Source organism: Asanoa sp. NPDC049475 (assembly GCF_040676915.1).
GTDB lineage: Bacteria > Actinomycetota > Actinomycetes > Mycobacteriales > Micromonosporaceae > Asanoa.
The window spans coordinates 345,273-400,639 of the sequence record NZ_JBFAPY010000007.1 but is presented as its reverse complement, the minus strand read 5'-3'; the positions used below and the strand labels follow the sequence as shown (position 1 = coordinate 400,639).

The 55,367-nt window shown below is 69.1% G+C and carries 58 protein-coding genes, 4 tRNA genes and 1 pseudogene (2 of these 63 cut by a window edge); 30 read left to right on the top strand and 33 right to left on the bottom strand.

Annotation, left to right across the window (positions count from 1 at the left end; translation table 11 throughout):
- From AB0J88_RS29210 to AB0J88_RS29190, 5 genes are all read left to right on the top strand, one after another.
- Positions 1-114: the end of a MerR family transcriptional regulator gene (locus AB0J88_RS29210; protein ID WP_364349970.1), read on the top strand. The gene continues 813 nt to the left of window position 1, outside the view; 114 of the gene's 927 nt are visible here — the last part of the coding sequence; its start codon lies beyond the left edge, outside the window; it ends in the stop codon at positions 112-114.
- Between the two features lie 113 nt (positions 115-227).
- On the top strand, positions 228-1,040 hold the full coding sequence (locus AB0J88_RS29205) for a polysaccharide deacetylase family protein (RefSeq protein WP_364349973.1): 813 nt from the start codon (positions 228-230) through the stop codon (positions 1,038-1,040).
- A 175-nt stretch (positions 1,041-1,215) separates the two neighbouring features.
- A tRNA-Glu gene (locus tag AB0J88_RS29200) sits at positions 1,216-1,288 on the top strand.
- Between the two features lie 38 nt (positions 1,289-1,326).
- A tRNA-Asp gene (locus tag AB0J88_RS29195) sits at positions 1,327-1,400 on the top strand.
- A gap of 14 nt (positions 1,401-1,414) precedes the next feature.
- Positions 1,415-1,488, top strand: a tRNA-Phe gene (locus tag AB0J88_RS29190).
- Between the two features lie 129 nt (positions 1,489-1,617).
- On the opposite strand, the gene AB0J88_RS29185 is transcribed toward AB0J88_RS29190, so the two are convergent.
- The 5 genes from AB0J88_RS29185 to AB0J88_RS29165 form a co-directional block, all read right to left on the bottom strand.
- Complete coding sequence (locus AB0J88_RS29185; RefSeq protein WP_364349976.1) at positions 1,618-2,991, bottom strand: tyrosine-type recombinase/integrase; 1,374 nt, start codon at positions 2,989-2,991, stop codon at positions 1,618-1,620.
- Between the two features lie 487 nt (positions 2,992-3,478).
- Entirely contained in the window at positions 3,479-5,233 is a 1,755-nt protein-coding gene (locus AB0J88_RS29180) for an FtsK/SpoIIIE domain-containing protein (RefSeq protein ID WP_364349979.1), read from the bottom strand.
- Positions 5,230-5,541, bottom strand: a complete 312-nt coding sequence (locus AB0J88_RS29175; RefSeq protein WP_364349982.1) for a hypothetical protein — start codon at positions 5,539-5,541, stop codon at positions 5,230-5,232. The genes AB0J88_RS29180 and AB0J88_RS29175 overlap by 4 nt, the downstream gene beginning before the upstream one ends.
- Positions 5,538-6,176 (bottom strand): DUF2637 domain-containing protein, encoded by a 639-nt coding sequence (locus AB0J88_RS29170; protein WP_364349985.1) that lies wholly within the window; start codon positions 6,174-6,176, stop codon positions 5,538-5,540. The genes AB0J88_RS29175 and AB0J88_RS29170 overlap by 4 nt, the downstream gene beginning before the upstream one ends.
- 52 nt (positions 6,177-6,228) lie before the next feature.
- A complete protein-coding gene (locus AB0J88_RS29165; protein WP_364349988.1) occupies positions 6,229-6,423 on the bottom strand; it encodes a hypothetical protein in 195 nt (64 codons plus the stop codon).
- A gap of 366 nt (positions 6,424-6,789) precedes the next feature.
- Here AB0J88_RS29165 and AB0J88_RS29160 point away from each other — a divergent pair, with 366 nt between their 5' ends.
- From AB0J88_RS29160 to AB0J88_RS29150, 3 genes are read left to right on the top strand one after another with little or no spacing between them, the layout of a single operon-like run.
- The gene (locus tag AB0J88_RS29160) at positions 6,790-7,533 is read left to right on the top strand and encodes an XRE family transcriptional regulator (RefSeq protein ID WP_364349990.1); all 744 of its coding nucleotides are present in this window, start codon (positions 6,790-6,792) and stop codon (positions 7,531-7,533) included.
- A 2-nt stretch (positions 7,534-7,535) separates the two neighbouring features.
- Positions 7,536-8,012 carry an NUDIX domain-containing protein gene (locus tag AB0J88_RS29155; protein WP_364349993.1) on the top strand — a complete coding sequence of 159 codons (477 nt, stop codon included), beginning with the start codon at positions 7,536-7,538 and terminating at the stop codon, positions 8,010-8,012.
- Positions 8,005-8,469, top strand: a complete 465-nt coding sequence (locus AB0J88_RS29150; protein ID WP_364349996.1) for a hypothetical protein — start codon at positions 8,005-8,007, stop codon at positions 8,467-8,469. The genes AB0J88_RS29155 and AB0J88_RS29150 overlap by 8 nt, the downstream gene beginning before the upstream one ends.
- A 2-nt stretch (positions 8,470-8,471) precedes the next feature.
- Here the strand turns inward: AB0J88_RS29150 and AB0J88_RS29145 are convergent, their stop codons facing one another.
- Together AB0J88_RS29145 and AB0J88_RS29140 are read right to left on the bottom strand one after the other, a co-directional pair.
- A complete protein-coding gene (locus AB0J88_RS29145; protein WP_364349999.1) occupies positions 8,472-9,020 on the bottom strand; it encodes an HD domain-containing protein in 549 nt (182 codons plus the stop codon).
- 45 nt (positions 9,021-9,065) lie between these two features.
- A complete protein-coding gene (locus AB0J88_RS29140) occupies positions 9,066-9,314 on the bottom strand; it encodes a hypothetical protein (RefSeq protein ID WP_364350002.1) in 249 nt (82 codons plus the stop codon).
- 105 nt (positions 9,315-9,419) lie between these two features.
- On the opposite strand from AB0J88_RS29140, the gene AB0J88_RS29135 reads away from it, so the two are divergent.
- Positions 9,420-10,175, top strand: coding sequence for an XRE family transcriptional regulator (locus AB0J88_RS29135; protein WP_364350005.1), 756 nt, complete (start codon positions 9,420-9,422; stop codon positions 10,173-10,175).
- Between the two features lie 71 nt (positions 10,176-10,246).
- On the opposite strand, the gene AB0J88_RS29130 is transcribed toward AB0J88_RS29135, so the two are convergent.
- A complete protein-coding gene (locus tag AB0J88_RS29130) occupies positions 10,247-10,531 on the bottom strand; it encodes a hypothetical protein (RefSeq protein ID WP_364350008.1) in 285 nt (94 codons plus the stop codon).
- A 428-nt stretch (positions 10,532-10,959) separates the two neighbouring features.
- Here AB0J88_RS29130 and AB0J88_RS29125 point away from each other — a divergent pair, with 428 nt between their 5' ends.
- From AB0J88_RS29125 to AB0J88_RS29115, 3 genes are all read left to right on the top strand, one after another.
- Positions 10,960-11,913, top strand: coding sequence for a site-specific DNA-methyltransferase (locus tag AB0J88_RS29125; protein ID WP_364350011.1), 954 nt, complete (start codon positions 10,960-10,962; stop codon positions 11,911-11,913).
- A 317-nt stretch (positions 11,914-12,230) separates the two neighbouring features.
- Positions 12,231-13,034 carry a hypothetical protein gene (locus tag AB0J88_RS29120; RefSeq protein WP_364350014.1) on the top strand — a complete coding sequence of 268 codons (804 nt, stop codon included), beginning with the start codon at positions 12,231-12,233 and terminating at the stop codon, positions 13,032-13,034.
- A 611-nt stretch (positions 13,035-13,645) separates the two neighbouring features.
- A complete protein-coding gene (locus AB0J88_RS29115; protein ID WP_364350017.1) occupies positions 13,646-15,418 on the top strand; it encodes a DUF6119 family protein in 1,773 nt (590 codons plus the stop codon).
- A gap of 48 nt (positions 15,419-15,466) precedes the next feature.
- Here AB0J88_RS29115 and AB0J88_RS29110 read toward each other — a convergent pair whose 3' ends face one another.
- Both AB0J88_RS29110 and AB0J88_RS29105 read right to left on the bottom strand, forming a co-directional pair.
- Positions 15,467-15,778, bottom strand: coding sequence for a hypothetical protein (locus AB0J88_RS29110; protein WP_364350020.1), 312 nt, complete (start codon positions 15,776-15,778; stop codon positions 15,467-15,469).
- 767 nt (positions 15,779-16,545) lie between these two features.
- Complete coding sequence (locus tag AB0J88_RS29105) at positions 16,546-17,751, bottom strand: DUF418 domain-containing protein (protein WP_364350023.1); 1,206 nt, start codon at positions 17,749-17,751, stop codon at positions 16,546-16,548.
- A gap of 183 nt (positions 17,752-17,934) precedes the next feature.
- Here AB0J88_RS29105 and AB0J88_RS29100 point away from each other — a divergent pair.
- Positions 17,935-18,030, top strand: a tRNA-Sec gene (locus AB0J88_RS29100).
- A 25-nt stretch (positions 18,031-18,055) separates the two neighbouring features.
- Positions 18,056-19,354 carry an L-seryl-tRNA(Sec) selenium transferase gene (gene selA / locus AB0J88_RS29095; RefSeq protein WP_364350026.1) on the top strand — a complete coding sequence of 433 codons (1,299 nt, stop codon included), beginning with the start codon at positions 18,056-18,058 and terminating at the stop codon, positions 19,352-19,354.
- 33 nt (positions 19,355-19,387) lie between these two features.
- On the opposite strand, the gene AB0J88_RS29090 is transcribed toward selA, so the two are convergent.
- The 3 genes from AB0J88_RS29090 to AB0J88_RS29080 all read right to left on the bottom strand — a co-directional run bounded on the left by AB0J88_RS29090 (position 19,388) and on the right by AB0J88_RS29080 (position 21,597).
- Positions 19,388-19,639 (bottom strand): hypothetical protein, encoded by a 252-nt coding sequence (locus AB0J88_RS29090; protein WP_364350029.1) that lies wholly within the window; start codon positions 19,637-19,639, stop codon positions 19,388-19,390.
- Positions 19,640-19,715: 76 nt separating this feature from the next.
- Positions 19,716-20,195, bottom strand: coding sequence for a hypothetical protein (locus AB0J88_RS29085; protein ID WP_364350032.1), 480 nt, complete (start codon positions 20,193-20,195; stop codon positions 19,716-19,718).
- A gap of 55 nt (positions 20,196-20,250) precedes the next feature.
- A complete protein-coding gene (locus AB0J88_RS29080; RefSeq protein WP_364350034.1) occupies positions 20,251-21,597 on the bottom strand; it encodes an ABC transporter substrate-binding protein in 1,347 nt (448 codons plus the stop codon).
- A gap of 110 nt (positions 21,598-21,707) precedes the next feature.
- Here AB0J88_RS29080 and AB0J88_RS29075 point away from each other — a divergent pair, with 110 nt between their 5' ends.
- On the top strand, positions 21,708-22,112 hold the full coding sequence (locus AB0J88_RS29075; protein WP_364350037.1) for a hotdog fold thioesterase: 405 nt from the start codon (positions 21,708-21,710) through the stop codon (positions 22,110-22,112).
- Positions 22,113-22,163: 51 nt separating this feature from the next.
- A complete protein-coding gene (locus tag AB0J88_RS29070) occupies positions 22,164-22,553 on the top strand; it encodes a hypothetical protein (RefSeq protein WP_364350040.1) in 390 nt (129 codons plus the stop codon).
- Here AB0J88_RS29070 and AB0J88_RS29065 read toward each other — a convergent pair.
- Positions 22,547-22,960, bottom strand: coding sequence for a hypothetical protein (locus AB0J88_RS29065; protein WP_364350043.1), 414 nt, complete (start codon positions 22,958-22,960; stop codon positions 22,547-22,549). The two genes, AB0J88_RS29070 and AB0J88_RS29065, sit on opposite strands and share 7 nt — an antisense overlap.
- Positions 22,961-23,068: 108 nt before the next feature.
- Here AB0J88_RS29065 and AB0J88_RS29060 point away from each other — a divergent pair, with 108 nt between their 5' ends.
- Together AB0J88_RS29060 and AB0J88_RS29055 are read left to right on the top strand one after the other, a co-directional pair.
- A complete protein-coding gene (locus AB0J88_RS29060; protein ID WP_364350046.1) occupies positions 23,069-23,752 on the top strand; it encodes a DUF2786 domain-containing protein in 684 nt (227 codons plus the stop codon).
- Complete coding sequence (locus tag AB0J88_RS29055) at positions 23,749-24,513, top strand: GNAT family N-acetyltransferase (RefSeq protein ID WP_364350049.1); 765 nt, start codon at positions 23,749-23,751, stop codon at positions 24,511-24,513. Before AB0J88_RS29060 ends, AB0J88_RS29055 begins: the two co-directional genes overlap by 4 nt.
- Positions 24,514-24,525: 12 nt before the next feature.
- On the opposite strand, the gene AB0J88_RS29050 is transcribed toward AB0J88_RS29055, so the two are convergent.
- From AB0J88_RS29050 to AB0J88_RS29030, 5 genes are all read right to left on the bottom strand, one after another.
- Positions 24,526-26,112, bottom strand: a complete 1,587-nt coding sequence (locus tag AB0J88_RS29050; protein WP_364350052.1) for a PrsW family glutamic-type intramembrane protease — start codon at positions 26,110-26,112, stop codon at positions 24,526-24,528.
- Positions 26,109-26,666 carry a hypothetical protein gene (locus AB0J88_RS29045; RefSeq protein ID WP_364350055.1) on the bottom strand — a complete coding sequence of 186 codons (558 nt, stop codon included), beginning with the start codon at positions 26,664-26,666 and terminating at the stop codon, positions 26,109-26,111. Before AB0J88_RS29045 ends, AB0J88_RS29050 begins: the two co-directional genes overlap by 4 nt.
- A 51-nt stretch (positions 26,667-26,717) precedes the next feature.
- The gene (locus AB0J88_RS29040; RefSeq protein WP_364350058.1) at positions 26,718-27,509 is read right to left on the bottom strand and encodes a class I SAM-dependent methyltransferase; all 792 of its coding nucleotides are present in this window, start codon (positions 27,507-27,509) and stop codon (positions 26,718-26,720) included.
- A 264-nt stretch (positions 27,510-27,773) separates the two neighbouring features.
- Positions 27,774-27,983 carry a BldC family transcriptional regulator gene (locus AB0J88_RS29035; protein ID WP_007073996.1) on the bottom strand — a complete coding sequence of 70 codons (210 nt, stop codon included), beginning with the start codon at positions 27,981-27,983 and terminating at the stop codon, positions 27,774-27,776.
- A 247-nt stretch (positions 27,984-28,230) separates the two neighbouring features.
- Positions 28,231-29,070, bottom strand: a complete 840-nt coding sequence (locus AB0J88_RS29030) for a hypothetical protein (RefSeq protein WP_364350061.1) — start codon at positions 29,068-29,070, stop codon at positions 28,231-28,233.
- A 167-nt stretch (positions 29,071-29,237) separates the two neighbouring features.
- On the opposite strand from AB0J88_RS29030, the gene AB0J88_RS29025 reads away from it, so the two are divergent.
- A complete protein-coding gene (locus AB0J88_RS29025; RefSeq protein ID WP_364350064.1) occupies positions 29,238-30,320 on the top strand; it encodes a Glu/Leu/Phe/Val dehydrogenase dimerization domain-containing protein in 1,083 nt (360 codons plus the stop codon).
- A 223-nt stretch (positions 30,321-30,543) separates the two neighbouring features.
- Positions 30,544-30,768, top strand: a complete 225-nt coding sequence (locus AB0J88_RS29020; protein ID WP_364350067.1) for a DUF3073 domain-containing protein — start codon at positions 30,544-30,546, stop codon at positions 30,766-30,768.
- Between the two features lie 78 nt (positions 30,769-30,846).
- Here the strand turns inward: AB0J88_RS29020 and amcA are convergent, their stop codons facing one another.
- The 5 genes from amcA to AB0J88_RS28995 all read right to left on the bottom strand — a co-directional run bounded on the left by amcA (position 30,847) and on the right by AB0J88_RS28995 (position 35,590).
- Positions 30,847-31,095: a multiple cyclophane-containing RiPP AmcA gene (gene amcA, locus AB0J88_RS29015; protein WP_364350070.1), complete on the bottom strand. Its 249-nt coding sequence runs from the start codon at positions 31,093-31,095 to the stop codon at positions 30,847-30,849.
- On the bottom strand, positions 31,064-32,170 hold the full coding sequence (amcB, locus tag AB0J88_RS29010) for a cyclophane-forming radical SAM peptide maturase AmcB (RefSeq protein WP_364350980.1): 1,107 nt from the start codon (positions 32,168-32,170) through the stop codon (positions 31,064-31,066). Before amcB ends, amcA begins: the two co-directional genes overlap by 32 nt.
- A 144-nt stretch (positions 32,171-32,314) precedes the next feature.
- A complete protein-coding gene (gene purM / locus AB0J88_RS29005) occupies positions 32,315-33,466 on the bottom strand; it encodes a phosphoribosylformylglycinamidine cyclo-ligase (RefSeq protein ID WP_364350073.1) in 1,152 nt (383 codons plus the stop codon).
- A gap of 49 nt (positions 33,467-33,515) precedes the next feature.
- Positions 33,516-35,096, bottom strand: coding sequence for an amidophosphoribosyltransferase (gene purF, locus AB0J88_RS29000; RefSeq protein ID WP_364350983.1), 1,581 nt, complete (start codon positions 35,094-35,096; stop codon positions 33,516-33,518).
- 107 nt (positions 35,097-35,203) lie between these two features.
- Entirely contained in the window at positions 35,204-35,590 is a 387-nt protein-coding gene (locus tag AB0J88_RS28995) for a sterol carrier family protein (protein ID WP_364350076.1), read from the bottom strand.
- 286 nt (positions 35,591-35,876) lie between these two features.
- On the opposite strand from AB0J88_RS28995, the gene AB0J88_RS28990 reads away from it, so the two are divergent.
- Complete coding sequence (locus AB0J88_RS28990; protein ID WP_364350079.1) at positions 35,877-37,676, top strand: hypothetical protein; 1,800 nt, start codon at positions 35,877-35,879, stop codon at positions 37,674-37,676.
- Between the two features lie 119 nt (positions 37,677-37,795).
- Here AB0J88_RS28990 and purL read toward each other — a convergent pair.
- The 4 genes and pseudogenes from purL to AB0J88_RS28970 form a co-directional block, all read right to left on the bottom strand.
- Positions 37,796-40,165, bottom strand: a pseudogene (gene purL, locus AB0J88_RS28985) (phosphoribosylformylglycinamidine synthase subunit PurL); the annotation flags it as partial.
- Positions 40,162-40,845, bottom strand: a complete 684-nt coding sequence (purQ, locus tag AB0J88_RS28980; RefSeq protein ID WP_364350082.1) for a phosphoribosylformylglycinamidine synthase subunit PurQ — start codon at positions 40,843-40,845, stop codon at positions 40,162-40,164. The pseudogene purL and the gene purQ, both read right to left, overlap by 4 nt.
- A complete protein-coding gene (gene purS, locus AB0J88_RS28975) occupies positions 40,842-41,117 on the bottom strand; it encodes a phosphoribosylformylglycinamidine synthase subunit PurS (protein ID WP_364350986.1) in 276 nt (91 codons plus the stop codon). Before purS ends, purQ begins: the two co-directional genes overlap by 4 nt.
- Positions 41,118-41,241: 124 nt before the next feature.
- Entirely contained in the window at positions 41,242-41,853 is a 612-nt protein-coding gene (locus tag AB0J88_RS28970; protein WP_364350085.1) for a TMEM165/GDT1 family protein, read from the bottom strand.
- 128 nt (positions 41,854-41,981) lie between these two features.
- Here AB0J88_RS28970 and AB0J88_RS28965 point away from each other — a divergent pair, with 128 nt between their 5' ends.
- Positions 41,982-42,674: a trypsin-like serine protease gene (locus AB0J88_RS28965; RefSeq protein ID WP_364350088.1), complete on the top strand. Its 693-nt coding sequence runs from the start codon at positions 41,982-41,984 to the stop codon at positions 42,672-42,674.
- Positions 42,675-42,816: 142 nt separating this feature from the next.
- Here AB0J88_RS28965 and purB read toward each other — a convergent pair whose 3' ends face one another.
- Genes purB through AB0J88_RS28945 form a run of 4 tightly spaced genes read right to left on the bottom strand, consistent with a single transcriptional unit; the run spans position 42,817 to position 47,406 of the window.
- Entirely contained in the window at positions 42,817-44,241 is a 1,425-nt protein-coding gene (gene purB / locus AB0J88_RS28960; protein ID WP_364350091.1) for an adenylosuccinate lyase, read from the bottom strand.
- Between the two features lie 18 nt (positions 44,242-44,259).
- Positions 44,260-45,513 (bottom strand): MFS transporter, encoded by a 1,254-nt coding sequence (locus AB0J88_RS28955; protein WP_364350094.1) that lies wholly within the window; start codon positions 45,511-45,513, stop codon positions 44,260-44,262.
- Positions 45,510-46,061 (bottom strand): helix-turn-helix domain-containing protein, encoded by a 552-nt coding sequence (locus tag AB0J88_RS28950; protein ID WP_364350097.1) that lies wholly within the window; start codon positions 46,059-46,061, stop codon positions 45,510-45,512. Before AB0J88_RS28950 ends, AB0J88_RS28955 begins: the two co-directional genes overlap by 4 nt.
- A gap of 52 nt (positions 46,062-46,113) precedes the next feature.
- The gene (locus AB0J88_RS28945; RefSeq protein ID WP_364350989.1) at positions 46,114-47,406 is read right to left on the bottom strand and encodes an acetyl-CoA C-acetyltransferase; all 1,293 of its coding nucleotides are present in this window, start codon (positions 47,404-47,406) and stop codon (positions 46,114-46,116) included.
- Between the two features lie 39 nt (positions 47,407-47,445).
- Between AB0J88_RS28945 and AB0J88_RS28940 the strand changes: the two genes are divergently transcribed.
- The 6 genes from AB0J88_RS28940 to AB0J88_RS28915 all read left to right on the top strand — a co-directional run bounded on the left by AB0J88_RS28940 (position 47,446) and on the right by AB0J88_RS28915 (position 53,698).
- Positions 47,446-48,765: a 3-oxoacyl-ACP reductase gene (locus AB0J88_RS28940; protein WP_364350100.1), complete on the top strand. Its 1,320-nt coding sequence runs from the start codon at positions 47,446-47,448 to the stop codon at positions 48,763-48,765.
- Positions 48,765-49,619: a MaoC/PaaZ C-terminal domain-containing protein gene (locus AB0J88_RS28935; protein WP_364350103.1), complete on the top strand. Its 855-nt coding sequence runs from the start codon at positions 48,765-48,767 to the stop codon at positions 49,617-49,619. The genes AB0J88_RS28940 and AB0J88_RS28935 overlap by 1 nt, the downstream gene beginning before the upstream one ends.
- A 101-nt stretch (positions 49,620-49,720) precedes the next feature.
- Positions 49,721-50,476: an NUDIX domain-containing protein gene (locus AB0J88_RS28930; protein WP_364350106.1), complete on the top strand. Its 756-nt coding sequence runs from the start codon at positions 49,721-49,723 to the stop codon at positions 50,474-50,476.
- Positions 50,473-51,438 (top strand): serine/threonine protein kinase, encoded by a 966-nt coding sequence (locus AB0J88_RS28925; protein WP_364350109.1) that lies wholly within the window; start codon positions 50,473-50,475, stop codon positions 51,436-51,438. Before AB0J88_RS28930 ends, AB0J88_RS28925 begins: the two co-directional genes overlap by 4 nt.
- An 11-nt stretch (positions 51,439-51,449) precedes the next feature.
- Positions 51,450-52,412 carry a hypothetical protein gene (locus AB0J88_RS28920; RefSeq protein WP_364350112.1) on the top strand — a complete coding sequence of 321 codons (963 nt, stop codon included), beginning with the start codon at positions 51,450-51,452 and terminating at the stop codon, positions 52,410-52,412.
- On the top strand, positions 52,409-53,698 hold the full coding sequence (locus tag AB0J88_RS28915; protein ID WP_364350115.1) for an adenylosuccinate synthetase: 1,290 nt from the start codon (positions 52,409-52,411) through the stop codon (positions 53,696-53,698). The genes AB0J88_RS28920 and AB0J88_RS28915 overlap by 4 nt, the downstream gene beginning before the upstream one ends.
- Here AB0J88_RS28915 and AB0J88_RS28910 read toward each other — a convergent pair.
- Positions 53,637-54,290: a TetR/AcrR family transcriptional regulator gene (locus tag AB0J88_RS28910; protein ID WP_364350118.1), complete on the bottom strand. Its 654-nt coding sequence runs from the start codon at positions 54,288-54,290 to the stop codon at positions 53,637-53,639. The genes AB0J88_RS28915 and AB0J88_RS28910 overlap by 62 nt on opposite strands.
- Before the next feature lie 61 nt (positions 54,291-54,351).
- On the opposite strand from AB0J88_RS28910, the gene AB0J88_RS28905 reads away from it, so the two are divergent.
- Entirely contained in the window at positions 54,352-54,804 is a 453-nt protein-coding gene (locus AB0J88_RS28905) for an SCP2 sterol-binding domain-containing protein (RefSeq protein ID WP_364350121.1), read from the top strand.
- Between the two features lie 10 nt (positions 54,805-54,814).
- Positions 54,815-55,367 carry the beginning of an acyl-CoA dehydrogenase family protein gene (locus AB0J88_RS28900; RefSeq protein ID WP_364350124.1) on the top strand. It continues 665 nt past the right edge of the window, so 553 of the gene's 1,218 nt are visible here — the first part of the coding sequence; the start codon lies at positions 54,815-54,817; the stop codon falls past the right edge of the window.

Below are 55,367 nucleotides of genomic sequence, written 5' to 3'. Positions count from 1 at the left end.
CCGGGCTGGTCCTCCGGCTCGTTGCCGCCAGGTGTGGTCGCACCGAAGAGCCTGGGTGACGCCCTGCGCCTCACCCAATCGTGGAGCGGTCGCCCGGGAGATCGACGCGATTGAGGATGAGGTAGTCGAAATACCGGGCGTGGTTCCGCTAGCGTGTGTGCGGTCCCCGCCGGCCGCCGCCGGTGCCCCTTGGGAGCACGCCCTCGCTCCCGCCCCGGGAGTCGACGATGACGAGACGCCTCGCGGTCGCCACCGCGCTGGTCGTCCTCACGCTGCTGGTGGGCTCGCGTTGGGTGACCAACAGGTCGACAGTGCTCGCCAACCAGCGGACCAGTGTGCCCGCCAGCCCCACGTCACCGACGGCGTCACCGATGCCCACGCCGACGCCGTCGCCTGAGCCACGGCAGGTCGCGGCCCCGAAGCCGCCGCCGGCGAAGCGGGCGGGCAGCGGACCGTTCGGCAGCCTCAAGCTGACCGGCCGCAAGACGGTGGCGCTCACCTTCGACGACGGTCCGCATCCGGTGTGGACACCCAAGGTGCTCGACCAGCTCGAGGCGGCCCGCGTGAAGGCCACGTTCTGCCTGGTCGGCACGGAGGTCAGGAAGCACCCCGAGCTCGTGCGGCGGATCGTCCGCGAGGGGCACACGCTGTGCAACCACACCTGGCACCACGAGCTTGACCTGGGCACCAAGAAGCCCGAGGTGATCAAGGCCAACCTGGAGCGGACCAACCGCGAGATCCGCAAGGCGGTGCCCGGCGTGAAGATCAGCTACTTCCGGCACCCGGGCGGCAAGTGGACCGCCAACGCGGTCAAGGTCGCCCGGTCGCTCGGGATGCTGCCGCTGGACTGGGACGTCGACCCCCGCGACTGGGACACCAAGGACGCGAAACTGATCAAGTCCAGGGTGATCGGCGGCGCCCGGTCCGGCTCGATCATCCTGATGCACGACGGCGGGGGCGACCGGAACGGCACGCTCGCGGCCTGCCCAAACGTGATCAAAAACTTGAAAAGCCGCTTCGGCATCGCGCCGCTGCGCTGACCCCGCTCTGACCCCGCTCTGACCCGGTGGGGTTTGTGCCGGTTTGCGGTACCGGTGGTACCGGTTTGGAGAGGGAGTACAGGATCGCGTATGCTTTCGAAGCCTCCGGCGGGGCCGGATGGGAGCACTGCCGCAGATTCGCGCCTGGATCCACATGTGCGATGATTGCGGGGCCGCCCTCATCGTCTAGCGGCCCAGGACGCCGCCCTTTCAAGGCGGTAGCACGGGTTCGAATCCCGTTGGGGGCACGGTTACACCCCCGGCTTCGGCCGGGGCGCAAGAGCAAGGTCCTGTGGAGCAGTTGGAGTGCTCGCCGCCCTGTCAAGGCGGAGGTCGCGGGTTCAAGTCCCGTCAGGACCGCGTTTCAGTGCCACGGCCAGGTAGCTCAGTTGGTACGAGCGTCCGACTGAAAATCGGAAGGTCGGCGGTTCGACCCCGCCCCTGGCCACATAGCCTTTCGCCGGGCTACAGCAGCGTCCACCAGCGGAAACGCGCGGTGGGCGTTTTGCTTTCTGTGGCTCTTCGTGCGGTCTAGAGATCGTTTAGGGCTGGATTGTCAGGGCGTTGTCAGGGTCGGTCAGGCTGTCCGGCCGCGGGCCACGTAGCCTCGGGTTTTCTTGGCAAGATCCATTGCGGCCTGCTCCTGGAGCGAGCCGTAGATGTCGCTCGTGATCGCGATGGACTTGTGGCCGAGCGTCTTGCTCACGACCGCGATGTCTGTGCCCATGGAGATCAACCAGGCGGCGCGGAAGTGGCGGAGCGCGTGCAGCTTTGCCGCCGGGATGTTGGCTCTTCTCAGCAGTCGCGAGACGACCTTGGTGATGTAGTCGGGGTGGTACGGCGTGCCGTCCTCCTTCGTGAAGATGTAGCCCGCGTCGTGGTAGTCAGCGCCCCACTTGAGGCGCTCCTTGGCCTGCTTCGCACGCCAGGCGGACAGGTCTTTGCGCGCGTCGGCGTCGAGATAGACGACCCGGTCCTGACCCGCCTCCGTCTTGGCCTCCCGTTCGACCACCTGGTAGCCGACGCTGACTCGGTGGCGCCGCACGACGAGGCGACCCGTCTTGAGGCTGACGTCCTCCCACTTGAGACCGGAGAGTTCGCCTCGGCGGAGACCGGAGTAGCCGGCGACGACCACGAGCGGGAACAGCCGCTCGTTGACGATCCGGTCCAGGAGGCCCGCGTACTGCTCTGGCTCCGGCGGCGTGACCTTGTGCCGGTCGACGCGCGGCAGTTCGGCATCCATGGCGACGTTGCGCGGAATGAGTCCCGCCTTGACGGCGCTCTTGAGCGCTCCGGACAGGCAGGCGTGGATGCGGGCGACGCTCGCGGACGAGATCGGGCGCGGGACCGCGACCCGCTTCGGTGCGACCATGCGGATCTTGCCGGCCGCTTTCCGCTTCGCGTTGATCCGCTCGGCCTCCTCTTTGTGGATCTTGTTTTTGGCCTCGGCCGCCGCGATCTCCTCGCGCCGCTCGCGCTGGATCTCCGCGTACGCGCGGGTGACGTCCAGCCCGCGCAGCTCGGCGAGCTTGCGATGGCCGAGCTTCGGGACGAGATGGTTTTTGATGTTGTCGGCGTAGCCGCGCGCCGTGGTGTCCTCGATCTCGTCGCGCTTGATCTTGCCGGCGAGCCATTCGGGCAGCCACTCGCCGAGCGTCTTCTTGGTGTCGCTCGGGAGTGTGCCGGTCGCGTGCCGACGGACTGTCTCGGCGCGAGCTTCGGCCGCGTCCTTGACGCTCTTGTAGCCGTCCCTGCCGAACTGGCGCCGCTTGCCGTTGGCGCCGGCCGATGCCTCGAACCGCCACGAGAACATGTGCGTCCGGCAGCGTTCGCCCTTGGGCGGGCACGCGTCGGTGCAGCGCTGGTACACCCCCTTCTGGCGGGGCGCTGGTCTGTACCACGTCTTTGCCAAGGTAATTTGCTCCTTTCGATGTATGAGGTGTACCCACACCGTACGCTCAGGTGTGGGTACACCTCAACCTTCTGATCAGGGATCGGACGCCGATCTCTTGAGCTGCGTCAACTCGGCGTTGTCAGGTGGATGTCAGGCGGCCGGTTGCTCCGGGATGCCGAGCGCCCGCATGATTGAGGCGCGGGTTACGCGTAGCCGGCCGCCCAGCTCCAGCACGGGAACGGGAAACTGGCGCGTTCGCGCGAGTGCGTAGGACGCATCGCGCCCGAGTCCCCAGCATCGACCCGCAGTCGGAACGTCTACTGTGGCCTTGAAGCGGCGGATCTCTTCGGTGCTCGGCACGTCTACGACGCGCCTCTCATGTTGCCTCCCCTCGTCTGTCGTGTCTCCGTTGGCAGTGATCGTGGCTCACCTCCTTCCGCTTGTGTCGTCGCTTTGTGCGTCTCGTTGTCCGTCCGGCCGCCCGTCCGCGCGCTGATCTGCGCAGACGCGCGCGAGCGGACGGACGTCCGGGCGGACGATCGGGTCAGGCGCGCCAGCGGCCGCGGGCGACCTGGCGGGCACGGCCGGCGGCCGCGTGGACCTGGAGCCGGTCGTAGACCCACGTGCGGCGCATGCCGGTGATCCTCATCAGCTCCGGCACGGTGAGGCCGTCATCCGGCGCCCGGTCCAGTGCCAACAGCAGCGTCCGGTCCGGGTCCTCGGTCGAGTGCGGGTCGATGATCTCGCTCGGCTCGATCGGCGTCGTGGTGTGGTCGATCGCTGGTTGGGAGAGCGGATCGAGGTCGGGGCGCCTGCTGGCGTAACGCGCGGCCGTCGCGCTGACGTGGTCGTCGGTGACCAGGTAGGCACGCGCGCGGCGCGGCTGAGTGTGGCCATCGGCAAGCAGGTAGAACTTGCCGGGAGCGTCGAGGGTGTGAGCGTGCCAGCCAGCGGCCAGCAAGCCCTTGTCGAGGATGAGATCGACGTCCCGGCGTTCCCGGACCCGTAGGCAGACGCGGACGCTCATCTGCGAGCGCAGCGCTCCGCCTCCCATGGCCTTCTGCGTCGGGCGTTGGGTTGCGGCGAGCAGGTCGACGGCGACGGCCCGTCCGCGTCGGGCGATGGACTCGGCGTGCGCGACGGCCTCCGGGGCGGTGTCGGCAAGCTCGGCGTACTCGTCGATCACGATCACGAGCGCCGGTGCCGCCGCGGTGGGCTGCCACACGCGGCTGTTGTCCCGGCTGGATGCGTGGGCGCGTGCTTCGAGCACAGCGACGGCATCGGCCAGGAGGCGGGTCGCCTCGGCTGGCGTGGTCGCCAGCCGCGCGAGGCACGGCGCCCACGGACGTAGCTCCATGCCTCCCTTGAGGTCGATGCCCCACAGGACCACGTCCTGACACGCGGCGAGATTGCCGAGGATGACGTTCAGTACGCCGCTCTTGCCGGAGTCGGTCGTGCCGCCGATCAGGGCGTGGCGCCGCTGAAGCGGGACGCGGACGGTGGTCGCGTCTTCGAAAACGCCGAGTTCGATCGGGTCGGCGAGGGATCGGGCGGTAGGGCCGGGCCACGGGATGGCGCCGGCGTGCGGGTCGGCGGCGAGCACGCGCATCACAAACCGGCCAGCGTGCGCCGGATCCTGCTCGACGCGGACCGCACCGGGTCGGGTGCCGAGTGCGGATTCAATCGCGGGGACGTGAGCAATAACGTCCGCGACGGTCTGACCGGGTCGCAGCGACATCCGGGCGCGCCAGCCCCACGTGTCGACCACGGCCGACCGGATGCGCGAGCCCGTGAGGCCGATCGCCTCCGCGATGTCGGGCCAGGCGTGGATGACCCGGTCGACCTTCGCACGGGCGCGGCGGCGCCGGTGCGTCCACCAGGGCACGGCGAGCACGATGGTGCCGAGGACGAGGACCATGAAAAGCGGTCCACGAGCCGGGCCGTACGCGGTCGCTGCGCTGAGCCATGCGCCAGCGGCGGCACTCGCGATGGCCGCGTAGATGCGTTCCTCGGTGCGTTTGATGCCCCACGGCAGACCGAGCAGCCCGGCAGCGAGCGACGCCGCGACGGTTGCCAGCGAGACCCACGGCCACGAGTCGGCGTGCGCGTGGTGCAGCCACACCGAGGCGATTCCGAGACCCAGCGCGCTTGTCAGCGGCGCGAGTTCGGAGCGGTAGCGGAACAGGCCACGTCCGATCGCGGCGATCGCGATGAGGAAGAGCGGCTCGTCCGGCACGAGGAGTAGCGGCTGGGGGTTGCGACGGCTCCAGCGACGGTGCCGCCGTCCGTATGCCCTCATCGGCCGATATTCGCGTCGGGCACCCACGGCTTGTGCTCGGCGACCTGGTCGCGGAGATAGGCGAGCGGGTCGGCGTCACCGTCTTTGTCGGCGTCGAGCGTGGCGCGGGCGGCGGCGAGCAGGTCGGCGAAGTCCCACCGGGCGCGGGACAGGAGGGAGGCGAGCCGGTCGAGCTCGGCGAGCAGGACCGGGATGTCTGCGATGGCGGTCCAGATTTGGGTTGGCGTCAGGCGGGTCCGTGCGGCGTGCAGGTGAGCAGTGATGGCCTCCGGGTCGACGGTGGGTCGTGGCACGTACGGCGTGGTCATCGGTTGGTCTGAGCCTCCTTCCGGTCGGTGGTTCCGGTGGCCTCGGCGGCGAGGCGACGACGGATCTCGGTCGCTTTCGGTCCGGCGATGTGGAGCGTCGAGCGCAGCGCGTCGCGGGTGATCGGTCGGCCGTCGTGAGCGGCGCGGTATCGGACGTCGGCCTCCCGCGCGGCCTTCATGAGTGCTTCATCGGTCCGTGGCCCGGGTCGGCCCGGTCGCCTGCGGGGACGGGACTCGGTCCGGGACTCGGGACGGTCCTGCGCGCCCGTCGCCGTGCCGCGGATCGCTCGCAGGGCGTGCAGGTGGGCGGTTAGGCCGAGGACTGCCGCAGGCACCGCGCCGACGAGGACGACGATCGGCCACGAGATCGTCAGCAGTCCCGCAGCAACCAGGTGGTATCCGGCATTGCCGACGATGCTCGTACTGATGGCGCCGATAGCGTTCGCCCGTGCGAAGCGCTGCGCCCGTCCGGCGTTCGACGGTCCGGCGAGCCAGACGCGCGCCGACGTCATGGCATAGGCGTCGATGGTGATCGGCAGGAGCCAGGCGAGCCGGTCGGGCCAGCCGGCGACCTCGGCCAGCCCGCGCAGCCCGGCGAAGCTCGCGATGGCGGCGGACGCGGCGGCGATGGCCATGCCGCCCATCACCCATCCGTCGCGCTGCGCGGTGTCGACATGGCGGCCCACGTCAGAGGTCCAGCCCGGCGATGAACCGGGCCAGGGACCGCAGGCCGTTCCCGATCTCGGGGCCGATCGAGGATGACGCGAGGAAGTAGCCGAACGCGGCGCAGATCGCGGCCTGCCAGAGCGGGAGCCGGGCGTACCGCCAGAGCAGGTAGACGAAGACGCCGAGCAGAAGCACTGCTGATACGGCGATGGTCACCGTGTGCCGCCGTGGGATTCGCGGCGGCCGGACCGGCGGCGCCGTAGTCGGCTGGCGCGGTCGAGGTCGCCGTTACTCAGGCGCGGTTGGTGCCGCCGGTTCCAGCGCTGGCGGGCAACGCATTTGCGGCACAGGGTCGGGTGCTCGGCGTCGAGCTGGGCACCGCAGGGGCAGATCGGTTCCGGGGCCTTGCTGTCTGGTGTGATCGTTGATCCCCTCCTCTCGGGTGGTGCCGAATGCGTCGGTCGCATCGGCTGCCATCGAGAGTGCGGGGAGTGGACGGGACGTAGTCAGGTCGTGGCTGGACGTGTCAGAGATGTCTCGCCTAGGGTGGTGCGGTCGCAAGACGTCTTGACTGGGGAGACGATGGCGAACGATCGACTACGCACCGCGATGCTCGAACGTGGCGTCACGCCCTTCGATCTGGCGACCACGCTGAACGTCGATCCGAAGAGCGTCGAGCGGTGGGTCAACGGCCGCACGCCGTACCGACGTCATCGGTACGCGGTCGCGGCGCATCTCGGGGTGGACGAGGCGTACCTATGGCCCGACGCCCTGACCCGCGACCAGGTCGCGAACGCCAGCGAGAGCGAGATCATCAACATCTTCCCGCACCGCTGGACGGTGCCCACGGATCTCTGGCGGAACTTCTTCGACACGGCCGAAGATGAGATCGGCGTCCTGGTGTTCAGCGGCCTGTTCATCCCCGAGGATGCGGGCATCCTGCGCGTGTTCCGCCGCAAGGCCGACGACGGCGCCCGCGTGCGGATCCTGCTCGGCGACCCTGCTAGCGATGTCGTCGCGCAAAGAGGCTTGGACGAAGAGGTCGACGACCTACAGGCGGCGCGGATCAGGAATGCGATCGCCCTCTACCGGCCGCTACGCGATGTCGAGGGAATTGAGTTCCGGCTGCACCGCACCGTCCTCTACAACTCGATCTATCGCGCGGACAACCAGTTGCTCGTGAACTCCCACATCTACGCCCTTCCGGCATCGAGCGCGCCAGTGCTGCAGCTCCGCGCGGTCGCGGGCGGCAGCGTGGTGACCACCTACATGGAAAGCTTCGAGCGCGTCTGGATGGGCGCCAAGCCGCTGGAATGGGACAACTAGCGATGGGCCGGCGGATCGACTACTACGACGATCCTCAGGCGCCCACGGCGAACAGCCTTGTCCCATCCGCGAACGTCGTCGTCGTCAACGACGCGGGCGACTTGTTGCTGATTCGCAGGTCGGATAACGAGAACTGGGCATTGCCAGGCGGCGCGATGGACCTCGGCGAATCGCTGCCGGACACGGCAGTGCGCGAGACGCTGGAGGAAACAGGCGTCCAGGTTGAGATCACCGGCCTCGTGGGCATCTACACCGACCCGCGCCACGTCCTGCTCTACACCAGCAACGGCGAGGTCAGACAAGAGTGCTCGATCGTGTTCGCCGCGCGAGCGATCGGAGGCACACCGACGCCGAGCGCCGAATCGACGGAAGTCCGCTGGACGACCCCGAGCGTCGCGGCATCGCTGCCGATGGACCGCTCCATGCGGATGAGGATCGACCAGTTCCTCAACTCGCCTGGCTCGGTTCACATTGGATAGCGACACGATCGGCGCCGCTGCGGATGTCTTCTCGGCCATTGGCACGGTCGGCGCACTGCTCCTTGGCCTCTCTCTGCTGCGTCGCGAGTTGCGGCGTGAGGCATCCCGCGTCGAGGACGAGCGCCGCGCGCAAGCCGAGCGGATCAGTGCGTGGGTTGAAGCCGTCCGGACGGTGGACGGTAAGCGCGAGCTGGCGTTCCACATCCACAACGCGAGCGCCATGCCCATCTACGACGTCGAGCTGCCGCTGCCCGGTCACGGGGGCGAGGAGCACGGCTCTGAGTTCGTTGGACTGGCGCCGCCGGGCCAGACGGTCACGCGGCCCGCACCGCACGAATGGCTGCGCTCGTACGTCGAGCCCGAGCCGGTACAGATCGAGTTTCAGGACAGCGCCGGCCGCCGGTGGACCCGAGACGAGCAGGGCACGTTAACGCGTGCCGACGACGACCGCGACTGACGCTACGTGGCGCTGACAAGCGCTTGTATCGCTTGGACCGAACCGACGATCCTCGGACTCGCCTCACGGATCGACTCTGCGACGACATCGCCGTTGCCATAGCGGGAAAGGATCTCCTCAAGGCGCCGATCAACATCGACCGGATCGCCGTCCGGACTCGTGGTCATGTCCGCGTAGGTGAGCGCGTCCGCAACCAGCCCATCGACTTCAGGAAACTCGGCGAGGAGCTGCTCGGCGAGATCCCGGTTGCGCGCCTCGATGGCAGCACACGAATGATGGGCGACAAGGCGGCACACGAGGCTGTCGACCTGGGCGACGTCGCGCAGATAACGGGCGCCATCGAGCTGATGTAGCCCAGTGCGCACGAGGTCTGGCGCGTAGCCCACGTCATGTAGCCAGGCAGCCCGCACCAGCGCCTCAGCCTGATCGCCAACGAGATGAGCGACGGACTCCGCCTTACGCCCTACGCCCTGACTGTGCGACCACCGACGAGGCAGCGACTCGGCCAGCAGAAGGCGCGCAAGGTCCCGCGCACGTTCGGCCGCCTCCACGGAGACAGGCTAGCGACGCGCACATTGCGCGGGTGTCTGCTGGATCTACCTGTCGGCCTCCTCGGCAAGGCTGATGCCACGCTCCGCGGCGCGAGACAAGACGAGCGCGAGCCGATCGGCGGTAGCTGGACCGATGTCGCCTAGACGGACGACCGCGATGCCGTGGCGCCCGATCGTGTCGTGGAGCTCGCTGAACTCCTGGCCAACGTCGAAGCCCACATCCTCGAGCGCTATCGCGAGCCGGTCGACCGACGTCTGCGCGCCGGCTGCCTCACCCCGATCGCTGCTCGCCACGATGTGCTCCTGTCGTCTCGAATCAGCCCGAGTCTTCACGTTTCGTAGCGGACGGTGAACCACACGGTAGGGACGTCTCAGGACTTCTTCGATACGATGTGCTCCGTGAACGGTCCGCTCGCACGCGCACTGCGCAGCGCCGGCCTCGACGCCACCGACGCCGCGGCGCAACTCGGCGTCGACCCGAAGACCGTGCAACGGTGGATGACAGGCCGGATGCCATACCCACGACACCGCGACGCCCTCGCAAGGCTCACCGGATGGGCGCCACATGACCTCTGGCCGGACCTTCCACGCTTAACCGAACCCGCCAGGGCGGACGACGAGGTCCGGATCGTCTACCCGCACCGATCGTCGGTGCCGAACGATGCGTGGGCGCGTCTGCTCGGCAGAGCCAACCAGGACATCGGAGTGCTCGCCTACAGCGCTCTCTTCCTGGCCGAGGACGCATCGGTCCCGCACATCCTCCGTGACAGGGCGCAAGCGGGAGTGCGCGTGCGAATCGCGCTTGGAGACCCGGACAGCGAACACGTCGCACGCCGAGGCGTCGAGGAAGGCATCGGCGACGGTATGCGCGCGCGCATTCGTACCGCGCTGGTCGGTTTTCGGGCGTTAACCAAAGAGCCCCAGGTACGGATCCGTCTTCATGACACGGTGCTCTACAACTCGATCTACTGGGCGGACGACGAGCTGCTCGTTAACACTCATGTCTATGGTCGGCCAGGCGCGCACGCACCCGTTTTGCACCTCAAGGGACTTCGACTAGACGGCATGGTCGCCACATACCTCGCCACGTTCGAGCGCGTCTGGTCATCGGCACGAGACGTTGGTAGCGGGCCTGCCGGGAATTCCAAGCCGTAACGTCGGCCCGCCTTGCAGACGCTGCAGCCATGCCTCGCACCCACCGTCTGTAGCGCAGGCCCAACTGGCCTTCACCCCTGACGGCTCTCAGCCGACCTGTCATGCTGATCAACCAACGAACGGATGGCTTGCTCGACCAGAACAGCCTGGTCGAGAGCCAGCACATGGGACTCCACGTCGTCATCTGCCAAGAAGTCGATCTTGATGACGGGTAGACCTGAGCCAACAGCAAGGTCAATGAGAGTGAGGCGCACATCGACCAAGTCGGTCTCGCGCGATGCCTGCGTTGCGTCCGATGCATGAACCGCGCCATGCGGCTCAGAGCCAGCACACCAGCTCGGGTGGTCAACTTTCACGAATCCTCCTCAGGCTCGATCAGACTCGGCAACGGGATCGCGTCACCGCTTCGCAAGTCGGGCGTGACGCCGGCGGCGGCCGAGTGGCGAGGAAACCCACGTCCCCCCGTCGTGCAACGGTCTCGCCATCGACCGATCAATCGGCTTGGTTACAGCCCGGCCGCCCGGAGGCTGCTGTCGCGGACGGCCGGGGCCTAACCGAACGGACCTCCACGCTGGGGGGTTGGAGATCCGCTGTCGTAGCCTCGCGAACCCGAGCGCCGACGAGGACCGCGTTTACCAGGACGTCTCGCGCCATCTGCGCGTCCCGACGCGGTCTGGGGGCAGTCACCGATGGCCGCGGACATATCGACGGACCCGCAGCCGCGACGTGTGACCCGCGGCGGGCCACAGACCAAACTGTCGGCGACTCCATGTAGGTTCCCTCTGTGGCGACAGTTGATCCCGTGAGTGCAAGTGGCGACCTCCTCGGGGAGGTCCGTCGTGGCGACGCCTACGACCTGATGGGCGAGCTAGCTCCAGATTCGGTTGACCTGATCATCACGTCTCCGCCTTACTGGGGTCTCCGAACCTACGGACAAAGCCACAATGCCGAGATTCTCCGCGAATGGATGGCGGAGGAGCCTGATTCGGCGCGTAGCCCCACGTACGAGTGGTACCGCGAGCACGGCGGCTTGCTGGGAATGGAACCAATCCCCGAGTGGTTCGTCGATCACCTCGTCGAGATCTTCCAACGAGGAGCGCGTGCGCTCAAGCCACGCGGAAGTATGTGGATAAACATCGGCGACACGTACTTTGCGCGCTGGAGCAGTATTCGATACTCTGGACGACAGGGAATGGGTGATAATCCTCGCGAACGCCGACGGACCCCGATGGGTGGGTACCGCCAAGAGAAACAGCTTCTCATGATCCCGGCACGGTTCGCGATCGCAATGCAGTCCGCTCGATGGATACTTCGCAATGATCTCATTTGGCATAAGCCCAACGTGGCCCCTAGACCCGAACGCGACCGTCTCAGGCTAGCTCACGAACATTTCTACCACTTCGTTAAGAGGCCCAAAGAAGGTCGCGCGTCGTACTGGTACGACATGGACGAAGTCGAAGAGGGCGCACGTGACGTTGTGACCGTGAACGTACGGGCCGGCTCTGACGGTCACTCCGCAACCTTTCCAGAGGCGTTGATCAAACCGCGCATCCTGTCGAGCTGCGACCGCGGCGGTTTGGTGTTGGACCCCTTTGCCGGGACAGGCCGAGCCCTAACAGTTGCCATCGAAAATGACCGGTCTGCTATCGGATTCGAAGTCTCTGATTCTTTTGCCGAAGCTGCTCGGCGCAACGTGGAAGACGCGCTCAAGCGATCCGCAGTTCGTGAGCTGCTGTAATGGCCGGGCGGTCAGGCGGGGCCAATCACATCGCGGAATGGTACGGGCACCGGGTTTATCCCGTCGTTGCAGGAACAGCCGAAGCCCTGCGGGATCAGGTTGATGGCCGATGCCCCTTCCTGACCGAGGTGACCGCTCGTGATACTGCCTGCGTTAAGGCATCGAACAGTCATGGCGTATGTACCGTCAGCAGTGTCAGCCGAGCGAGAGGTCGACAAGACTGGCTAGTTTGCCCGATTCGCTCACTGGACCTCGACCTAGTCGAAGATGTCGTCGTCAGGCTGTTCGGTTACCCGCCAGACTCTGACGTTGCGATCGTGCCCGTCCCCGTGCTGAGTGATGCCGCTCGACGAGAGGAATTCAAAGCATCGATCCAGGCTGGAATTCCAGGGATCGCCTACTTCCAAACGAAATTAGGCGGCGAGATCACACTGTCACCGACACCGCGGTCGCCTGAGTTCAGTTTCGACTCAACCATGGTCGAAGTTCTCCCCGACGGCCAAGGCGGTCTCCGGCTCGGGCGCTATGGAATCTTCGAGGTCCAAACCATGGACTACCACGGTAGCTACCGTCATGCCGTGGCGAATCTTCGCGATGGATTAAGGCTGCACCGCGACGACTTCCATGACACCCTACGGCAGCGGCCGGACTGGCTCTCTGAAGGAATGGAGGGCCCGAACATTGCCAACGTTTTCAAGCGGACTTTCTATCAGATGATGTTCAAGTTTCAGATCGGCGCGCACCCGCACTCGGCTGGTTGCGTGTTTGCGATCCCTCGTCCAGTTTGGGATTCCTGGCAGCGCCATCTGGCGGCGCCGGACCTCGTTGAAAGACCGGACGGTACCTGGCAGTTGGGTGAGTCTGACCAAGCAGCGATGAGCGAGCGGCCACCAGCATGGATCTACGTTCTGGATCTGGACGTCTCAGCGGATGAGAGCCCGAACCAGCTAGGTGTCTGGAGGGTGATAGCGACCGACGCTCGGTCGATGTCCCACTACGCCCTCGACCTTGCGCCGGCAGCTGCCCTAGAAGAGGGTGGCGCGGTCGACCGACTAATGTCCACGATTGGTGCGCGACTCTCGGCAGTGCTCCCCGAGATCGCCGTAGGACTCGGCAAGTGACCGCTCGTGCGGTTCGTCTACCGACATCTCCAGGTTGAGTCAGCGGTGCTCTCCTGTAAGCCGCCCGGTTACGACGACGTCGCCGGCCACACCGGCAATCGCGTCTGACCCGCGGTCGGTCTGCGCCCTCTTCAAGATCACACGATCTGGGCCGCTCCCACGCTCGCAGCACGTTCTGCGCTGTGAGAGGTGAACTAGCTCAAAACGCCACTCGTGCGCCGTCGTGTCCTTAGCTCACCGTTACCGGCGAATACAGAGCTCGGTTTCGTCAACGTTGGAGCCGCGACCCAGGCCCAGCGAGAGCCTCCGGCAGCCCGGCTTGCCGCGTCTAGGGCGGCGCGCGCAGCCTGCTAGGTCGCTTTCCTGACTGCCTCGACACATTCAGCCGCCGTCGTTTGACGAGAAAGCCGACATGGAGACCGGCCGTCTTCGACTCATGACTTTCGGCTACCTCGACACGCCCAGCGCGCAGCAGATGCCTACACGAACGAGTGAATGCCCTCCGAGCGGTCGTCGCGTATTCTCCGGCCAAGAGGCTTTGGGAACGCCAGTGTCCGCAACGTTTTGACGTTCTTTGGCCAACTCCAATGCGCTTGCCGAGCGGAGGGCATATGAGCGAGAAGAGATCTAACAGTGGCCTCTGGAAGATTGAGGTAGAGGAGGGCGAGCGAACAGGCGCCCGTCTGTCGGAGATCGTGCGTCGTTATGCCCGTCTCTCGCGCCTTGAGCCCGAAGAGCACCCACCCCTTCAACGAATCGAGATGTCTCAGCCGTTTAACGGAATTGAGCTGCGGCTCTACTTGCGTAAGCGGGAAGGTCACGGGCTTTACTCGTTTGTAGGTCAGTATCTCGCGTCGCCACGAGATCGCAAGAAGTTTCACGGGACGGCCGTAGACTCGTGCCTTTTTATCGACACCGCCAGCAATCTCTTCGCGGTCACTGGAGGCTTCGGTTATCGGGTCTTCGAAGATTACGTGGACTACGGGTTTCCGTTCGACACGGCGAAGAGACTCGTTGCCAATAACTTTCGGGCCGCTGACATCCGGACACTCACCGGCGCCACGACGAGCCGTATGGAGACGTACCGCCGGGCTCAGTCAATTCGCAGCAGCGAGTCCTTTGGCAAAATTTGGAAGCGACTTGTTGGACGCCTCAACAGCGCGCTACTACCAGAAGATAGCTACCTGCGTCAGATAATCGATCCGAACCGGCCACCCACAGTCGAAATTAAGTCGTCGCTTGTGCTGCGTAAAAGCCTCGACTTGTCACAACTGGTTTCGTTGGCTCGCGAGATAGAGGGCCTGGAGGCGCCGACACCAGACCAGTTGCGAGAGCTTTCCTTTCTAGACAATCTATACCAGGTAAGAAGCTCCTCTTTACGCGAAGAACTTAAGGCACAACTGATAGAGAATCTCCGGCAGGCCGCCCGTGACGATGTCGAATTCGACTTCGATGTTTGCGATCCCGATGACGTAGCCCGCTACTACGCCGGCTGGGATTTCAAGTTGGGCTATTGGACTCTGACTGGAGATCCCCCGGATAAGGACGACCTGTTGGAGGCTATTCGCCTGAACCTCTCACAATACGTCTCCGACCCCGCAGCATTTGCAGAGAAGATAGAGTCAGTCCATTTGCGCTACGCTACCGGGCCCGACGAGGATGCACCTCGGGTAAGCAAGGAAATGCACAAATTCCTACACGGGCAGGTCGACCACGACGGCCAAACCTATTTTTATCTTGATAAAGTGTGGTACCGGATTCAGGGCGACTTCCTCGCCAACCTAAAGAAAGATTTTGTAAACGAGGTGTTCTTTACGAACACCCCCATCCTTCTCGGGCCTGAGCTGCCAATAATTCCGTGGCGCGACGCCACCGAAGGTGAGTTCAACAAGCGACAAGCCGGGCGAGAAGGATTCTACTTCGGCGACAAAATCTTTGCGTGGAGCAATCGTGGAAACGTGGAGCTGTTTGACCTACTTCGGGTTGACGAGGCGAACGGCATTTTGTACGTCATTCACGTCAAGGACGGCTTTGACGCGAAAATGCGGGACGCGTGTTCTCAAATATCCGTGGCAGGCGATGTCATACGACAGGATCTTGCTTCCGACCTGAGCACGCTTAAATCCTATTACCTCGACTGGCAGAAGAATCGCATCAATCGCCGCAAGCGGGTGAGTGAGGCAGACTTTGTCGGGTGGTTCGCAAAACTGAGGTTGGTTTATGTTGTGCTAGTTTCCACACCCGGCGACTTCACGCCCGAGGCGTTCGAAAGCGACAGGCTGCACTCCCATATCGCACGCCGAGAAGTTTTAGCGACCCGTAACGAGTTCAAATCGCACGATAATGAGTTCAGAATCGCGCATACAAAGCGCGTCCTATCGTAGGTTCGCGCAGCCCACGGCCACCGACTCTCGAGCGTACATAGAACGCCGCTACATGATCTCTCCGCGCACCTCTGAACGACCCACGCTCTCTTCGTCCGTGGCCACGCTGTCCCAAAAATCGCGCAAGTGTCCCTCTGTTTCGGATTTCATTTCGTTCAGTCTTAGTAGCAAAAACTGCTCCTGATCGGACAGAAACTTGCCCGACTTGATTTGGTCCATCAGACCCTCGATGCTCTTTGAGAGAAGACCCAAGCAGATTCCGGCTGCTTCCTCGAACCCGTGGGCAAATGCATCGTTCTCACGATCGTTTACGACTCTTCTTACACCGCCTAGCAGTGCACCGCGTAGCAGATCGCCCACGGAACCATTCCGATTCGACATGTCGCCCTCCGCGCTCGTTGTGACCCTGTGCTGCATCCACCATCGCTATGCAGCACAGCAGCAAGGTACAGCAACCGACCGCCACAAGCCCGGTCACATCTAGCCTGGAATCGTTGTAGCGCAACGGTTCGCGGGTACTGCCCGCTTGCTGTCGGCGATGGTCCGCTGTTGGGTCCTGCCGCGTACCTGAGCTGCCTCTGACGCCACAGGCCCGGTTTGCCGGTGGTGGGACTGCGTCGGGAGGCTTGACCAATGACCCCGTAGGGTCGCCCGCGCGTGCAAACAGAAGGGGTCCCTATGCCGAATCAGCCCAAGACACCGCTCAAGCGACTGCGCTGCGATGAGGCCCTATGGAGTCGGTTCGGCGAGTTAGCGGAACCAGACCGGTCCACCCTGCTCCGCCAGTTCATGCGTTGGTACTGCCGTGAGGCCGGCGTCGCTCTACCCAAGCGGCCTCCACTCGACAGCCGGTAGGCGCCCTCGCGACTGTCAGTGCGGTGTCAGGGAACGGCGCCGGACCTGAACGGAGAGACGCGACCTCATCCGGACCGAGGTGCGCGCATCCGCACGTCAGCCCTGCTTGCGGGACACGGGAGGGCGGGGCCGGACCGCCGGCGTAGTACTGAAAATCGGAAGGTCGGCGGTTCGACCCCGCCCCTGGCCACATAGCCTTTCGCCGGGCTACAGCAGCGTCCACCAGCGGCAACGCGTCGGTGGGCGTTTTGCTTTCTCTGGCTCCCGCCCGGTCATGCCGGGTCTGTGGCCCGCAACCGTGGCCATCGCCGCTCGGTCCAGGCCCGCAACAGCCACTCCATCGGGCCGTACCGGAACCGGGCCATCCACGCCGCGCTGGCCGCGACCTGCACGCAGTAGATCGCGACCGCGATCAGGACGACGACCGCGGGTGCGACGGCACCAGCCAGGCCCAGCCCGACGCCGGTGAAGACCAGCACGCAGAGCAGCGACTGGCCCAGATAGTTCGAAAGGGACATCCGGCCGGCCGGAGCGAGCACCGCGACGACTCGCCGCCCCCGCTCGGTCTGGAAGAACTGGAGCAGGGTGGCGGCGTACGCGGCGGCCAGCAGCGGTGCGGTGAGCACGCCCGCCGTCAGGCCGGTCAGGTTGGCGGTGCCCCCGCCTGACGCGAAGATCACCGCACCGGCCAGGCCGATCGGATAGCCCAGCCGCTGCACCCGGCGCAGAAGCTGCCGGTTCCCGGCGACATCGGTGAGCATGCGGCGCCGGCCGGCGGCGTAACCGAACAGGAAGGCCGAGAGGGCGAGCGGCCCCTGCACGACCAGCGTGCCGAGCATCGCCGGCAGTTGGCGGACGTGCTCGGCGACCACTGAGCCGATCCCGCCCTGGAGGGCCTCGGTGGACCGCTGCCCCGCCGCGAGTGCCGCCGCCGGATCGGTGACCAACTGGATCCCGCCCGTGGCGGCAAGCGCGAGGACGAAACCGATCCCGGCGGTCAGCAGCACGGCGGCGCGCAGCGCGGTCGCGACGCGGACTTTCCGCATGGCGAGCAGGACCAGACCGAGCAACGCGTACGTGGCCAGGATGTCGCCCTGGAACAACAGCACCGCGTGCAGGATGCCGAGCACGAAGAGCCCGGCCAGCCGCCGCAGGAACCGTGGGGCTATGTCAACGCCGCGGCGCGCGGCCGAATCGAGCTGGAGCGTGAAGCTGTAGCCGAAGAGGAACGAGAAGAGCAGGTACGCCTTCATCGTGAAGAGCAGCTCGACCAGCCACCGGACCGCCTGGTCACCCCACGAGTCGTACGCGGGATCCGGGACCAGGTGGAAGGCGTGGCCGGAGGCGAAGAAGGCAACGTTGACGATCAGAATGAACAGCAGTGCCACGGCGCGCAACGCGTCGACGTCGACGATCCGGGAGGGTGTCGCGGCCGGCACTCGACTTCCGACGGACGAGTCTTCGACGGAGAAGCTCATGCGACGACCTCCAGAATCGGCAGGATTCGTGTTCGATGACCTTCCTGCGACCCTATGAAGCTGTCTGTCCAGATGGCAGCCGGTGAGCCCGACGATCGCCAGTAGGGCAGGCCCCACCCCCACGCTGAACCGCCGGTCGCCGTTTGCCGTGCCTTGGGCCTGCCAGTCGCTTATAGTCGCGCCGGAGGCGAGTGGGCGCCTGGTGGCCCTTCCGGTCTTCAAAACCGGCGTGATCCGGCATCCGGGTCAGGCGGGTTCGATTCCCGTACGCCTCCGCCAAACTGCCACCCGTACCGGGGGTGCGATGACCGATCCACGCCGCGCGACGCCGCGGGTCGATGCTCTTCTCGCCGATCCGCGGCTGGTCGCGGCCGCCGAGCGGCTCGGGCCGGCGCTTGTTCGCGCCGCGGTGTCCCGGGCGCTCGACGAGGTGCGCTCGGGCCGGTTGCCGGCGCACGCCGCCGCGGACGTGGCCGTCGCCGCGCTGCCCGCGTCCGCCGCGACGCTGCGCCGCGTGCTCAACGCGACCGGCGTCATCGTGCACACCAACCTCGGGCGCTCCGCGTTGTCGCCGGCCGCGGTGGCCGCCGTGACCGACGCCGCGGGCTACACGGACGTCGAGTTCGACCTGGCAACCGGGGTACGCGCCAAGCGCGGTGCCGAGGTCCTCGGCGCACTGCGCGCGGCGGTCCCCGGCGCGCAGGCCGTGCACGTCGTCAACAACAACGCGGCCGCGCTGGCGCTGACCGTGTTCGCCCTGGCCGCCGGCCGCGAGGTGGTGGTCAGCCGCGGTGAGCTCATCGAGATCGGCGACGGCTTCCGCATTCCAGAGCTGCTGACCGCCGCCGGTGCTGTCCTCCGCGAGGTCGGCACCACCAACCGCACGCGCCTCGGCGACTACGCCGACGCGATCGGCCCGGACACCGCGCTGGTGATGCGGCTGCACCCGTCGAACTACCAGGTCACGGGCTTCACGTCGGCGCCGGGCCTGGCCGAGCTCGCGACGCTGGACGTGCCGGTGGTCTACGACATCGGCTCCGGGTTGATGGCACCCGAGCCGCTGCTGCCGGACGAGCCGGACGCCGCCTCGGCGTTGGCCGCAGGCGCCGCCCTGGTCACCGCGAGCGCCGACAAGCTGCTCGGCGGCCCGCAGGCCGGGCTGGTGTTCGGCCGCGCCGACCTGGTCACCCGGATGGCCCGGCATCCGCTGGCCCGCGCGTTGCGGGTAGACAAGCTGACCCTGGCCGCGCTGGAGGCCACCGTGCGAGGGCCGCTGCCGCCGACCACGGCCGCGCTACGCACCCCGGTGACGGCGTTGCGGGAGCGAGCCCGGCGGCTCGCCGCGACCCTCGCGGACGCCGGCGTGGACGTCGAGGTGGTCGACACCGGGTCGACGGTGGGCGGAGGCGGTGCGCCGGGCGTGGTGCTGCCGAGCGTGGCGCTGAGCTTGCCCACGGCGTACGCGGCGGTGCTCCGCGCGGGTGAGCCTCCGGTCGTGGGCCGGGTCTCCGCGGGCCGGTGCCTGCTGGACCTGCGCACGATCGCGCCGCCCGACGACGGCGACCTGCTCGACGCGACGTTGTCGGCGGCGAAACAAACCTGAGGCCCGCCCATCCGCATGGGCGGGCCAGTGATCTCAGGCGGCCGACGGCGGGTGGCCGCCGTCGCCGTCGACGACCGCGTCCGGGGTGCCGTCCTCGTCGAGGTCGACCATCGTGACGTCGGGCTTGCCGTCGCCGTCCGTGTCGAACTGGAACAGGTCGGGCTTGCCGTCGCCGTCGGTGTCGACCACCCACACGTCGGTCTTGCCGTCGTTGTTGGCGTCGGCCGTCATCAGCTCGACGTGCTGGTCGCCGCGGGTCTCGACGACCTCCTCGGACTCGCTCATCGGATCTCCTCGCGGGATACGGGGTGTCTGCTCCGGCACAACCTACGACCACGAAGCCCGCACCGCGACTCGACGCTCAGTTCGTCGCGTACGGGTTCGAGCTCGTCGTGGTCGTGTCGGGGATGCCGTCGTAGTTCGTGTCCCGTACCCAGGCGTCCGTTCGACCGTCGAAGTTCGTGTCGAAGGAGACGGCGTCGACCCGGCCGTCGTTGTTGTGGTCGCTGGCGTACACGTCGGTCCGACCGTCACCGTTGACGTCCTGGAGCAGTTGGTCGGCCACGCCGTCTTCGTCGTAGTCGCGCATGGTCGTGTCGAGCCGACCGTCGCCGTCGCTGTCGCTGTAGGCCGTCTCGATCACGCCGTCGTGGTCGCCGTCGAGTGCGACCAGGTCGGCGTAGCCGTCGCCGTCGAAGTCCGTGATGAAGCGCTGGCCACCGTCGACGTCGAGCTCAACGATCGACGACCCGGCCGTGAACCCGGCCGGGTCGTCGTTGCTGCCGAAGCCGTCCGTGGCGCCCTGGTCACTGGCCAGGTACGAAGAGTCCCACTCGCTCATGCCCTGAAACTATGGCCGGCGCACCGGCCGCGGCTCCCGGAAACGTGCCAGGTGGTCAGTGACGAATCTCCATGCCCGCTTTGACGAGCGCCTTGATGATCTGAGCCGACTCGCCGAAGCCGATCACGAGGACGCCGTCCGGACCGCCGCTCTTGATCTGGTTGGCGCCCGCGGTGAAGTCGATGTCGGGCGCGGCGGGGGTCGGCGGCTCGTACGTCACCGTCTGGATCATGTCGACCGGGAAGCCGGCACGCTCCAGTTCGGACTTGACGTTGCCCTGCAGACCGGTGCCGTACGAGTCGTTGCGAGCCACGATCGTGATCTTGTGTGGGCCGTCGCGGAGGATGACGTCGGCCAGCGCGCGCCCCTGCAGGATGTCGGACGGCGCGGTGCGGAAGTAGAGCCCCTTGTCGTCGATCGTGCTCAGCCCGGCGTCGGTGTTGCAGGGCGAGAAGAGCACCAGGCCGGCCTTGACCACCTCGGGCAGCACCGCGCGGGAGATGCTCGAGGCGCCCGCGCCGATGATCACGCTGACCCCGGCGTTGATGTGCTTGGTCACCGTCGCCTTCGCGACGTCGGGGTTCGTGCCGTCGTCGCCGGGAACCCAGGTGACGTCCTTGTCGAACACTCCGCCGGCCGCGTTGATCTCCTTGATCGCCAGCGCGGCGGCCGCCTCCATCGGCGGGTACGCGATGGAGAGGTCACCGGTCTCCGGCAGCAGGCCACCGATCTTGAGCTCGGCGTCCTTGCCGCCGTCAGTGGATCCGCCCGCCGGCGGCTTCTTCGTCGTCGTGGCCGACTCGTCACCCGCGCCGACGTACTCCGTCTTGGCGTCGTCGAGCTTGTCGGTCGCGCCGAAGTGCAGCGTCGCGTAGCTCGCCGTCGACGGCTCGCCGGCGTCGGTGAACCCGCCGCGGGTCAACGAGACGCCGCGGTACTGGAGGTCGGTGCCGGCGCGGGCGAGCGCCAGGCAGGCCTTGGCGGTGTCGCACTCGGTGCCGCCGGTGGTGACCGAGTTGATCTGGTTGGCGATCTCGCTCGGCGCGTTGGTCTTGGCCTGCTCCGCCGCGAGCGCGCTGATGACGATCGCGTCGTAGGTCTCACCCGCGTACGAGAAGTCCGGCAGGCTGGGCCGCAGCGCCTTGAGCCGCGCCTTGAAGTCGTCGGACAGTCGCGTGAGCGGGGTGGTCCCCTTCATCCCGGCGAGCATGCCCGCCTGGTCTTTGAACTCATCGCCGAAAGAGTTGATCATGTTGCCGTCGGTGCCGTACAGCCTGGCCGGGTTGGCCACGGTGTCGGCAGCCTCCGGCGGCGGCGCGTCCTTGCCACACGCGGCGATGGTCAGCACGAGGGCGGCGCACGTGGCGATGGCCAAGTGGCGCGCTCCGCGGGAGACGAGCATGGGGGTGTCCGTCCTTCCTCCCCTGAAGTCCAGGGCACAGTAGCGTGCCGAGGCCGAAATGTGGGATAGCGCCTGACGGAACCCGTTATATCGACGGGTAACGTAACGGTGTGTCAACATCATCAATCCTCGACCACGGTGCCGGCGCGCTCGCTGAGCGGATGGGCATCAAGCTCACCGAGCTGAGTCCGGAGCGGGTGGTCGCCACCATGCCGGTCGACGGCAACACGCAGCCGTACGGCCTGCTGCACGGCGGTGCGTCATGCGTGCTGGCGGAGACGCTGGGCTCTTTCGGGGCCGCTCTGCACGGGCAGACCGTCGGCCGCCCACTCGCCCTCGGTGTCGACATCAGCGCCACCCACCACAAGGCGGTGCGGGACGGCGTGATCACCGGTGTCGCGACGCCGGCCCACCGCGGGCACGGGGTGGCCACCTACGAAATCGTTATCACCGACGATGCCGGTGACCGGGTCTGCACCGCACGGCTCACCTGCCTGTTGCGCCCGGCAAGGTGATCCGCTTTGCAGCGCCTTGGTGAGGTTGACGCCGGGTCGTAGAGTTCGCCCGTGGTCGAGGTTCCCCCGGATGCGGTCGACGACGCCGCGCAGGTGTTGCGGCTCGCGCTCGACGGCGACAGCGACGCGGTCGCCAACGCCTTCGACGCGGTGGTCGACCGGGCCGGCGTGGTCGGCGCCTACGACGTCGCCTGGTGTTTGGCCGCGACGATGGTCGGTGACAGCGTGCCCGTCGGCCGCTGGACGCTCGACTTCCCCGACATCGAGGACGCCGGGTACGACACGCGCTGGGTGGCCCGGTTCGTCAGCGCGTACGCCAACAGCGACGCGTCGACCGGCGAAGCGCTGTTCGGCGCCGCGCTGGAGGACGGTCAACTGCCGGAGTGCCTGCTGACGCTGGCCGGCTCGGCCGTCGCCACGCTCCGCCGCCGCACTCAGTAGGCCGTGTCGATCACCAGCGGCTCGTACTTGTACTCGGCCAGCACCACCCGCACGTAGAAGCGCGTGTTGTCGCGCACGTTGGTGGCGGCGACCCGCCAGGCTCCGCCGGTGGGGACGCTGGTCCAGTAGTTGCAGGTGCCGACGCTCACGAAGATCACGCAGACCTTGAACGGGTAGACGCTGGCGTTGCGGACGTTGATGTCGACGCAGCGGGTCGAGGTCGTGTACGGCCCGGCGTCGAAGCCGCTGCCACCGCGCGGCAGGGACTTGCGCACGAACCCGCCGTAGCAGGTGGCGGCCGCGGCCAGGTCGCCACTGGGCTCGGCCCGGGCCGGTGCGGCGGTAACGACGCCGAGGGTGGCCATGGTGGCGAGAGCCAAGAGGGTACGGGCGATCCGGGTCAGCATGCTCTTTGGCCTCCATCGTGGATCTCTCATCCGGGTTGGCGGACCTACAATACTGATTGATATCGATGTCGGGCAGTCGTTTCCGGAGATGTGCTATCTCTTGACCTCGTGCTTGACAAGGTGCGCAAGCTGCTGGCCAAGGCCGAGGACCCGGCGTGCTCGCCGGCCGAGGCCGAGGCCCTGACGGCGAAGGCGACGGAGCTGATCGCCAAGTACGGCGTCGACCAGGCGCTGCTGGCCATGCGGGACCCGGCCCGCGACCCGGTGGTGGACCGCATGATCGAGGTGCCGGCGCCGTACGCCACGGACAAGGCCGGGCTGCTCGTCGGCGTCGCCATCCCGCTGCGCTGCCGCACGGTGCGGCTCTCACGAGCGGGGTCCATCGCGGTGCACCTGTTCGGCTTCGACAGCGACGTCACCCGGGCGGAGCTGCTCTACACGTCGTTGCTGGTGCAGGCGGCGCACGGCCTGGCGGCCGCGCCGGTGCCCTGGGGCCAGCACCCGGCGGCGTTCCGGCGCTCGTGGCTGGCTGGGTTCGCAGCGGCGATCACCACCCGGCTGCGCGCGGCCGAGTCGGCGGCGTCGTCCGCCGTACCGTCGATGGACCTGGTCCTGTTGGACCGCTCGGGCGCGGTCGAACGCCGGCGGGACGAGGCGTATCCGACGGCCCGGCTGGCCCGGCCCCGCCGACTGTCGGGCGACGGCGGCGCGTCAGGCTATGCGGCCGGCACCACCGCGGACCTGGGCGGCGGGTCCCACGTCGGCACCCACACCCGCGACGCCCTGCCGTGAACGTGGCGCGGGCGGTCGACGACAACCTCGCGTGGCACGCGTCCCACCTGCATCGGTCCGCGCCCGGCATGCGCGTGCTCGCGTCGGGCGACGTGCTGGTCTGCGACAGCGGGCTGCCCGACGACACGTTCAACATCGTGGCTGCGGCCCGCTTCGGTGGGGACGCGGAGGCCCGCGTCGCGGAGACCTTGGCGCTGGTGCGGTCGACCAGTCGCCCGTTCACCTGGTGGGTCGGCCCGAGCTCGACGCCGGCCGGCCTGTCGGACCGGCTGCTGGCCGCCGGCCTGCCGGTCGGCGAGCGCGAGCTGGCCATGTGGTGCCGGCCCGGTCCGCGCCCGGTTGACCGCGCGGTGCGGGTCGTCTCGACACCGGTGGAGTTGGCCGAATGGGCGTCGGTGGTCGCGGCGAACTGGTCGCCGCCCTCGCAGACCGTGGTGGAGTTCTTCGCCCGGACGGCGCCGTGGGCCCTCGCCGCGGACAGCCCGGCCCGCTACCTGGTGGGCTACGAGGACGGCCGCGCGGTGGCGGCCGCAGAGCTCTGTCTCCGCTCCGGTGTGGCCGGCTTCTACAACGTCTGCACGCTCGCGTCCCACCGCCGACAGGGTTGGGCGAACGCGCTTCTCGGTTTCGGCCTCACCCTGGCTGCGGACGAGGACTGCCACACGGCGATCCTCCAAGCCGCCCTCGACGCGGTGACGGTGTACGAGCGTCTGGGCTTCACCCCACTCGGCGACGTGACGGAGCACGCCATCCGGCCGTGACCGCGGCGTTGGTCAGGAGGCCCCGAGGGCGATCAGGGCCAGACCGACCGTGACCATGGCGGTGAGGAAGACCGCGATGCCACCGACCACCCGGCGCACGCTGCCGTTGCGGGTCAAAGGTGCGGTGGCTTCGGGGTGACCGAGGGCCAACATCCGGCCGCGCTCGACCAGAACCCGGTCACGCCACCGGACGGCGGCCGGACCGCCGAGCACCCGAGCCTGAACGGGCGCGGCCGCGACCCGCGCAACCCCGACCGCCACCGCAGTGGGAGGGGGACCAGCCGCGACCGGCATGCCAGCCGAGGTCGCGGAGATCGCCGGGTCAGAGGTGCCGACCGAAGTTGCCGGGGCCGCCGGGGCAAAGGGGTCAACAGGGACCACCGGGTCGCCCGAAGCCTCCGCAGCAGCCGAGGCATATGGGTCAATCGGGACCACCGTGTCAGCCGGCGGGACGTCCGAGTCAGTCAGGACGGCCGGGCCTGGCGAAACCGATGGGTTGATGCGTAGGCCGGGCACGTTGACTCCGCTTGCTCGGCTGAGCTCCACCGCCAGCCGGGCCTGGGCGCGTTGCAGCCGGCTCACCGCCCGTCGGCCCTTCACCCCGCACCTACCGTGCGCGTGCCGCCGGGCGCCCGCCCGCAGATGGCCTTGAGCGAGCACCCGCAACTCTTCCTCGGTCGCGATCCGGCGGTCGCCCAGCGCCGCCAGCTGCGCCATGTAGTAATCGGCCTCGCGGTGGCGCACCCCCCGTACCAGGAAAAGGATCATCAACAGCGGCGGGATGCCCTTGACGAACAGGTCGCCGAAGATGCCCGCGCCGCCGCCCAGGCTCAGGAGCGGGGAGTTCCACAGGAAGTGGATGCCCATGGCGCCCAGGACCGCGAGTACCGCTACCGACACTCGGATCAGCAGCGGGCGGTCCGTGCGGACCGCCAGGTAGCCGATGCCCGCACCGGCCAGCGCGCCGAACAGGGTGTGGCTCCACAGGCCCGCCAGGAAGCCGCGCAGCAGGAACGTGGCGACCACCGGGGCGACCTGATCGCCCTGGCCCGCCACCGCCACCGCGTTGACCGCGTAGACCACGTCCTCGACGACCTGGAATCCGAGGCCGACCAGCGACCCGTACACGACGCCGTCCAGGACGCTGTTGACCTGGGCTCGGGCTACCAGCACGATCGCGACGATGCCCAGGGCCTTGGCGATCTCCTCTACCGTCGGGCCGGCCAGCGCGGAGCCCCACTCGGCGGCCAGGCCCGGGGAGGCCAGCTTGGCCATCAGGTTGTGCACGGCGGCATTTCCCCGGATCGAGATCGAGGTGGCGACCAGGCCGCCCCAGGCGAACGCCGTGGCCAGCAGCAGCGGTGGTTCGCGCTCCAGGTAGTCGAGGGCGGCCACGAAGACGCAGAACGGCACCGCGTACAGCCCGAACAGCACGAGCGCGAGCAGGGTGGCGGTGGGATACGCCGCGAACGACTCGCGCACGAACAGGCCGAGCCGCACGGCGCCGCCGGCGATCAGCATCAGCACCACCCAGAACGCCGGCAACAGGAGTGACTTGCCGGGGTGCGCCCACTCCGGCGTGGGGTGCACCGGTGTCACGGGGTGCCGCCGCGGTACGCGATCGTCCGCGTGCTCGCCTCGATCGCCCCCAGTGCGGCCCGCAACGCCGGCGCGCTGCCGGCCACCGTCACCTCGATGGCCACGTCGCCGGCCAGGAAGACGAGGTAACGACCGCCTCGGCCGGATGCCGCGTAGGTGCCCTGGACACCGTCGAGGCCGGTGGCGGTGCGGGTCGGGGACTCCTTCCCGGTGATCTGGTGCCCCCGAGTGATCTTGTCGCGCAGCCGCTGGGTGGCGTCGGCGAGCGAGCCGTCGAACGGCGCCACCACGATCACGTAGCGGACCGTGCCGACCAGGAAGACCGCAGTGCCGCGGGTGTCCCGCGGGCGGGTCAGGGTGACGTCGAGCCGGGCGCCCGGGGGTGGGGTGACGGTCACTCCACCACCGACGAGGTACGGCCCGGAGTCGACCGGACGCGCGGCTGGAAGGGCACGGTCGATCGCGGGCAACCCGAACGCCAGCCCGGCCACGGTGCTCAGGACCCCGATGCTGCCGGCGAGGTTCCGCAGCAGCGTGCCGCGTGCCACCCTCATAGCTAGGCACGCTACCGACGGACAAGTCGTATTTCCGAGGTTTGTTCGCCTTTACCCGGAGGCGGCCAGCTCCAGCGTCGCCAGGTAGTAAGGGGTGTCCGCGTCGTCGATGTCCGCAAGACGCCACGGCGTGCCGGCGATCAGCCCGCGCAGCTCGTCGACCGAGCAGACCAGGTAGTCGAACCAGTCGGTGGCCAGCTCCCGGTAGCGCACCCGCAGCCGCAACTGACCACCCAACCGACCCCGTGACCGGTTGAGCCGGTGGTAGGCGGTGTGCACCGGATCGGTGGTGTTGTACGGATCGGTGCCGTGCGCGATCAGCTGGGCGCCGGGTCGGGCCAGCGCGGCCAGCGCGGCGAGGAAGCCCGGCGCCTGGTCCGCGCCGCCGATCAGGCCCAGGTTGTTGCCGAGGAGCAGGAAGGTGTCGTACGTCGGCCCGGCGGTCACCGCGTGCTCGGCGACGGTGCCGAGCACCAGGTCACGCACCCCGCGCCGGCGGCTCACCTCGATGGCACCGGCGGACACGTCCAGCCCCGTCACGTCGACGCCACGGCGCTGGAGCTCGAGGGCGATCCGGCCGGCGCCGACGCCGATGTCGAGCACGCGACCGCGTACCCGGGAAAGGGCTCGATGGTCGTGGTCCGGCCAGAGCTCCGGCGGATCGAGGTACGGAGCGGCGGGCGCGCCGTTGATCAGGCCGTCGTCCCGCTCGATGATCTCGATGACGGGTCGGGGAAGCCGCCCACCGGCCAACGGCCGTGGTCCGACCCCAGTGGCCACGGCGAGCGCGTCGCGAACGAGCTCGCCGAACGCGTCACCGACAAGGGGTTGTTCCGGTTGCACGCCCTGACCTTAGACACGCATCAGGGGCCGGACCCACACGGTTGACGTGTGGCTCCCGCCGCTGCTCTCAGAAACGCATCAGGGGCCGGACCCTCACGGATGCGTGTGGCTCCCGCCGCTGTTGTCAGGAACGCCTCAGGGGCGGGACCCACACGGTTGACGTGTGGCTCCCGCCGCTGTTCTTAGGAACGCATCAGGGGCGGGACCCACACGGATACGTGTGGCTCCCGCCCCTGTCCGACGATCGTTCGACCGGGGGGTCGGTCAGTCGCCCTGGCGCTGCTGGGGAATTTGCCCCTGCAGCAGGGCGCGAACCTCGGATTCACGGTAGCGGCGGTGGCCGCCCAGCGTGCGAATCGCGCTGAGCTTTCCGGCCTTCGCCCACCGGGTCACCGTCTTCGGGTCGACACGGAACATCGACGCGACCTCTGCCGGCGTGAGTAGCGGCTCGGGTTCGTGCGTACGCGATGCCATCGGTCACTCCTCCACAGGTACCTATAGACATCGGCCGGGGTCCCGCCGGCCGACGCGTCTCTCATGGTCCGGCTAGTCCCCGATGTCCGACATGGGCCGAACGGCCGAACGTCCCTGGATGGACGGATGAGCAATGACCGATTTATGGCGATTTTATATGCCAGAAACCGCCTTATTTGGACTCTACGTCACCGTTCGTGTTCAGGAAAACACGAGGTTACCTCATTCAAGTCCACCAATTTGCACCCTAATTACACCGTTCGAGGAGCTGGATCGCGCGCCAACGAGTGACCAAGTTCTCATAGACCTCTGTGGCCTCATCAGCATCACCACGGGACAAAGCGGCCAGTCCGGCAGCGACCAGACCGGGCGAGTCGTCCTCCTCCAGGATGGTGTCGGAGAGAAGATCCACGAGCCCGCCGTAGTCGAGCTCGACCACCGAACGCGGGTGGAACTCCTCGAGCCACCGGGCGCCTTCTTCGACCGCCTCGGTGATCGGTGCGTCGCCGACCGACTTGCGCAGAACGGACAGCGCCCGGGAGGCGCGGCGGCGGGCCTTGGAGATCTCGGTGCGGTAGCGCAGTGACCGGCGACCCTCCCGCAGCACCAGGTCGCGCTCGCCGAGGTCGACGAAGACGAACCACCGCAGCGGCACGCCCCAGGTGGCGATCTGCTCGTGCACCCGAGGCACGCCGTGCTCCAGCACCCGCGCCCCACTGCGCCAGTCGTCGACCACCGCGCGCGCCTGGCCGGCCAGCACCGGCGGCACGAACGCGTCGGCGATCACCGAGGGCACACCGTCGCGTGCGCTGAGCGCGGCCTCGGCGACCCGCAGCCGCAGGTTCCAGGGGCAGACCAGCAGTGTGTCGTCGGCCTCCAGCACATAGGCCTCTTCGGGCAGGTCGGGCAGCCGGGTCCAGCCGGCACCCAGCCCCTCGATCACGGCGGTGCGCTGGCGGACCGGACCCTCCTGCGGCGCGACGGCCCGGCCTTCCCGCACGTAGCGGCGCCAGAAGACCTGACGTTCGCGATCGAATGCGGTCAGTGGCTCGTAGACGCGCAGGTAGGAAGCGAACAGCGACGGCACGGCGCGATCCTCCCACGAATCGGGTCCCGTCCGTAACGACAGGTGACGCGCGTCCGCACGAGGTTGCCAACGGGAATATCGTCGTGCGCAGAGACCTGCACCACCCCGCCGGTCTGACCCAGCATGCGTGCGCCCCACGAGGACGCACGTCGGACACAGGAGCAGCGATGGGCGTATTCGCCAGCACGGAAGAATCGGACTCCACCGGCCACGAACAGGTCGTCTTCTGCCAGGACAAGCAGAGCGGCCTGAAGGCGATCATCGGCATCTACTCGACCGCGCTGGGCCCCGCGCTCGGCGGCACCCGCTTCTACCCGTACGCCAACGAGGCCGACGCCCTGCACGACGTGCTGGAGCTCTCGCGCGGCATGGCGTACAAGAACGCTCTGGCCGGGCTGGACCTGGGCGGCGGCAAGGCCGTCATCTGGGGCGACCCCGAGAAGGACAAGAGCGAGAGCCTGCTGCGGGCGTACGGGCGGTTCGTCCAGTCCCTCGGCGGCCGCTACTACACCGCGTGCGACGTCGGCACCTACGTGGCCGACATGGACCTGGTGGCCCGGGAGACCACCTTCGTGACCGGCCGCAGCGTCGAGCACGGCGGCGCCGGCGACTCGTCCGTGCTCACCGCCTGGGGCGTGTTCCAGGGCATGCGGGCCGCGGCCGAGCACGTCTGGGGCAGCCCGACCCTGGCCGGGCGTCGGGTCGGCGTGGCCGGCCTGGGCAAGGTCGGCAAGCACCTCACCGCTCACCTGATCGAGGACGGCGCTAGCGTCGTGGCGACGGACGTCAGCGAGCGGGCGCTCGAGTGGGTCCGCGCCACCTACCCCCAGGTGGACGTGGTCGACGACGCGACCGCCATGATTACGGCCGACATCGACGTGTACGCACCCTGCGCGCTCGGCGGTGCCCTCAACGACGACACGGTGCCCGCGCTGCGCGCCAAGATCGTCACTGGGGCGGCGAACAACCAGCTCGCCCACCCCGGCATCGAGAAGCAGCTCGCCGACCGCGGGATCCTCTACACCCCCGACTACGTGGTCAACGCCGGCGGTGTGATCCAGGTCGCAGACGAGATCGAGGGCTTCAACTTCGAGCGGGCGAAACTTCGCGCGACGCGGATTTACGACACCACGCGCGAAATCCTCCAGCTCGCCGAGGCCGAGGGCGTGCCGCCGGCGGTGGCCGCGGATCGCCTGGCAGAGCGCCGGATGGCCGAGATCGGGCGGCTGCGGACCATCCACCTGCGCTGACCTGAGCGCCCCTTACCGGCCGTATCGCCGACCGCCCGTCGGTGGGCGATACGGCCGTCCAAGATCGGGCTGATCAAAAACGTGATCGACGCGCCGGCCGCACCGGGCAACCCGAGGTGTCGAACCTGGCCATCCCCATGTACCGTAAGAGCCACGAGAGATGCCTGACGTCATCGGGGCCCGCCTTCGTGCTGCCCCGAATTCTGTGCGAGGGGGTCGAGCCATGGGGCGCGGCCGTGCTAAGGCCAAGCAGACGAAGGTGGCCCGGGAGTTGAAGTATCACTCCCCGAACACCGACCTCGCCGCGTTGCAGCGAGAACTCGGCGGCAGCGGCAAGTCGGACCACGACTTCGACGACGACTTTGGCAACAGCCAAGTCGACGACGAAGACGAGGACGACAACGCAGTAGACGACGCTTCCAACAACTGGTCGTCTCGCTCCCGCTGACCCCCAGGTCACCAACGAGCACGCGGGTCACACCGCGTGCTCGCCCGTGTCCAAGGGGTCAGCGGGCCGCTCGGTGCTTCAGCGGGGGCGGTTGTTCCAGTTGTAGAACGTCGGGATGTTCTCGAAGTGGTTCCAGGCGCACACCGCACCTCCGGCCGGATCGGCCGCCTCGGCGCGGGACCTGCGTGCCTGCTCCGCCTCGGACAACAATGCGATCAGCCCTGCCCGGGCACCGGCGACCCGTTCCGTGAGGTCGTCGGCGTCGTCTTCGGCGCCGGCACCGCTTTCAAGCTGGTCAGACGGCCGAAGGCTGGTGGTCTCGGGCATGCTGCAACACCCCTTCCAGTAGGCGGATCTTGCTGTTGCGGCAGTGGTCGGTCTCGGTCGTGTCGAACCGGCCGTGTTCGAAGTAGCGGTTGGCCGCGTGTGCACCGCCGCAGAAGCCGAAGTACGGGCAGCTCGCCCGGCACGCCTCCACACCGTCGAGGAACTCGGCGATCCAGGGCGTTCGAGGAGCCGCGCCGGCGATGATCTCGGTAAGGGGTGTCGCGAGGACGTTGCCACTGCTGAAGTCGCCGTGCCGAGGGTCCTCGAAACCAGCCAGCTCCGGAGACAGCAGCACCACCGAGCCGTCGTACGCCACGGTGGGGATCGGGTCGAGCTGCCGGGGCAGCACGCTGTCGGCGGAGCCCGCGAGCACCGCCTCGGTGTAGCGCAGCGACCACTCGATCTCGCGGACGTGGATCCGCGGATCCTGCCGCCAGGCCGCCACCAGCTCCGCCCAGAAGTCGACGACCTGCTCGGCCGGGTGAGCGTTGCCGCGGGTGTTGATGCCCTCGGTCTCCTCGATGTTGATGCCGAGCACGTCGCAGCCGAGCCCGAGAAAGTAGTCGTAGAGCTCGGCCGCCCGGCCCGGCGCCGGGTCGGAGACCACGCACAGGGCGGAGAAGCCGATGCCGTGCGCGCGGAGGGTCTCGATGCCACGCACGATCCGGTCGTAGGCCGGGCGCCCGCCCCGGGTCACCCGGTCGCCGTTGCGGTCGCGCGGCCCGTCGACGCTGACGCTGACCCGGATCTCGTGCTCGGCGAAGAACTCGCACCACGCGTCGTCGATCAGGGTCGCGTTGGTCTGCACGTGGTGTTCGACAGCCGGGTCGAACGGCGCGAGCAGGGCGGCGAAGTGCTCCCGGCCCGCGGCCAGCGGCTCGCCGCCGTGCCAGACCACCGAGAAGCGGCCGTCGCGGGCCCATCGGTTGACAGGCCCGGCGACGGCGGCGGCTACGCCGACGGGCATCTTCCGATCGGCGGACCGAAACGGGAGATAGCAGTACGCGCAGTCGAGGTTGCACAACGTCGTGGGCTGCATGACGACGTAGGAGGGCACCGGGGCGATGCCGTGCATGCCGGTGAACTGGCCCTGCCGGACAACCACCCACCCTCCTCTCCCCGTCGAGGTGTAGAGGCAGGACTTTAGGTTAGGCGGCGCTGGCCAATCGGGTAAGACCCAATCAGGTGGGCGAAGGATCACCGACGTTCGGGCGCGGGGTCAGCCGCGCGTGTGCTGGCCGATCATCTGAACGGTCCCCGTGCCTTCGATGATCTCGCCGGCCTGCCACGCGTCGATGCCACGGCCGGCGAGGAACGCCAGCGCCCGGTCGGCGTCTTCGGGCGAGACGATGGCGAACATGCCGACGCCCATGTTGAACGTCGACTCCATCTCCGGGTCTTCGATCCGGCCCTTGGACTGCACCAGGTCGAAGATGGGCTGCGGCTTCCACGTCGACCGGTTGACCACCGCGTCGACGTGCTCGGGCAGCACCCGCACCAGGTTGCCGGGGATGCCGCCGCCGGTGACGTGGGCCAGCGCCCGCACCTCGGCCTCGGAGATCAGCTTGAGGCAGTCGCGCGCGTAGATCTTGGTCGGCGTGAGCAGCTCCTCGCCGAGGGTGCGCTGCTTGCCGAAGTCGTCGACGACCGTGTCGAGCCGCATCCGGCCGGCGCCGAGCAGCACGTGCCGCACCAGCGAGTAGCCGTTGGAGTGCAGGCCGGACGAGCGCATGGCGATGACGACGTCGCCGACCTCGACCCGCTCGCGGCCGAGGATCTCGCTCTCCTCGACGACACCGACGCCGGTCGCGGAGAGGTCATATTCGTCCGGGCGCAGCACGCCGGGGTGCTCGGCCGTCTCGCCGCCCAGCAGGGCGCAGCCGGCGTAGCGGCAGCCGTCGGAGATGCCGGCGCCGATCTCGGCGACCTTGTCGGGCACGACCTCGCCGCAGGCGATGTAGTCGAGCAGGAACAGCGGCTCGGCGCCGCAGGCGACCAGGTCGTCGACGACCATCGCGACCAGGTCGATGCCGACCGTGTCGTGGATGTCGAGCTGCTGCGCGATCACCAGCTTGGTGCCGACACCGTCGGTCGACGACGCCAGGATCGGGTTCTTGTAGCGCTTGGTGTCGAGCCGGAACAGGCCCGCGAAACCGCCGAGGTCACCGAGCACCTCGGGGCGCTGGGCCTTGGCCACCTTGCTCTTGAGGAGCTCGACGGCGCGTTCGCCGGCGTGGATCGAGACGCCGGCGTCGGCGTACGTCACTGTGCGCTTGCGACCGGTCCGTCCGGATCCGGCCGTCCACGGCTGCAGACCCTCGGTGCCCGGGTTGTTAGCCGGGCCGCCGCCCCGCTCAGTAACGTGCGTCACGATTTCTCCCTTGAACGCCTTACGCGCGGTGTCTCGCTGGAGACGCCGGCTAGGAATGGTGCGTGCCGCCGCCGTTTGAGCTGGCCGCCATCCGCTGGACGACCAACGGAAGGTCGCCCGGCTTGCCACGGTCGGCTCCGCCATCGCTGCGCTGCTCGGCTTCGGCGTCGACCCGACGCGCGACGCCTTCGAGCACGTGCTTGCCGATCAGGTTGCCGGCCGGCAGCGGGATTGGATATTCCCCGTCGAAACACGCGCGGCACAAGCGCGTCTTCGGCTGCTCGGTCGCGGCCACCAGACCGCCGAGTGATACGTATCCCAACGAGTCGGCACCGATCGAGCGCCGGATGCCCTCGTTGTCGAGGCCGTTGGCCAGCAGCTCCGCGCGGGTGGCGAAGTCGATGCCGTAGAAACAGGGCCAGTTGACCGGCGGCGAGGAGATGCGCACGTGCACCTCGAGCGCGCCGGCTTCGCGAAGCATGCGGACGATCGCCCGCTGGGTGTTGCCGCGGACGATCGAGTCGTCCACCACGACGATCCGCTTGCCGCGGATGTTCTCCCGCAAGGGGTTGAGCTTGAGCCGGATGCCCAGCTGACGCAGGGTCTGTGAGGGCTGGATGAAGGTGCGGCCGACGTACGCGTTCTTCACCAGGCCCGAGCCGTAGGTGATGCCGGACTCGGCCGCGTAGCCGATCGCGGCCGGCGTGCCCGACTCGGGCACCGGGATCACCATGTCGGCCTCGACCGGGTGCTCCTTGGCGAGCTGCCGGCCGATCTGCACCCGGGCGGCGTGCACGTTGCGCCCGGAGATGGTGGTGTCGGGGCGTGCGATGTAGACGTATTCGAAGAGGCAGCCCTTGGGCTCCGGCACCGCGAACCGCGAGGAGCGCAGGCCGTCTTCGTCGATCGCGATCAGCTCGCCGGGCTCGACCTCGCGGACGACGCTCGCGCCGACGATGTCGAGGGCCGCGGTCTCGCTGGCCACGACCCAGCCGCGCTCCAGCCGGCCAAGCACCAGCGGGCGCACGCCGTGCGCGTCACGGGCGGCGTAGAGGGTGGTCTCGTCCATGAACACAAAGCTGAACGCGCCTTGCAGGGTGGGCAGCACCTCGAGCGCGGCCGCCTCCACCGACATGTCCGGCCGGCCCGCGAGCAGCGCGGTCACCAGGGCGGTGTCGGAGGTGGTGGCCGGGTCGGTGGACAGCCCCCGCTCGGCGACCTCACGAGCCAGGTCGGCGGTGTTGACCAGGTTGCCGTTGTGCGCCAGGGCGATCGTGGTGCCAGCGCTGGTGGCCCGGATGGTCGGCTGCGCGTTTTCCCAGGTGGAGCCACCGGTGGTGGAGTAACGCGTGTGGCCGATGGCGAGGTGGCCACGGAGGCTGGCCAGGGTGGGCTCGTCGAAGACCTGGGCCACCAGGCCGAGATCCTTGTAGACCACCACGCCGGACCCGTCGCTGACCGCGATGCCGGCCGCCTCCTGGCCACGGTGCTGCAGGGCGTAGAGCCCGAAGTAGGTCAGCTTCGCGACCTCTTCACCCGGCCCCCAGACACCGAAGACACCGCAAGCATCTTGCGGGCCGGGCCGCTGGGGGTCGAGGTCCTGGCTCAACCGGCCGTCGCCTCGGGGCACCTGCCGCTCCTCGCTGCTGAACTGCTCAACTTCCTGGCACGTCTTGCTCGGGCCAGTGTACGCGAGTTCGAGCCGGTCACCGTCGGCCACCTTGGCGCTCCTGACCGTCAACCGACCCGTTCGGGCGACCCGGATTCTGGCGGCTCGGGCAGGTATGCGGAGAGATCGGCTCGGCTTCCGCTGGCCTTGATCTTTCCCGCCGCGAGCGCGTCCGCCCATCGGACGCGGCCGGTCGCGACTAGGAGCCAGGTCACAGCGTCCATTTCGACCACATTAGAGGGGGTACCACGGGTATGTCGTGGTCCTGGAACGCATTGCACCGCGCCGTATGGTGGGACCCGCACCTCGACCGAGCGGCCGGGAGCCCGCTTGGCGAGGTCGGTCAGCAGCGCACGCACGGCATCACGGAGAGTGACCAACTCGGGGCTTCCCCCGGCGTCGAGGGCAGCAAGGGCGGCCGCTACCGCAGGTGACTTAATGTGCGCAGGGGACATGACGGGACGATACGACCTCTTCACGTTCTAGTTCCTTCGGCCCCTGGGTCGCGCTGATCCCGTCGGACAGGGCATAGTGACCGACGGTGTACTCGTTCGGGGGTGAGACCGGAAGGCGGTGGACGTGACAACACCACGACGAGCCTGGCGTGTACGGGCCGGTGTGGTCGTGGCGCTGATAGCTGGCGCACTGGTCACAGTATTTCCCAACCCCGCGCAGGCGGCACCACCGGCGGTGTCGATCAGTGTCTCGAACGGCGTCCTAGCGCCTGGTGAGACTGCGTCGGTGCAGATCACGGTCCAGAACCCGAACGAAAACGGCAGACAAACCGTGACCGTCACGGTGTCGACCAGTTTCGGCGAGCTGAGTTGCACGCAGCGCTGCGACGGCGACGTCAACGTCCAAGCCGGGGAGTCCGAGACCATCACCGCGCAGGTGCGCGCGGGCAACGTCGCGGCCGGCCAGACCAAGTCCGGCCAGGTCATCGTGCAGGCCACGACCAACGGCGAGGCGCCGGTGCAGGTGACCCGCAACATGCAGGTGCGCGGCGCCCAGCAAGAGCAGCCGCCCGCGGTTCAGACGGTCAAGTCGATCAGCGGCAAGGTCACCAACCAGGCCGACGGCAAGGGCGTCAACAACGCCTACGTCGCGCTGAGCGACGGTGCTGGCAAGCTGCACGAGGACTTCGCCGACGACAAGGGCAACTTCCGGTTCGAGGGCACGGAGCAGAAGCCGATCGCGCCCGGCCGGATCACCCTCGGTGCTTCCAAGGACGACAAGCGGAACACCAAGGTCATCAACGTCAACGCCGGCGGCACCGCGTCCGGCGTAGGAATCACGCTCCAGCTCAAGGTCGAGGCCACGACCGACCCGAGCACGCCTCCCACCGAGGCCCCGCTCGACGACGAGGCGACCGAGGATCCGGCGACCGAGGACGACAGCACGGTCGCCGCCGACCCCGCCAGCAACTCGGAAGACAGTGGCGGTTTCGGCAACTGGCTGGTCGTGCTCGGCGGCGGTCTGCTGGTCGCGTTCGGCGTCGGCGGCATCGTCTGGGTGATGCTGCGCCGCAAGGAGAACGACGACCCCGACGACGAGACCTCGACCACCGGCGTGCGCCCGGCAGTGCCGGTGGCCGCAGGCGGTTACCGAGGCGGCGGCGCGAACGACGCGACCCGGATCGCCGGGCCAGGCGGCGGAGCCCTCGCCGACGCGCCGACCATGCTGCACAGCCGCGCACCGGTCGACGAGTTCCCGGACCCCTACGGTGCGCCCATGCCGCCGCAGGCGCCGACCTACGGCGGCCAGCAGCAGCCCGGCTGGGGCGGTGCCGGCGCCAACGGTTACGGCGGCGGCCCGGCGACGCAGGCCGGCGGTGGCGGTTACGACCAGGCCACGCAGATGTACGGCGGCGCACAGCCCACCCAGTTCGGCAACGCGCCGGGCTCGGGCGGCGGCTACGGCGCCGGTGGCTACCCCGACGCGCCCGGCTCGGGCAGCGGGGCCTACGGCGGCGCGCCGTCCTCCGGCGGTGGCTACGGCGCGGCTCCCGGCGGCGGTTACCCGCAGGCCGGTGGCTACGGCGGCGAGCGCTTCGACGAGCCGACCGGCCGCTACCAGCCCACCACCGGTGGCGACGACTACGGTCAGCAGGGCGGCGGTGGCTACGGCCAGCAGCCGGCCGGCGGCTACGGCGGCGCGAACGGTGGCTACGGTGCCGAGCCCAACGGCTACGACCAGGGCGGCTACGGCGGTGGCGGCCAGCGCGGCGGCTACGACCAGGGCCGGGGCGCCGGCTACGACGCCGGCGGCTACGGCGCTGCTCCGTCGGGCGGCTACGACGAGACCCGCAACTACCCGGCCGACGGCTACGAGCGCGGCGGCTACGAAGCCGGTCCTCCCCCGGGCTATGACCGGGTGCCCGAGCAGCGCGGCGGCAACTACGGCGCCCCCAACGGCGGCTACGGCGACCAGGGCGACTACTACGACAACAACAACGAGGGTCGCGGTGCCCGCCACGGCGGCCGCGGCGGCGAAGGTGGTCGCGGTGGCGACCGGCGCGAGCTGGGCTGGCTCGACGACTGAGCAACGGACACGAAGAAGGGGGCCGCTTCGGTGGCCCCCTTCTTCGTGTCTGACGACTGAGCCGACATAGCAAGAAGGGGGCCGCTTTCGCGGCCCCCTTCTTTATTGCCTGATCAGCCGAACAGGCGCGGCATCGTCGAGGTGTGCGCCTCGCGCAGCTCGTCCAGCGGCACCGAGAACTGGTCGCGGATGTCGAGCGCGCCGTTGTTGCCGTCGGTCACGCCGATCGGGGTGTACGGCACTCCCCGCTCGGAGCACAGCCCGGTGAACGCCTTCTCGTGCCCGCGCGGCACGGACACCACGGCCCGGCCGGCCGACTCGCTGAAGAGGTAGACGAACGGCATCGAGCCCGCCGAGAAGTCCTCCGGCAGCGCGATCCGGGCGCCGACACCGTTGCGCAGGCAGGCCTCGACGAGCGCCTGGGCGAGGCCGCCGTCGGAGACGTCGTGCGCCGCGCTCAGGTGACCGACCCGGGACGCCTCGGCCAGCACCTCGGCCAGCGCCCGCTCCTTGGCCAGGTCGACCTTCGGCGGCACGCCGCCGAGGTGCTCGTGGGTCACCCACGCCCACTCGGAGCCGGACAGCTCGTTGGCCGTCTCGCCGAGCAGGTAGATCAGGTCACCGTCGCCGGTGGCCGGCTGGGCGAACCCGATCGGCACGCGGTCGGCGACGTTGTCGATCACGCCGAGCACTCCGACCACCGGCGTCGGGTGGATCGCCGCGGCGCCGGTCTGGTTGTAGAAGCTGACGTTGCCGCCGGTCACCGGGATGCCCAGCTCGAGGCACCCGTCGGCCAGGCCGCGGACGGCCTCGGCGAACTGCCACATGACGGCCGGGTCCTCGGGCGAGCCGAAGTTGAGGCAGTTGGTGACCGCGACCGGCTTCGCGCCGCTGACGGCCACGTTGCGGTAGCTCTCGGCCAGCGCCAGCTTGGCACCGTTGTACGGGTCGAGCCGGGCGTACCGGCCGTTGCCGTCGACCGACAGCGCCACGCCGAGCCCGCTCTGCTCGTCGATCCGGATCACACCGGCGTCTTCGGGCTGGGCGAGCACGGTGTTGCCGAGCACGTAGCGGTCGTACTGCTCGGTGACCCACGACTTGTCGCAGAGGTTCGGCGAGGCGATCATCCGCAGCAGGGTCGCCTTGAGGTCCTCCGGGTTCGCCGGCCGCGGCAGCGTCTCGGCCCGGTCGGCCTGAAGCAGGATCAGGTCCGCGGGCTCGCGCATCGGCCGGGCGTAGACCGGACCGTCGTCGACCAGCGACGCCGGCGGCACGTCGACCACCAGGTGGTCGTGCCAGGTGATCCGGAGCCGGCCGGGCAGGCCGCTGACCTCGGACGGGGTGACCTCGCCGATCGCGGTGGCGATGACGCCCCACTTGTCGGCGACCGCGAGCACCTCGTCGAGCTGCTCGGGCTTGACGATCAGGAGCATCCGCTCCTGCGACTCGCTGGCCAGGATCTCGTGCGGGTCCATCGACTGCTCGCGCAGCGGCACCCGCTCCAGCCAGACCCGCATGCCGGTGCCGGCGGAGGCGGCGGTCTCGGTGAGCGCGCAGGTGAGGCCGGCGCCGCCGAGGTCCTGGATGCCGACGACCAGGTTGGCGTCGTAGAGCTCGAGGCAGGCCTCGATCAGCAGCTTCTCGGTGAACGGGTCGCCGACCTGGACCGACGGACGGCGCGCCTCGCTGCCGTCGTCGAAGGTCGCGCTGGCCAGCACGGAGACGCCGCCGATGCCGTCGCGCCCGGTCTTGGCGCCCATCAGCACGACGATGTTGCCAGGGCCGGCCGCGTCCTTCTTCTGCAGCCGGTCGACCGGCAGCACGCCCAGGCAGAGCGCGTTGACCAGCGGGTTGCCCTGATAGGTCGGGTCGAAGACGACCTCGCCACCGACGTTGGGCAGGCCCAGGGAGTTGCCGTAGCCGCCGATGCCGGCGACCACACCGGGCAGCACGCGGGCGGTGTCCTCGTGGTCGGCCGCGCCGAACCGCAGCGGGTCCATCACGGCGACCGGCCGGGCGCCCATCGCGAGGATGTCGCGGACGATGCCGCCGACACCGGTCGCGGCACCCTGGTACGGCTCGACGAAGCTCGGGTGGTTGTGCGACTCGACCTTGAAGGTCACCGCGAGCTCGTCGGAGATCTGGATGACGCCCGCGTTCTCACCGATGCCGGCGAGCATGCGGTCGTTCGGCGGTGCCTTCTCGCTGAACTGCCGGAGGTGCACCTTGCTCGACTTGTACGAGCAGTGCTCGCTCCACATGATCGAGTACATCGCGAGCTCGGACTGCGTCGGCCGGCGGTCGAGGATGCCGCGGATCCGCTCGTACTCGTCGTCGCGGAGCCCGAGCTCGGCGAACGGCTGGAGCTCGTCGCCCGTGGCGCCGGCCCGCTCGACGGTGTCGGGACCGTCCAGGTCGTACGACGTCGCCTGGGTCGGCAACGATTTCTCTTCCGCCTCGCTCGACGCTGTGTCGGGCTGAGTTGTCATGCCGAGGCCCCCGCCAGGTGCTTGAGAATCGAGGTGAAGAAGCCCAACCCGTCGAGCGACGGACCGGTGAGTGCCTCGATCGCGTGCTCGGGGTGGGGCATGAGCCCGACGACGTTGCCGGCCTCGTTGGAGACCCCGGCGATGTCGCGCTCGGAGCCGTTCGGGTTGCCGCGCTGGTACGTCGCCACGATCCGGCCGTTGGCGGCGAGCTCGTCGAGCGTCGCCTGGTCGGCGACGTAGCGCCCCTCGCCGCTCTTGAGCGGGATGAGCACGTCCTGGTCGGACTCGAACGAGTTGGTCCACGCGGTGTTGGTCGCGCTGACCCGCAGCCACTGGTCGCGGTTGCGGAAGTGCAGGTGGCTGTTGCGGGTGAGGGCACCGGGCAGCAGGTGCGCCTCGCAGAGGATCTGGAAGCCGTTGCAGATGCCGAGCACGGGAAGCCCGCCCCGGGCACCGTCGATGATCGACTCCATCACCGGCGCGAACCGGGCGATCGCACCGGTGCGCAGGTAGTCGCCGTAGGAGAAGCCTCCGGGCAGCACCACCGCGTCGACACCGTGCAGGTCACTGTCGCCGTGCCAGAGGCGCACGGCCTCGCCACCGGCGACCCGGACCGCGCGCGCGGCGTCACCGTCGTCGAGCGAACCCGGGAACGTCACCACCCCGACGCGGGCACTCATGCCGGGTCACCCGCGGGGACGGCCTCGGCCGCCGGCTCGGCGACCTCCTGGATCGTGAAGTCCTCGATCACCGGGTTGGCGAGCAACTTGTCGGCGATCTCGCGGACCCGCTCCGGATCGGCTGCGCCAGTGAACTCGATTTCGATGCGCCGGCCGATGCGCACGGAACTGACGTCACTGATGCCGAGCCGTGGCAGCGCGTTCGCGACCGCTTGGCCCTGAGGATCGAGGATCTCCGGCTTGAGCATGACGTCGACGACGACGCGAGCCACTTGGCACTCCTGACTTTTGTACTCGGTAAGCGCGCCAAGAGTACCCGGTAGATAGACGCTGACCGGCACCCGCCCAGGCCTTGGACAGGCATCGTGGACAGGCATTACACGTGAGTACGAGCACTCATGTGGTCAGTGCCTCAACCGTGGTCAACACCGCGAGCACGAGGCAGATACCGGCGGCCACATAGCGGATCACCGACAACTTCACCCTCTTCTGCAGCCAACGGCCGAGCAGGACCGCCGCTCCGGACACCACGATCAACGCCAGCCACGACCCGACGAAGACCGCGATGGGATTTCGGCCACTCGCCACCAGGCCGGCGGTGAGCAACTGCGACAGGTCACCCCATTCGGCGGTGAACAGGACGACGAAACTCGCGGCCGCCGCGCGCAGACCGGTCCGCTGGACCTTGACGGCTTCCGCGTAGTCCGCCTGCTCGTCCTCCGGGGTCTGCCTGCCGGCCTTGCGCGCTCCGCGGAACAGCACGATCGCACCGGCCAGGAACAGCGCCGCCGCGACCAGCGCCACGGGACGCTCGGGCAACCGGGAGATCAGGCCGCCCACCGCCACCGCGACCGCGCACTGCACACCGAACGCGACGATCACCCCCAGCCACACCGGGAGCGGCGGATAGCGGGTGCTGAGCACCAGGGTCGCGACGAACGTCTTGTCGGGCAGCTCCACCGGCAGGATCAGCGCGAACGCCATGACCGCGGCGACGAAGAACTCCATCGCGACCAACGCTAATCGGCTCGTACGCCATCACCGTGTCGTATGACCGAGATTTGATGATTGTAAATGTGTCGATACGACACTAGCGTCTCGGGAGTCCGATCCACCCCCCTCGGATAGGAGCCCAGATGCGCAAACGCCTCACCCTGGCCGCGCTCGCCATCGGTCTGACCGGCGTCTTCCTCGCACCAAGCGCGGCCGGTGCCGCTCCCGTCGGCCCGACGGACCCGGCACAGATCATCGGCGGCAGCACGGTCTCGTCAGCGCCGTGGGCGGCCGCGGTGTTCAGCGGCGGCTCGTTCACCTGCTCCGGCACGATCATCGCGCCGACCTGGGTGCTCACCGCCCGGCACTGCATCAGTGGCTCGATGTCCGTGCGTGTCGGCAGCGTCAACCGCAGTTCGGGCGGTGTCACCCGCGCCGTCAGCGCCACCTACACCCGCAGCGACCTCGCCCTCATGCGGCTGAGCAGCGCGGTCAGCACCAGCTACGTGACGCTGTCGAGCGCCTACCCGCCGGTCAACTCGACCAACACGATCTACGGGTGGGGCATGACCTGCTACAGCGGCTGCAGCGCGTCCACCGTGCTCAAGACCGCTTCGGTCCGGGTGACCAGCACGAACGTGACCGACGCGTACGGCGGCCGGGCGATCCGCAGCACAGCGATCAACGGCAACGCGTGGCGCGGCGACTCCGGCGGCCCGCAGTTCTACAACGGCGCCCAGGTCGGCGTGGCCTCGACGGCCGACGGCGTGAGCATCCAGAACTACGGCAGCGTGGCCTACAACCGGGCGTGGATCACCTCCACCGCCGGCGTCTGAGCGACGCTCTCCCACAGGCGTGGCGCCCCCCAGCCAGGGGCGCCACGCCGCAGGCAGTCCTGGCGCGGATGCGGACGCTGCTGGCGCAGCCGCGAGGGCGCAGCCGCCTCAGATGGGGACGCCAGCACTTCCGGCGCGGGAGCTAGAGGATCGGGCGCGGTGAGTAAGCCGCCGCGGACGGGTATTGGCGGACCACCTCGGCGATCTTCTCCGCCACGGCGGCCACCTGGGCACCGGCCGCGCCGACGAAGGCTGCCCGGTCGGCGACCAGCGCGTCGATCTCGCCCCGGCTCAGGCCGAGCCGGCCGTCGGCGGCCAGCCGGTCGAACAGGTCGTTGTCACCGGTGCCCTTCTCGCGCATCTCCAGCGCCACGGCGACCGCGTTCTCCTTGATCACCTCGTGCGCCGTCTCACGGCCCACTCCCCGGCGTACCGCGGCGACCAGGATCTTGGTCGTGGCGAGGAACGGCAGGAAGCGGTCGAGCTCACGGGCGACGACGGCAGGATAGGCGCCGAACTCGTCGAGCACGGTCAGGAAGGTCTGGAAGAGGCCGTCTGTGGCGAAGAAGGCGTCGGGCAGCGCGACCCGGCGGACCACCGAGTCGGACACGTCACCCTCGTTCCACTGGTCGCCGGCCAGCTCGCCGATCATCGACACGTAGCCGCGGACCACCACCGCGAGCCCGTTGACCCGCTCGCTGGAGCGGGTGTTCATCTTGTGGGGCATCGCGCTGGAGCCGACCTGGCCGGGCTTGAAGCCCTCGGTGGCCAGCTCCTGACCGACCATCAGCCGGATCGTGGTGGCCAGGCTGCTCGGCGCGGCGACCACCTGGGCGAGCGCGGTGACCACGTCGAGGTCGAGCGAGCGCGGGTAGACCTGGCCGACGCTGCTCAGCACCGACGAGAAGCCCAGGTGGGCCGCGACCCGGCGCTCGAGCTCGGCGACCTTGGCCGCGTCGCCGTCGAAGAGGTCGAGCTGGTCGGCGGCGGTGCCGACCGGCCCCTTGATGCCCCGCAGCGGGTAGCGCTTGATCAGGTCGTCGAGCCGCTGGTAAGCGATCAGCAGCTCCTCGCCGGCCGACGCGAACCGCTTGCCCAGCGTGGTCGCCTGCGCCGCGACGTTGTGCGAGCGGCCCGCCATCACGAGGTTCTCGTGCTCGACGGCCAGGCGAGCCAGCCGGGCCAGCGCGGCGACCACGCGGTCGCGGACCAGCTCCAGCGAGGAGCGGATCTGGAGCTGCTCCACGTTCTCCGTGAGGTCCCGCGAGGTCATCCCCTTGTGGATCTGCTCGTGCCCGGCCAGGGCCGCGAACTCCTCGATCCGGGCCTTGACGTCGTGCCGGGTGACCCGCTCGCGCTCGGCGATCGAGTGGAGGTCGACGTCGTCCAGCACGGCCCGGTAGGCCTCGACCGCACCGTCCGGCACGTCGATGCCGAGGTCGCGCTGCGCCTCCAGCACCGCGATCCACAGCCGCCGTTCTAGCTTCACCTTCTCGGTCGGCGACCAGAGCGCGACGAGCTCGGGGGAGGCATATCGGGCGGCGAGAACGTTGGGTACCTGGGTCACCCGTCCATTCTCGCAGGGCTAGATCGCGTGGCGTAGGTGACGGACGTCGCGGCTGAGCAGCATGACAACGGTGGCCAGGCCGATCAGGGCGGCCGCTCCGACCAGAGTGGGCCGCACCCCGAAGTGTTCGGCGAGCGGTCCCGCCAGGACCTGACCGACCGGCACGGCGAGGATCGAACCCAGCATGTCGTACGAGTAGACCCGGGCCAGCAGGTCGCTCGGCACGTGCTCCTGCATGGTGGTGTCCCAGGCGACCGTGAACTGCTCGAGCGCGAAGCCGACCGCGAACCCGGCCAGCAGGAGCACGAGCACCGTCGAGGTGAGCCCGAGGGCCAGCACCAGCAGCACGTCGCCGAGGCACCAGAGCACGCCGTAGAAGAGCAGCCGGCCGGTGCGGACCCGCATCGCGACGAGCGCTCCGACGATCATGCCGGCGGTCTCCACGGCCAGGATCAGACCCCAGGCGGCCCGCCCGAAGCTCGCGTCGGCGACCACCGGGCCGAGCACGGTGACCGAGCCCGAGAGCGCGGCGTTGATCACACAGAAGCCGGCGACCACCGCCCACAGCCAGGTGCGGCTGGCGAACGCGGTCCAGCCGAGGCGCATCTCGGCGAAGATGCCCGGCCGGCTGGTCGCCTTTTCCGCCTTGGCCACGCGGACCAGCCCGAACAGCACGCCCGCGAGGAGAAACGTGCCGGCGTCGACGGCGAGACCCCACCCCGGTCCGGCGATCGCGACCAGCAGGCCGCCCAGCGAGGCGCCGGCGATCATCGCGGAGTTCCAGGCCAGCCGGTTGATCGCGTTGGCCTGCTGGAGCACGGCCGCCGGCACGGTCTGGGGCAGGATCGCCGAGATGGCCGGGAACGCGATCGCGGCGGCGACGCCGTTGACCGCGGAGAGGCCCAGCAGCAGCGGGATCGAGGCCGTGCCGGTGAGCACCGTGACGGCGACGGTTGCCTGGGTCGCTCCGGCGAGCACCGACGCGCCGACCATCACCAGGTGGCGGGGCAGCCGGTCGGCGATGACGCCGCCGAACAGGATGAAGATGACGTTGAACAGCGACCGGACGCCGACCACCAGGCCCAGGTCGAAGGCCGAGCCGGTGAGGTCCAGCACGGCGAACGAGAGCGCGATCGGCGCCACCGCGTTGCCCAGCATCGTGGTGGTGCGGCCGGCGATCAGATAGCGGAAGGCGCTGTGCCGCAACGGCGCCAGCAGGCCGGGGCGGGACGGCTCTTCGGTCGCGGGCGGAGCAGGGGTGACGGTGCTCATTTCGCGTCGGGCTCCATTCTGAACAGCGCGATCGTGGCGTTGACCCGGATGGCGCCGGGAGTACGGGGTGCGACAGCGGCCCGGTGCAGGGCTCGGCTGGCGTTGGTGATCTGCTCCTCGACCTCGGCCCAGACGGCGGGGTCGACCCAGAGCTCGGCGTCCGTGAGGTGGTTGCCCCGCACCCGCATCAGCGAGTGGGACCGGCGGCGGAGCTCTGCGGCGAGAGCCTCGTACATCAGCAGGTGGTCCGCCGTCCGCACCGCGCCCTCGGGGATCTCGGGCTTAGGGGACTCGAAGCCGGCCTCGGGCAGGTGCCGGTAGCGCTTGGCCACGCCGCCGCGGATCTTCTCCTCGCCGGCGATCTCGATCTGGCCGGCCGCGAGCAGGTGCCGCAGGTGGTAGCTGGCGTTGGCGTGCGTCAGGTCCAGCTCGCGGGCCACGTCGGCCGCGGTCATCGCCGTGCCGGTCAGCAGCGAGAGGATGCGCAACCGCAGCGGGTGGGCCAGCGCCCGGAGCTTGGCGGTCGGATCCTCATCTCCCAAAGACATGTTTGACAGTCTGAGCGACGTACGCCCAGACTGTCAAACACTTACTTGGGAGTCAGCGTTCCAGGATGGCCACCACGCCCTGGCCGCCGGCGGCGCAGATGGAGATCAGGCCGCGCCCGCTGCCCTTCTCGCCCAGCAGCTTGGCCAGCGTCGCGACGATCCGGCCGCCGGTCGCCGCGAACGGGTGCCCTGCCGCCAGCGAGGAGCCGTTGACGTTGAGCTTGGCCCGGTCGATGGCGCCGAGCGGGGTGTCCAGACCCAGCCGCTCCTTGCAGAACTCGGGCGACTCCCAGGCGGCCAGCGTGGCCAGCACCTGCGACGCGAACGCCTCGTGGATCTCGTAGAAGTCGAAGTCCTGCAGGCTCAGGCCGTGGCGGGCGAGCAGTCGGGGCACCGCATAGGCGGGTGCCATCAGCAGACCCTCGTCGCCGTGCACGAAGTCGACCGCCGCCGTCTCCGAGTCGACGAAGTGCGCCAGCACCGGCAGCCGGCGCTGCTCCGCCCACTCGTCGGACGCGAGCAGCACAGTGGACGCGCCGTCGGTCAGCGGCGAGGAGTTGCCGGCCGTCATCGTGGCGCGCTCGGCGTCGGGTCCGCGGGTGCCGAAGACCGGCCGCAGCTTGCCCAGCTTTTCCAGTGACGTGTCACCGCGCAGGTTCTGGTCGCGGGTCAGCCCCAGATAAGGAGTCACCAGATCGTCGAAGAAGCCCCGCTCGTACGCCGCGGCCAGCCGCTGGTGCGATGCCAGGGCCAGCGCGTCCTGCTCCGGCCGGCCGACGTTCCAGCGCAGCGCCGTGATCGCGGCGTGGTCCCCCATGGACAGCCCAGTGCGGGGCTCGGCGTTGCGCGGCGCCTCGGGCATGAACGCGTGGTGCGGCCGCAGGCGGGCGGCGGCCCGCAGCCGGGCGCCGGTCGTGCGCGCGGCGTTCAGCTGCAGCAACGTGCGGCGCAGGTCTTCGTTGAGCGCGAGCGGCGCGTCGGACGTGGTGTCGACCCCGCCCGCGATGCCCGCGTCGATCTGGCCGAGCGCGATCTTGTTGGCGACGAGGATCGCCGCCTCGAGGCCGGTGCCGCAGGCCTGCTGGATGTCATAGGCCGGGGTGGTCGCGTCGAGCCGTGAGCCGAGCACCGCCTCACGGGTCAAGTTGAAGTCGCGCGAGTGCTTGAGCACCGCGCCGGCGACGAGCTCGCCGACCCGGGCGCCGGACAGCCCGAACCGGGCGACCAGCCCGTCGAGCGCCGCCGTGAGCATGTCGAGGTTGCTCGCCGCCGCATAGCGGCTGTTGGAGCGGGCGAACGGGATTCGGTTGCCGCCGACGATCGCGACTCGTCTGGTCTCCATCAGTCGCCTCCCTCCGGGGTTACCCGCAAGTAGGCTATCGCTATGAGCGACCGTTACGCGAGCTTCGCGAACTCCGGTCCCGGCCGCGCGCTGGTCAAGCGGTTGGGCCTCCCGGCACCGCCTCTGCTCCGCCGCTATCACACTGGAGATCCGCTGGTCACCGGCCCGGTCCTGCTCTCCGGAGCACCCGGGGGGCGGCTCGACGGCCCGGTGCGCAAGATGCTCACCATCGCCGGCGTCGCCCTCGACGGCGGGCCGCGCTGGTCGGCACTGGTGTTCGACGCGACCGGCGTCGCCGACTCGGCCGGCCTGCACCCGCTCTACGAGTTCTTCCACGCCAACGCCCGGTCGCTGACCTCGGGCGGCCGGGTGATCGTGCTCGGCACCCCGCCGTCCGCCTGCGCCTCGCCACGCGAGGCCACCGCGCAGCGCGCGCTCGAGGGCCTGACGCGCAGCATCGGCAAGGAGCTCGGCCGCGGCATGACCGCTCAGCTGGTCTACGTCGCGCCCGGCGCCGAGGAGTTCACGGACTCGACGATCCGCTTCCTGCTCTCCGCACGCTCGGCGTACGTCTCCGGTCAGGTCATCCGGATCGGTCAGGTGAGCTCGTCGCCGCTGACCGACTGGGACCACCCGCTCGAGGGCAAGGTCGCCCTGGTGACCGGCGCGGCCCAAGGCATCGGCGCGGCGATCGCCCGCGTGCTGGCCCGCGACTGCGCCCGGGTGGTGGTGCTCGACGTGCCGGCCGCCGGCGAGGCGCTCGCCCGCGTGGCCAACGAGATCGGCGGCACCGCGCTCCAGCTCGACCTGACCAGGCCGGACGCACCGTCCACCCTGGCCGCCCAACTGCTCTCGCGGCACGGCAAGGTCGACATCGTGGTGCACAACGCCGGCATCACGCGCGACAAGACCATCGCCAAGATGTCGGCCGAGCAGTGGGACGCGGTCATCGACGTCAACCTGTCGAGCCAGGAGCGGATCAACGACGCGCTCATCCCGCTGCTGCCCGAGGGCGGTCGGATCATCTCGGTCTCGTCGACCAGCGGCATCGCCGGCAACCGCGGCCAGACCAACTACGCGACCTCCAAGGCCGGTGTGATCGGCCTGGTGCAGTCGATGGCCCCGATCCTCTCGCCGCAGGGCGTGACGATCAACGCGGTGGCGCCGGGCTTCATCGAGACCCGGATGACCGCGCGCATGCCGTTGGCGGCGCGCGAGGTCGGACGCCGGATGAACAGCATGTCCCAGGGCGGCCTGCCGGTCGACGTGGCCGAGACGATCGCCTGGCTCGCCGCACCGGGCTCGGCCGGCGTGACCGGCAACGTGGTGCGCGTCTGCGGCCAGATGTGGTTGGGTGCCTGATGTCCATCATCGAGCTCGACGGCCCGCCGGAGCTGGGTCCGATCTACCGGCGGGCGGCGATCCGGGCGCTGCCCAGGATCGGTCTGATGCCGGGCACCGACAAACGGCCGCCGATCGAGGTGCTGCCCGACGTCGAGCTCGTGCTGCGCGGGGTGTCGGTGGACCGGGACCACCTGGCCGACTACGACCGGGTGTGCGGGTTCCGGCTCACCGATCGGCTGCCGGTGACGTTCCCGCACGTGCTGGCCACCCCGCTGGCGATGCGGCTCATGACCGGCTCCGACTTCCCGTACCCGGTGGTCGGCCTGGTGCACATCGCCAACAAGATCAGCGTGACCCGGCCCCTGGACGCGGCGGAGCGGCTCGACCTGTCCGTGCGGGCCGTCGACCTGCGGCCGCACGAGCGGGGGCGGCAGTTCGACGTGGTGTCCGTGGCCTCCGTCGACGGGGTTCAGGTGTGGCGGGACGTCTCGACCTACCTACGCCGGGGCCGCGGCTCGGGAGCGTCTGGCGCTCGCGACGTTCCCCCACCGGCCTCCGCGACCTGGCGGGTTCCCGCCCGGGTGGGCGTCGACTATGCGCGGGTCTCCGGCGACCGCAACCCGATCCACACCTCCCGGCTGGGCGCCCGGCTGTTCGGCTTCCCGCGCCCCATCGCGCACGGCATGTGGAGCAAGGCCCGCTGCCTGGCCGCGCTCGAGGGCCGGCTGCCCGACGCGTACACGGTCGAGGTCGCCTTCAAGCGGCCCATCCTGCTGCCCGGCACCGTCGCGTTCTCGGCCACCCCTGGCGAGACCTTCGCCCTGCATGATCCGAAATCCGGTGCTCCGCACCTCATCGGCACCATGAGCTAACTGACACAACTGCGGCAGCCTTGTCCGTCCCTGTGCTCGGGGTTATTCTCATCTTGAGTTATTCTTAGGCAGAGAAGTTCTTAGAGCGAGAAGGACGGGCCGTGGTCAACGAGCAGGAGTTCCTGGCGGGGTACGACCCGCGGGCTTACCCCGCGGTGGCGGTCACGGTCGACGTGGTCGCGCTGACCATCCGCGACGGTGAGCTGCAGGTGCTGCTGATCCAGCGGGCCGCGCCGCCGTTCGCCGGCTTCTGGGCCCTGCCCGGTGGCTTCGTGCGGCCCGAGGAGGACATCGCCGTCGCCGCCCGCCGCGAGTTCGCCGAGGAGACCGGGCTGGGCGGCGAGCCGCTGCGCCGGGTCCACTTCGAGCAGCTCGCCTCGTACGGCACGCCGGACCGCGACCCGCGGATGCGGATCTTCTCGATCGCCTACCTCGCCTTCGCACCCGACCTGCCCGAGCCCTCGGCCGGTTCCGACGCCGGCGACGCGCAGTGGCTCGCGGTGACCGCGCTGCCCACCCGGGAGCTGGCCTTCGACCACCGCAAGATCGTCGAGGACGGGCTGGAGCGGGCGCGCTCCAAGCTCGAATACACGCCGCTCGCTACCCGGTTCGTCGGCGAGGAGTTCACGATCGCCGACCTGCGCGAGGTCTACGAGACCGTCTGGGGCCACCCGCTGCACGCCGGCAACTTCCACCGCAAGGTGCTCTCCGTGCCGGGGCTCGTCGAGGGCACCGGCGCGACCACCGAGCACGGCGGCCCGCGCGGCGGACCCCGCGCCCGCCTCTACCGGGCGGGCGACGCCCGCCTGCTGCACCCCGCCCTGCTGCGACCGGCCCGAGAGGAGACGGTGCGGTGACTACGTTGGAAGACGCGATCCGGCTGGTCAACGAGGCCGGCACCGACGAAGAGCTGTTCGGCTCGGCCGACCCGCACCGCGGCTACCTGCGGCTGGCCGCGCTGCTCCACCCCGACCGGGCCGCGCCCGCGGCCAAGGCCGCGGCGACCGACGCGTTCGTGATGCTGACCAACCGGTGGCGGGCACGCGGCACGGTGGCCTTCGGCCGCTACCGGGTCGGCGCGGTGGCCCACACCGGAGACCTCGCCAACCTCCACGCCGTCGGCCGAGGGCTGTTCCTCAAGCAGCCGCGGCGGCCGGCCAACAACGACCTGATGGAGCGCGAGGCGACCGCGCTGCGCCGGATCGCGGAGGCGGGCGATCCCCGCTACCTGCCCTACGTGCCGCGGCTGGTCGACACGTTCCGGCACCGGGACCCGCGCAATGGGCAGGAGCGCCGGGTCAACGTGCTCGGCACCGTACCGCACCTGTTGAGCGTGGCCGAGGTGATCCGGATGCGGCCGGACGGCCTCGACCCGCGCGACGCCGCCTGGATCTGGCGCCGGCTGCTGGTCGCGCTCGGGCTGGCGCACCGGGCCGGTGTGGTGCACGGCGCCGTGCTGCCCGAGCACGTCCTGATCGAGACGACCGACCACGGCGTGGTGCTGGTCGACTGGTGCTACTCGGTGGTCGACGGGCTCGACCACGTGCCGGCCACGGTGCCGGGCTACACCGACTGGTACCCACCCGAGGTCCACAAGCGACAGCCGCCCGGGCCGGGCACCGACATCGCGATGGCCGCCCGGTCGATGGTCGCGCTGATGGGTGCGTACGCCCCGGCGGCCCTGGTGGCCTTCGCCGACGGCTGCTCGCTCCCCTCGGCCCGATCCCGCCCGGACGACGCCTGGGCGCTCCTCGCCGAACTCGACGACCTGCTCGAACGACTCTACGGCGCGCGGAAGTTCCGCCCGCTCCACCTTTAAGGAGGCCCGACATGGGCAGCGGAGTCTGGTCAACCGACGTCTACGATGCCGCCGACCGCTACCGCCGGTCGACCGGCCGGAGCGCCTTCGCCTACAGCGACAGCGGCGCCCGCACCGTCCACCACAAGCTCGACCCGCGCGGCACCGTCCGGGAGAGCCGGGACTCGCAGGAGCACCCGGACTCGCTGGCGATCGCGGTGGTCTTCGACGTCACGGGCTCCATGGGCGACATTCCCCGGGTGCTGCAGACCAAGCTGCCCAAGCTGCTCGGCCTGCTGCTCCGCAAGAACTACGCCCGCGACCCGCAGATCCTCTTCGGTGCGGTCGGTGACGCCACCTGCGATCGCGTACCGCTGCAGATCGGTCAGTTCGAGTCCGACAACCGGATGGACGACGACCTCAGCCGGATCGTGCTCGAAGGTGGCGGCGGCGGCCAGATGACCGAGTCGTACGAGCTCGCCTTCTACTACCTGGCCCGGCACACCGAGCTCGACTGCTTCACCAAACGCGGGCGGCGGGGCTACCTGTTCGTGATCGGCGACGAGCTCGCGTACGACCGGGTCAAGGCCCGCGAGGTGCGCAACGTGTGCGGCGACGACCTGAGCGAGGACATCCCCGTGCGCCGGATCGTCTCGGAGGTCCGCCGCAAGTTCGACACCTACTATCTGCTGCCGCGCGGGAGCAACTACGCCGGCAACACCAAGGTGCTCGACTTCTGGCGCGGGCTGTTGGGCCAGAACGCGATCGAGCTCGACGACCCGAACGCCGTCTGCGAGACGATCGCCCTGCTGATCGGGCTGGGCGAGGCGGCGATCGACCTCGAGGGCGGGTTGGCCGACCTGGCCGAGGTGGGGTTGCGCGCCGACTCCGTCTCCACGGCGTTGGAGCCGGTCGACCGAGGGCGCGGTCGGGTCCTGGCCACCTGGGGCCTGCCGACCACGCTCCAGGGTGACGACAGGATCAGCCGGCTATGAACCACGTGCTGGTAGCCGACCTGGGATACGGCGACGCGGGCAAGGGGACCGTCGTCGACTGGTTGTGCGCGAAGGGAATCGACGGCCGTCCGGTTGCCGCAGTGGTGCGGTACAACGGGGGCGGGCAGGCCGGCCACAGTGTCGTCCTGCCTGACGGGCGGCGTCATGTCTTCGCTCAGTTCGGCTCCGGCACGTTGCGTGGCGTGCACACGCACCTGTCGCGGTTCATGGTGGTCGACCCCTTGGCGCTCGTCGTCGAGGCCGACCACCTGGCCGACATCGGTGTGCCGGACGCTTTCGACCGGCTCACCGTGGAGGGTGACGCGTTGCTCGCCACGCCATATCACCGGGCCGCGAACCGCGCCCGGGAGATTGCCCGTGGGGCCCACCGGCATGGGTCCTGCGGCAAGGGGGTGGGCGAGGCTATGGGGTACGCGCTCGCCCACCCCGCCGACGCACCCCGGGTCGCCGACACACTGGCGCCCGGGGTGCTCGGCGCGAAGCTGGCGGTGCTCCGCGACCGGCTGGTCGACGAGCTCGGCCCGCTCGACGTGCCACCGGTCGAGGCCACGGTGCGGGCGTTCAGCGCGTTCGCCGCGCGGGTGCCGATCGTGACGCGGGGCTTCCTCGGCAATCTACTGGCCGTCGGTCCGGTGGTGTTCGAGGGCGCTCAGGGTGTGCTGCTCGACGAGTGGCACGGTTTCCACCCGTACACGACGTGGAGCACGACGACGTTCGACAACGCGGAGACGCTGCTGGGCGAGGCGGGTCAGGGCGGGAGCGCCACGCGGCTGGGCGTGCTGCGGATCGTGACCACCCGCCACGGAAACGGCCCGCTGGTCACCGAGGACCCGGCGCTGCCGCTGACCGACCCGAACAACCCGACCAACCGGTGGCAGGGGCGGTTCCGGTTCGGGCACTTCGACGCGGTCGCACACCGGTATGCGGTGGACGTGTGCGGAGGCGTCGACGGGATCGCGCTGACCCACCTCGACGTGGCCTCGCCGGAGCTGAAGTTCTGCTCGTCCTACGACTGGACGGACCGGCTGCTGCCCGGCCAGGTCGGCAACCTGAGTCGGCAGGAAGCGCTGACCCGGCGGCTGTTCAGCACGCGGCCGCGCTATTCGCCGGCACCGGTCGACTGGCCGGGTGCGGTGTCCGCGGCGCTGGACGTGCCCGTGGTGGTGACCTCGCACGGCCCGACGGCCGAGGGCAAGCAGGTGCTCAGGCCGAACTGGGCTGCCAGAGCTCACCCCGCAACAGCTGGCGTGCGCCAAGCCAGCTGAAGTTCATCAGTCGCGCGGCCGAGTGGTCGGGGTCGGCCTCGGGGTGGTCGGCCAGCCAGTCGGCGATCGACTCGGCCGCGCCGACCAGGGCGTACGCGCTGGCGGTCAGGTCCTCGTCGCGGGCTGTTCTGCCCTGGCTTTCCACGGCTCTTGCGAGCATGCCGGCGACGACCTCGACGATGCGGGTGCGCAGGGCGGCGAGGTCGTACGGCTGCCCGCTCCTGGCGCTCTTGGCCTGGCGGTAGAGCACGGTCCAGCCGTCACGGTGGGCGCCGACGAAGCCGAAGAAGCCGCGCAGGCCGCGCCAGAGCTGCTCGTCAGCCGGCAGGTCGTCGGCCACGACGGCCACGATCGACTCCAGCAGGCGGGTGCCCTCGCGGTTGACGCAGGCGCGGAACAGGTCGTCCTTGCTGCCGAGGTACGCGTACACCATCGGTTTGGAGATGCCGGCCTCGTCGGCGATCTCGTCCATGCTCGCCTCGTGGAAGCCGCGGCGCGAGAAGACCCGCACGGCCGCGTCGAGCATCTGCTGCTCACGCACCGCGCGTGGTAGGCGCTTGAAGGTCGGCCCGCCTGGCACGCTTGCCAGCATATCTACTCCTGCGTAAGGTTACTCCGCAGTAGGTAATTTACTTTGAAGGGGTTACGCCGCGATGTCTGACTTTGACCCGGCCCAGTTCGCCTCGGTCGGACCCAAGGAGTTCGCGCAGCTGGTCAAGTCCACCCCCGACGCGAAGATCGCCGAGATCATGTCGAGCGACGCCCGGGGCAAGGTGCTCGACCAGGTCTTCGAGCGGTTCCCGACGCTGTTCCGTGCCGACCGCGCCGGCTCGACCAACGCAGTGATCCACTGGACCATCACCGGCCGTCCCGACGGTGGCGACGACACCTACGAGGTCGTCATCGAAGACGGCGCGTGCACCGTCAACAGCACGCCTTCGCGCGACCCACGCCTGGCGCTGACCATGGGTCCCGTCGACTTCCTGAAGATCGTTTCGGGCAGCGGCAACCCGGTGATGATGTTCATGACCGGCAAGCTCAAGGCCAAGGGTGACCTGGGCCTGGCCGCCAACATCGCCAACCTTTTCGACATTCCCAAGGCCTGAGGTCCTCCTCGTGGCTGAGTTCTCGCTTGACCTGAACGAGGAACAGCGCGATCTACGCGACTGGGTGCACGGCTTCGCTGCCGAGGTCGTGCGCCCCGCCGCCGCCGAATGGGACGCCCGTGAAGAGGCTCCCTGGCCGGTGATCCAGGAGGCGGCCAAGGTCGGCCTCTACGGCTTCGAGTTCCTGGCCAACACCTGGGCCGACCCGACCGGGCTGTCGCTGCCGATCGCGAGCGAAGAGCTCTTCTGGGGCGACGCCGGCATCGGGTTGGCCATCATGGGCACGTCGCTGGCCGTCGCGGCGATCTACGGTTCGGGTACGCCCGACCAGCTCGTCGAGTGGGTGCCCCAGTGCTTCGGCTCCGTCGACTCGCCGGCCGTGGCGGCTTTCTGCTCCACGGAGCCGGAGGCCGGGTCTGACGTGGGCGCGATGCGCACCCGCGCCGTCTACTCCTCCGCCACCGACGAGTGGGTCCTTTCTGGACAGAAGGCGTACGCCACGAACGGCGGGATCGCCGGGGTGCACGTGGTCACGGCGTCCGTGGATCCTTCCTTGGGGTCCC

Excerpts from the sequence above, each read along its gene's own strand:
- AB0J88_RS28970 (WP_364350085.1), bottom strand. The coding sequence starts at position 41,853 with ATGGAGTTCTTCGTCGCCGCGGTCATGGCGTTCGCGCTGATCCTGCCG.
- AB0J88_RS29160 (WP_364349990.1), top strand. The coding sequence starts at position 6,790 with ATGGCGAACGATCGACTACGCACCGCGATGCTCGAACGTGGCGTCACG.
- amcB (WP_364350980.1), bottom strand. The coding sequence starts at position 32,170 with ATGCACGGCATCGCCCCGGTGCCCTCCTACGTCGTCATGCAGCCCACG.
- AB0J88_RS29045 (WP_364350055.1), bottom strand. The coding sequence starts at position 26,666 with ATGAGGGTGGCACGCGGCACGCTGCTGCGGAACCTCGCCGGCAGCATC.
- amcA (WP_364350070.1), bottom strand. The coding sequence starts at position 31,095 with ATGCCCGAGACCACCAGCCTTCGGCCGTCTGACCAGCTTGAAAGCGGT.
- AB0J88_RS28965 (WP_364350088.1), top strand. The coding sequence starts at position 41,982 with ATGCGCAAACGCCTCACCCTGGCCGCGCTCGCCATCGGTCTGACCGGC.
- AB0J88_RS28910 (WP_364350118.1), bottom strand. The coding sequence starts at position 54,290 with ATGCTGGCAAGCGTGCCAGGCGGGCCGACCTTCAAGCGCCTACCACGC.
- AB0J88_RS29085 (WP_364350032.1), bottom strand. The coding sequence starts at position 20,195 with ATGAGCGAGTGGGACTCTTCGTACCTGGCCAGTGACCAGGGCGCCACG.
- AB0J88_RS29180 (WP_364349979.1), bottom strand. The coding sequence starts at position 5,233 with ATGAGGGCATACGGACGGCGGCACCGTCGCTGGAGCCGTCGCAACCCC.
- AB0J88_RS28940 (WP_364350100.1), top strand. The coding sequence starts at position 47,446 with ATGAGCGACCGTTACGCGAGCTTCGCGAACTCCGGTCCCGGCCGCGCG.
- AB0J88_RS29025 (WP_364350064.1), top strand. The coding sequence starts at position 29,238 with ATGGGCGTATTCGCCAGCACGGAAGAATCGGACTCCACCGGCCACGAA.
- AB0J88_RS28955 (WP_364350094.1), bottom strand. The coding sequence starts at position 45,513 with ATGAGCACCGTCACCCCTGCTCCGCCCGCGACCGAAGAGCCGTCCCGC.
- AB0J88_RS29090 (WP_364350029.1), bottom strand. The coding sequence starts at position 19,639 with ATGAGCGAGTCCGAGGAGGTCGTCGAGACCCGCGGCGACCAGCACGTC.
- AB0J88_RS28920 (WP_364350112.1), top strand. The coding sequence starts at position 51,450 with ATGGGCAGCGGAGTCTGGTCAACCGACGTCTACGATGCCGCCGACCGC.
- AB0J88_RS29155 (WP_364349993.1), top strand. The coding sequence starts at position 7,536 with ATGGGCCGGCGGATCGACTACTACGACGATCCTCAGGCGCCCACGGCG.
- AB0J88_RS29175 (WP_364349982.1), bottom strand. The coding sequence starts at position 5,541 with ATGACCACGCCGTACGTGCCACGACCCACCGTCGACCCGGAGGCCATC.
- AB0J88_RS29205 (WP_364349973.1), top strand. The coding sequence starts at position 228 with ATGACGAGACGCCTCGCGGTCGCCACCGCGCTGGTCGTCCTCACGCTG.
- AB0J88_RS28950 (WP_364350097.1), bottom strand. The coding sequence starts at position 46,061 with ATGTCTTTGGGAGATGAGGATCCGACCGCCAAGCTCCGGGCGCTGGCC.
- AB0J88_RS29170 (WP_364349985.1), bottom strand. The coding sequence starts at position 6,176 with ATGGCCATCGCCGCCGCGTCCGCCGCCATCGCGAGCTTCGCCGGGCTG.
- AB0J88_RS29105 (WP_364350023.1), bottom strand. The coding sequence starts at position 17,751 with ATGAGCTTCTCCGTCGAAGACTCGTCCGTCGGAAGTCGAGTGCCGGCC.
- AB0J88_RS29020 (WP_364350067.1), top strand. The coding sequence starts at position 30,544 with ATGGGGCGCGGCCGTGCTAAGGCCAAGCAGACGAAGGTGGCCCGGGAG.
- AB0J88_RS28935 (WP_364350103.1), top strand. The coding sequence starts at position 48,765 with ATGTCCATCATCGAGCTCGACGGCCCGCCGGAGCTGGGTCCGATCTAC.
- purQ (WP_364350082.1), bottom strand. The coding sequence starts at position 40,845 with ATGAGTGCCCGCGTCGGGGTGGTGACGTTCCCGGGTTCGCTCGACGAC.
- AB0J88_RS29115 (WP_364350017.1), top strand. The coding sequence starts at position 13,646 with ATGAGCGAGAAGAGATCTAACAGTGGCCTCTGGAAGATTGAGGTAGAG.
- AB0J88_RS28905 (WP_364350121.1), top strand. The coding sequence starts at position 54,352 with ATGTCTGACTTTGACCCGGCCCAGTTCGCCTCGGTCGGACCCAAGGAG.
- AB0J88_RS28915 (WP_364350115.1), top strand. The coding sequence starts at position 52,409 with ATGAACCACGTGCTGGTAGCCGACCTGGGATACGGCGACGCGGGCAAG.
- AB0J88_RS29065 (WP_364350043.1), bottom strand. The coding sequence starts at position 22,960 with ATGCTGACCCGGATCGCCCGTACCCTCTTGGCTCTCGCCACCATGGCC.
- selA (WP_364350026.1), top strand. The coding sequence starts at position 18,056 with ATGACCGATCCACGCCGCGCGACGCCGCGGGTCGATGCTCTTCTCGCC.
- AB0J88_RS28995 (WP_364350076.1), bottom strand. The coding sequence starts at position 35,590 with ATGTCCCCTGCGCACATTAAGTCACCTGCGGTAGCGGCCGCCCTTGCT.
- AB0J88_RS29080 (WP_364350034.1), bottom strand. The coding sequence starts at position 21,597 with ATGCTCGTCTCCCGCGGAGCGCGCCACTTGGCCATCGCCACGTGCGCC.
- AB0J88_RS29035 (WP_007073996.1), bottom strand. The coding sequence starts at position 27,983 with ATGGCATCGCGTACGCACGAACCCGAGCCGCTACTCACGCCGGCAGAG.